The following is a 54754-nucleotide window of genomic DNA, read 5'->3' on the forward strand; positions in this document are numbered from 1 at the left end:
GTGGTGGCTGCCGACCGGGCCCGCACCGGCCAGCGCCTGCGCCGCGGCGTACGCCTCGTCGGCGGCGGTCGTCGCCTTGTGCGCGCGGGCGGTCGGTTCGGCGATCTCCCCCAGCACGACGTTGCGCAACCGGCTCAGATCGCCGACGTGCTTCGCGAGGATCTTCGCCGCGACCCCTTCGCCCTCCCTGATCAGTCCGAGCAGGATGTGCTCGGCCCCGATGTGGTTGTGGCCGAGGCTCATCGCCTCGCGCAACGCCAGCTCGAGGACCTTCTTCGCTCTCGTGGTGAACGGGATGTGCCCCTTCTGTCCCGGTTCGGTGCCCCGCTGCACGATCTCGAGCAGGTCGGTGGTGATCGACTCCTTGGTGAACCCGAACTGGTGGAGCACCCTGGCCGGCACGCTGGCCGGTGTGGCGAACAGGCCGAGCAGGACGTGCTCGGTCCCGATGTACTTGTGCTGCAACTCCCGCGCGGCGTCCTGAGAGTGCACGACGACCTGGCGGGCCTCCCCCGTGAATCGCTCAAACATGAAACGAGCGTGCGCGCCTATGATTGACCCTGTCAATGCGCTGTCACTGACAGGGTGGTCTACCAATGGTAAGCGACTGGGACGAACGGCTCGCGAAGTGGCGCGAAGAGCTGCAACTGTTCGCGCAACTGGAGGACACGCCGTGGGTGTCGCTCGCGCAGGCCGAGGCGGAGACCGGGGTGTCCCGCTCGGCCCTGCGGTCCTGGTACCGCAACGGGGAGATCGAGTCCCGGCTGGTCGACGGCCCGAACGGACCGCAGCGGCTGGTGCCGCTCGACGCCGTCGTGGAGCGCGCCGCCAGGTCGCCCCGGATTCAGCGGCGGGCGGAACGCGAGGTCAGCCTCGAAGCGCAGGTGACGTTGTTGCGGCACCGGGTGGACCAGTTGGAGCTGCGGCTGGCGGCGCTGGAACGGAGATCGCCGCCAGAGTCTCAGCCGTCTGCCTGATCGCTGACGAGCGTTGGTCATTTCATCGCCGCTTCGCGACAATTGCGATTGAGGCTTGACTTCGAGCTCTGGCGAGATGCTTTTCGGTCTTCAAAAGCCGGGCTGGGCGGTCACGCGACCGAGTTGATCAGGTTGCGTCTCGGTTTTTGCTGCGGGTCGAGCCAGGCGGGCGGGTAGAACGTCGGGATGCCGTGCACCATTTTCACTTCCCACTCACTTTGATGGATCAGTGTGTGGTGGTGTCGGCAGAGCAGCACGGCATTCTTGACTGACGTGTCGCCGCCGTTCGCCCAGTGCTGGATATGGTGCGCGTCGCACTGTTTCGGCGGTCTGTCACAACCGGGGAACGCGCAGCCCTTGTCGCGGGCGACCAGGACGCGACGGATTCCGGCGGGGAAGCTGCGGGTCTTGCGGCCGATGTCCATCGGCTGCGACTTCTCCCCCAGCACCAGCGGGATGATTCCCGCGCTGCACGCCAGGCGACGCACCTCCGCGGCGGGGACGCGCTCGCCGTTGTCCAGCATGCCCTGACCGAGCTTGCCCGCCAGGTCCTCATAGCGCACCGTCACCGTCAACGTGACCGGCTCACCACCGTGCTCGGGCAACTGATCGGCGCGCAGCATGAGATCGACCAGCCCGGCCAGCGCATCGCCCTCGCGCTCGGCACGCGAGCGCGGATCCGGACCTTCCTCGGCCGTGGTGGGGCGCGGTTTCGCCAGCGGGTCCAGCAGCGCCTCGTACTGGGCGCCGGTGACCTTGTCCAGCGTCGCCCGGATCTCCAGCTGGTCGCCCTTCCAGCGCATCACATGCTGGTTGACCTGCCGCACCGGCTCACGGTCACGTGGTTCCGGATCGTTCTGAAGCAGCGCGTAGACCAGCTTGCGGCCCAACCCCCGCAACGCCACCGGATCGTGCTCGCGCGCGAGGTCGACCACGGTCTCCTCGTACTCGGCGGGCAGCTCCTTCATCACCTCGCCGACCACCGCGACATGCTCGACCGACAGCGCGCCCTCGGCCGCCGCCGACGCGGTCACCGGAAGCTCGGCAGTGATCTCACTCCCGGTCGGCGTGATCCCCGACCCCAGCAGCCCGGCATTCACCACCCACTGCTTGGCGGCATTCCGACTCCACCGGACCGCGTGCTGCAACACCTGAGCCAAATCCTTGTACCCAAGCTCACTCGCGGCACCACGCCGATCCAACTCGGCAATTCTCCGCATCACCGCGTGTTCACGAGCCCGAATCTCCACCACCTCACCGACGAGACTGCTCAGCAGCTCGCCGGTAGAGAGAAGAGGAAGGTCTGGTTCGATCACGTGTTCTAATCTACCGCAAGATCACAACATAAAAGCAGGTAAAGCCGTACACGAAAGTGTGAACCGCCTGCCCGAACCCTCATGCGAAGGCGGAGCCGAGCCCGAAAGGGCCTGATGCCGACCCGGTAAGCGGTAGTGACGTGCCCAGCCCACGCGATTGGGGCTTGACTTTGAGTGCGAGATGCGACGCCCGGCTTTTGAAGGCCGATAAGCATCTCGCCAGAGGCTCGAAGTCAAGTCTCAATCGCAATCGTCGTCAGCCCGTGGTGAGCACAGCGTCGGCGAGCACCGGACGATCCCCGGCCGAAGTGGTGAGCACCAGCCGCGAACCGTCCCGCCACACCCGCGTGGTCAGCGTTTCACCGGGAAACACCACGCCCGCGAACTTCGCCCCGAACGACCGCACCTGCTCCGGCCCGTCCAGCACGGTGTCGATCACCGCCTTGCACACCACGCCGTACGTGCACAGCCCGTGCAGGATCGGCTGGTCGAAGCCGGCCCGCCGAGCGAACTCCGGATCGGCGTGCAGCGGGTTCCGGTCGCCGCACAACCGGTACAGGTGAGCCTGCTGCGGCAACGTCGGCGTCGAGATCTCGAAGTCCGGGGGACGCGCCGGCACCTCGACCTTGCCGGAAGGTCCTCGTGAGCCGCCGAACCCGCCCTCGCCGCGCGCGAAGATGCTGGACCGGGTCGTGTACAGCGCGGTGCCATCGGGCGTGACGGCCGTCGACTCCTGCACGATGACGGCGGCCTTCTCCTTGTCCCACACGTCCGCGATCCGCGTGCGCAGCACCGCCTCGCCCTCGGCCGGGATCGGGGCGTGCACGGTGATCTCCTGCGTGCCGTGCAGCACCCGTGCCAGGTCGATGTCGACGCCGGGGAACGACACGACCGGCGGCGCGGTCTCGTGGAAGCGGGGGGCCACCACGCCGAACGTCGGCAGCACCCGCAGTCCCTGCTCGTAGACGTACCTCAGCTCCGTCGCGCCGAGGGCCAGGTGGTAGAGCAGCACGTCGGAGTGGGTCCACGAGAACTTGATCTCGGGCAGTTCCGCCCCCACCGCGACATCCGGATCGATCGGCATGAGCGCCCCTCACTCGTAGGTGATCTTCACCGTGTCGGTGACCGGAACCGACTGGCACGCCAGCACGATGCCCTCGGCGATGTCCTCGGGGTCGAGCACGTCGTTGTTGAGCATCTTGACCTCGCCCTCGACCAGCCGGCACGCGCACGCGCTGCACGCGCCCTCCCGGCACGAGTACGGCGCGTCGAGTCCCTTCTCCAGCAACAGGTCGAGCAGCTTCTGGCGGGCGGGCCAGGGGAACCGGTGCTGCTCGCCGTCCAGCGACACCTCGACCACGGCGTCGGGCCGGTCGTCCACCACCGCGGCCACGTCCGAGAACGGGTCGCTGGACAACGACACGAACTTCTCGATGTGCACCACCGGCACGTCGTGCAACGCCTTGCGGGCGGTCTCCATGAACGGGCCCGGCCCGCACACGAACGCCTCGTCGCACTTGCGCACGAACGCCCGCAGCGCGCCGACGTGCGGCAGTCCCTGCACCGACTCCAGCCAGTGCACCACGGTCAGCCGCTCGGGATGCGCGCGGCACAGCTCGTCGAGCTCCCGCGCGAAGATCACCGAGTTCTCGTCCCGGTTGGCGTAGAACAGGAACACGCGCCCGGACGCCCCGAGCACCGCCTTGATGATGGACATGATCGGCGTGATCCCGCTGCCCGCCGCGAACGCGAGCACCGAGCAGTCCAGCGAGGAGGGCGTGAACACCCCGGCGGGCGCCAGCACCTCCAGTTCCATGCCGACGCACAGCTCCGAGCACATCCACGCCGACCCGTGCCCGTCCGGCGTGCGCTTGACCGTGATCTTCAACGGCTCGCCCGGCGCGCTCGACAGCGAGTAGCAGCGCGCCACGTCACCCGCCCGCACGGTCAGGAACTGCCCGGGTTTCACCGGGAAGTCCACTCCGGACAGCACGAACGAGCGCGCGTCCGGCGTCTCCTCGATCACGGCGTCGACCCGCAGCCGGTGCACCTCAGCCATCGGCGACCTCCAGCGTCCCATCGCGCACGGCCTTCTCGATGCTGTCCCGCAGCCGCAGGCACGTCGGCGTGAACGCCGACCGCGGCCCGCACAGCTCGGGGCACGTGCTGGTGTCGGCCAGCCACTGCACGCTCGTGTGCTGCGGGCTGTTCTTCTTCACCAGCACCTGGTTCCCGCAGTCGCAGCGCACCGGCCGCATCCCGCCGACGAGGAACTCGTCGCGCTCGTTCATGACTGCTGAGGCGCCGGTTCTTGTTTGGCGAGGTTCTCGGCGACCTCCTTCTCCCACACCTCGACCGCGCGGCTCGTGTCGACCTCGAACTCGAACCGCCGCACCATGTCGTCGGTGACGTCCTCGACGTCGACGTAGAACTGCTCGTACCAGCGCCGCAACTGGTAGACCGGCCCGTCCTCCTCGCACAGCAACGGGTTGTCGATCCGCGTCTTGTTCTGCCAGATCTCCACGTCCTGCATGAACCCGACCCCGATGCCGCGCGCGAACTTGCGGGCGATCTTGTCGGCGTGCTCGTCGGACACCCCGGGCAGCTTCTTCACGATCGCGCCCCACTGCAGCCGGAACGACGTCGGCGAGATCGGGTAGTGGCAGTTGATCAGCACGGTCTCGATCTCAAGGCCCTTGTAGTCGTTCCACAGGTAGTCGATCATGTACGACGGCCCGTAGTACGAGGCCTCGGACCGCACCTCGACGTCACCGGTGTAGTTCGAGCCCATCGCGACGTCCGGGCGGCCGCGGGTGGTGAGGTACTGCGAGGCGATGTGGCCTTCCATCACGTTCTTGAAGTACGTCGGGAACGCGAAGTGGATGTAGAAGAAGTGCGCCATGTCCACGACGTTGTCGATGATCTCGCGGCAGTTCGCGCCGTCGATCACCACCGAGTCCCACGTCCAGTTGCTCCACTCGTCGCTGAACGCGGCGTCGATGCGCGGGATCGTCACGTGCTCGGGCGGCGGGTTGCCCTGCGGGTCGTTCCACACGAAGAGCTGCTTGTTCTGCTCCATGGTGAGCCACGACCGGGTGCGCGCTCGGAGCGGAACCCTTTTGGCGTAAGGGATCTCGACGCACCTGCCGTTGCCCGCCCAGCGCCAGTCGTGGAACGGGCACGCGACGGTGTTGCGCTTGACCGTGCCCTGGGTGAGGTCGCCGCCCATGTGCCGGCAGTAGCCGTCGAGGACGTTGAGCTTGCCGTCCTCGGTGCCGAACACCACGAGCTTGGTGCCGAACGCCTCGACGGCGTGGGGTTTGCCGTCGCGGAAGTCATCGGCCAGTCCGAGGCAGTGCCAGCCGCGCGCGAACCGAGCTGGAGGCGCGCCGGTGTCGATCGTGCGTACGGCGTCCTGCGTCATGACATTCCTCCAGTGATGTCGAGGCCGGCGAGATAACCGAACGTCATCGCCGGTCCGAGGGTGGCGCCCGCGCCCGCGTAGGTGTGTCCCATCACGGACGCCATGGTGTTGCCCGCCGCGTACAGGCCTTCGATCACCGAACCGTCCTCGCGCAGCACCCGCGCGCGGGTGTCGGTGCGCAGCCCGCCCTTGGTGCCGAGGTCGCCGGGCACGATCCTGACCGCGTAGTACGGACCGGTCATGAGCGGCGCCAGGTTCGGGTTCGGGTGGTTGCGCGGGTCGCCGTAGTACCGGTCGTAGGCGCTGTCGCCGCGGTGGAAGTCGGTGTCGTTGCCGTCCACGGCCAGGGTGTTGAACCGGCGGACGGTGTCCAGGAGCTCCGGCAGGTCCGCTTCCTGGGCGAGCTCTTCGAGGCTTGGTGCGGTGAGCACGGAGTCGCTCCAGCGGCGGGGGAGCGGGCGGCGGGGCGGGACGCCGCAGAACGGGTAGCGGCTGCGGTAGGCGTGGTCGAACACCAGCCAGGTGGTGCCCTTCATCGCCTTCACCACGTCGATGTAGGGCGCGGCCTCGTTGACGAACCGGCGGCCGACGGCGTCGACCAGCACGCAGCCGGGCAGCGACCGTTCGGCGAGCAGGAAGTACGGGCCGCGCGGCAACGGGACCGACGGGCCCCACCAGGCTTCGTCCATCAGGCCGACGGCCGCACCCGCCCGCACGCCGGCCTCGATGCCGTCACCGGTGTTGGCCTTCGCGCCGACCGTCCACTCCGTACCGATGTCCTGGTGTCGGTTGCGCAGCTGCTCGTTGTGCTCGAAGCCACCGGACGCCAGCACGACGTGCGCGGCCTTGATCAGCTCCTCGCCGACCATCACTCCGGCGACCCGGCCGTTCTCGAAGTGCAGGTCGGTCATCGCGGTGTTCAGCCTGACCTCGACGTTCAGCGCCTTCAGGCCCGCGCGCAGCCCGGCGGCCAGCGCCTGGCCCATGGTGAGGCGGCGGCCCGGCAGGAACCGGCGGGCGAAGACCTTGGCGGCGGTCAGCAGGCCGCGCGGGTGCCGTCCGATCAGCGTCAGCCACCGGTAGTCGGTCTGGGTGATCACGATGCCCGCGGGCGTCGGCACGTACGGCGGTTCGAGGTCCTTGATCTCGTCGCCGAGCAGTTCGGCCCTGAACGGCAGCGGTTCGACCGAGCGGCCGCGCGGCTGTCCGCCGGGTGCCTCCGGGTAGTAGTCGGCGTAGTCGCGGACCCAGCGGAACTTCAGCGGGGTGTGCGCGACGACGAACGCGAGCATCGCCGGTCCGGCGTCCAGGAACGCCTCGCGCAGCTCGGCCGGCACGTCACCGGCGATGTGCTCCAGGTAGGCGCTGGCCTGCTCGGGTGAGTCGGGCCGGCCGGCGGCGGTGAGCACGGCGTTGTTCGGCACCCAGATGCCGCCGCCGGACCGCGCGGTCGAGCCGCCGAAGTGCTCGGCCTTCTCGACGACGAGGGTGCGCAGGCCGTGCTGAGCGGTGCAGAGGGCGGCTGTCATGCCTGCCGCACCGCTGCCGACGACGATCACGTCGTACATCGCACCTCCCCGAGGCATCAGACTAGAACAGGTTATAGTTCTGGGGCGCTTTGGCGCTATGGTGTAGGAGTTCCAGGCAAGTCGACTCACCAAGAACCTGTTTCTGGAGGGTTGCGTGGAAGTCACCGCTGACGTGATCGTCATCGGCTTCGGTGCGGCCGGCGCGTGCGCCGCCGTCGAGGCCGCGGCGGCCGGTGCGTCCGTGGTGGTGCTGGACCGGTTCGCGGGTGGTGGCGCGACCGCGTTGTCCGGCGGAGTCGTCTACGCGGGCGGTGGGACGCGGCAGCAGGTCGAGGCCGGGGTCGCCGACACGCCCGAGGCGATGTTCGCGTATCTGAAGCACGAGGTCCGGGACGCGGTGTCCGAGGCGACCCTGCGCCGGTTCTGCGAGGACAGCGCGAAGATGCTGGCCTGGCTGGAGGACCAGGGCGTGCCGTTCTCGTCGGCGCTCTGCCCGTTCAAGACCTCGTACCCGACCGATGACTACTACCTCTACCAGTCCGGCAGCGAGGACGCCTGGGCCGATCCGGCTCCGCGCGGGCACCGGACCAGGGCCAAAGGCACGTCCGGCAAGGTCTTCTTCGCCCGGCTGGCCGAGGCGACCCGGCGCGCAGGCGCGCGGATCATGCCGCAGACCCGCGCGGTTGAGCTGATCACCTCTGATGGCCGGGTCACGGGCGTGCGGTGCCGGACGCTCACCGGGCTTCCCAAGTCGTTGCACCGGAGGTTGACCAGGGCCGGAGCGAAGCCGTGGCTCTACTACCCGCCGCTCGGCCGGAGGCTGTTCGCGCTGGCGGCGTGGGTGGAACGCCGGTTCGGACGGTCGCTGGTGGTCACCGCGCGGCAGGGTGTCGTGATCTCGGCCGGTGGGTTCATCGCGAACCGGGCGATGGTGCACGAGCACGCTCCGGCGTACCGCGGCGCGCTCGCACTGGGCACGCCCGGCGACGACGGCGCTGGGATCAGGCTCGGTGTCGCCGCGGGTGGGCGGACCGCGCGGCTGGACAAGGTCTCGGCGTGGCGGTTCGTCACGCCGCCCAGCGCGTTGCAACGCGGAGTGCTCGTCGACGCGGACGGGCAGCGGTTCGGTGACGCGACGCGGTACGGCGCGGCCATCGGCGGCGAGATCGTCGAGCGCGGCGGCAGGGCGTGGCTGCTGATCGACGGCGACGTCCTGCGGGTGGCGCGGGCTCAGGTGAAGACGCAGACCGCGCCGTTCCAGCGGTGGCAGGTCCGCTACCTGCTGAACCGCGGGCTGGTCACCGCGCCCACGATCGAGGAAGTGGCGGCCAAGGCGGGCATCGGGACGCCCGAGCCGTTCGGCGAGCCGCCGTACTCGCTGATCAACGTCAGCGTGCGGGCCGGGTTCGGTTACCCCTGCCCGACGCTCACCCTCGGCGGGCTCGTCGTCGACGAGGAAACCGGTCAGGTGCAAGGGGTTCCCGGCCTGTACGCGGCGGGCCGGTCGGCCGTCGGCGTGTGCTCGGAGTCCTACGTCAGCGGGCTCGCGCTCGCCGACTGCGTCTTCTCCGGCCGTCGTGCGGGTCAACATGTCGTGAAGGAGGCCGGGTGCTGACGATCCAGAAGAGAGAGGCGGCCGCCGAGCTGCTGCGCGTGGCGGAACGCGACCGCGTGCCGATCAAGCCGCTGGTCGAGCTGTACCCGGAGATCGACGTGGTGGACGCGTACGAGATCCAGCTGCTCAACGTCCGGCACCGCAACCGCGACGTGATCGGCCACAAGGTCGGCCTGTCGTCGTTGGCGATGCAGCAGATGATGGGCGTCGACGAACCCGACTACGGCCACCTGCTCGACGACATGCAGCTGACCGGAACCGCGGACGCGTCGGCGTACCTGTACCCGCGGGTCGAGGTGGAGATCGCGTTCCTGCTGAGTGCGGACCTGCCGGGTGAGGGCTGCACGGTCGAGGACGTGCTGGCGGCCACCGAGTTCGTCGCGCCGGCCATCGAGCTGATCGACAGCCGGATCGAGAACTGGCGGATCGGCCTGCAGGACACCATCGCGGACAACGCCTCCTCGGCCGGTTTCGTGCTGGGCTCCGAGCGCGTCCGTCCGTCCGAACTGGACATCGGCGCGGTGGCGGCGACGTTGCGGCGCAACGGTGAAGTCGTCGCAGAGGGACGTGGTGACGCGGTGCTGGGCGATCCGGCGATCGCGGTGGCGTGGCTCGCGCAGAAGGTCGCCTCGTTCGGCGTCCGGCTGCTCGCGGCCGACATCGTGCTGCCGGGCTCGTGCACGCGGGCGATCGACGCGCGGCCGGGGGACGAGTTCCACGCCGAGTTCACCGGACTTGGTTCTGTCGACCTGAAGTTCGAATAGGGGTGACTGGGTGAAGGCGGCCATCGTCGGGTCCGGCAACATCGGCACCGACCTGCTCTACAAGCTCCTGCGCTCGCCGGTGCTGGAACCGCGCTGGATGGTGGGCATCGACCCGGCCAGCGAGGGCCTCAAGCGGGCGGCGTCGCTGGGCCTGGAGGTCTCGGTCGACGGCGCGGAGTGGTTGCTGCGTCAGGACGAGCTGCCCGACATCGTGTTCGAGGCGACGTCCGCGGCGGTGCACCGGGCCAACGCGCCGCGCTACGCCGAGGCGGGTGTCCGGGCGGTCGACCTGACCCCGGCGGCGGTCGGGCCGTACGTGGTGCCGCCGGTGAACCTCGGCGAGCACCAGGACGCGCCGAACATCAACCTGATCACGTGCGGCGGCCAGGCCACGATTCCCATGGTGCACGCGGTGTCGCGGGTGGTGCCGGTGTCGTACGCGGAGATCGTCGCGAGCGTGGCGTCGGTGTCGGCGGGACCGGGGACGCGGGCCAACATCGACGAGTTCACCCGCACGACCAGTCGTGGCATCGAGGCGATCGGCGGGGCTTCCCGGGGCAAGGCCATCATCGTGCTGAATCCCGCGGACCCGCCGATGATCATGCGCGACACGATCTTCTGCGCGATTCCCGAGGACGCCGACCCGGACCCGATCACCGACTCGATCGCCCGGATGGAGAACGACATCAGGTCGTACGTCCCGGGGTTCCGGTTGCTCAGCGAACCGCAGTTCGACGACGGCCGGGTGTCGATCTTCGTTGAGGTCGCCGGCGCGGGTGACTTCCTGCCGGAGTACGCCGGAAACCTGGACATCATGACGGCCGCCGCGACCAAGGTGGGGGAGGAGATCGCTCGTGCACCAAAAGAATCCAACACTGCGGTTGACCGACACGTCACTGCGTGACGGCTCGCATCACAAGCGCCACCAGTTCACCGTCGAGGACGTGCGCTCGATCGTGGCGGCGCTGGACGACGCCGGCGTGCCGGTGATCGAGGTGACGCACGGCGACGGGCTGGGCGGGTCGTCGTTCAACTACGGCTTCAGCCTCACCCCGGAGCAGGAGCTGATCAAGGTCGCGGCCGAGACGGCGCAGCGGGCCAGGATCGCCGTGCTGATGCTGCCGGGCGTGGGCGTGAAGGACGACATCCTGATCTCGCAGGACAACGGCGCGTCGATCGTCCGGATCGCCACGCACTGCACCGAGGCGGACGTGTCGGTGCAGCACTTCGCATTGGCCCGTGAGCGCGGACTGGAAACCGTCGGATTCCTGATGATGGCGCATTCGCAGCCACCGGAGGTGCTGGCGAAACAGGCGCGGATCATGGCCGACGCCGGGTGCCAGTGCGTGTACGTGGTCGACTCGGCCGGGGCCCTGGTGCTGGAACAGGTGTCCGAACGGGTCGAAGCGCTGGTCGCCGAGCTCGGGGACGACGCCCAGGTCGGGTTCCACGGCCACGAGAACCTCGGGCTGAGCGTCGCGAACTCCGTGGCCGCGGCACGGGCCGGGGCGAAGCAGATCGACGGCAGCGTGCGCGGATTCGGTGCGGGCGCGGGGAACACTCCGCTGGAGGCGTTCGTCGGGGTCTGCGACAAGCTCGGTTTCGAGACCGGCGTGGACTTCTTCAAGATCGTGGACGCGGCCGAGGACGTCGTCCGGCCCGTCATGCCCGAGGAGTGCCTGCTCGACCGGATGGCGCTGATGATGGGCTACGCGGGCGTCTACTCCAGCTTCCTCAAACACGCGTACACGCAGGCGCAACGCTACGGCGTGTCCGGCGCGCAGATCCTCGTCCGCGCGGGCGAGCGCAAGCTCGTGGGCGGGCAGGAGGACCAGCTGATCGACATCGCACTGGAGCTGAGCAGGGAGAAAGTCCGATGAGCGAGGAAATCCTCGGCAAGGTGCGGGAGCTGCTGCCGGCACTGCGCGACCGCGCGGCGGAGGCGGAGGAGCTGCGCAAGGTGCCGCCGGAGTCGGTGAAGGCGTTGCAGGAGACCGGTTTCTTCCGGATGCTGCAGCCCACGCGGTACGGCGGGTTCGAGTCGCACCCGCTCGCGTTCTACGAGGCCGTGAAGCTGATCGCGAGCGCCTGCGGGTCGACGGGCTGGGTCGCGTCGGTGCTCGGCGTGCACCCGTGGCACGTCGGGTTGTTCGACGTACGCGCGCAGGACGAGGTGTTCGGCGAGGACCAGGACACCCGTATCTCGTCCTCGTACGCGCCGGTCGGCCGGGCTACACCGGTCGAGGGCGGATTCCGGTTCAGCGGCAAGTGGAGCTTCTCGTCCGGCTGCGACCACGCGACGTGGGTGCTGCTCGGCGGGCTGGTGATGAACGACGAGGGCAAGCCCGTCGACTTCCGGACGTTCCTGCTGCCCATCGCGGACTACACGATCAACGACGTGTGGGACACCGTCGGCCTGCGCGGCACGGGCAGCAACGACATCGTGGTCGAGGACGCGTTCGTGCCGGAGCACCGCACGTTGAGCATGCTGCACACGGCCCGGTGCATCTGTCCCGGCCAGGAGGTCAACCCCGGACCGTTGTTCCGCATGCCGTACGGGACGATCCACCCGTTCGCGATCACCGCGCCGATGATCGGCATGGCCTGCGGCGCCTACGAGGCCCACGTCGGCGCGACCCGGGAACGCGTGCGTGCCGCGTACATGGGCGAGAAGTCCGTCGAGGACCCGTTCGCGCAGGTGCGGATCGCCATGGCGGCCAACGACATCGACACCGCGTGGTGGCAGCTGGAGAAGAACGTCAACGACGAGTGGGAGCACGCCGTCGCCGGCACGAGGATCCCGGCCGAGCTGCGCCTGCGGGCGCGCCGCGACCAGGTGCTCGGCAGCGCGCGGGCGATCTCCGCGATCGACCGGCTCTTCGAGAGCGCGGGCGGCAAGGCGATCAACGCGGGCGGGGCGCTGCCGCGGTACTGGCGCGACGCGCACGGCGCACGCGTGCACGCGGCCAACGACCCGGAGCGCGTGCTCGTCATGTACGGCAAGGGCGAGCTCGGCATCCAGGTCCGCGACGGGCTGTTCTGAGGGGCGATCATGAGTGTGCGACTGCACTACCACGAGGCCGGCACGGACAACCCCGAGACGCTGGTCCTGCTGCACGGCGGTGGACCGGGCGCGTCGTCGCTGAGCAACTTCGGCCGCAACATCCCGGTGTTCGCGAAGTCGTTCCGCGTGCTGGCCGTGGACCTGCCCGGTTACGGCCAGTCCGACAAGCCGACCGAGCACGACCAGTACTTCACCTTCGCGGCACGGGCGTTGCGCGACCTGCTCGACTCGCTCGGGGTCGAGCGGGCGCACGTCCTCGGCAACTCGCTCGGCGGCGGCACCGCCGTCCGGTTCGCGCTGGACCACGGCAAACGCGCCGGGCGGCTGGTGCTGATGGGGCCGGGCGGGCTGTCGTTGAACGTCTTCTCCCCGGACCCGACCGAGGGCGTGCGGAAGCTCAGCGCGTTCGCCCGCACGCCGACGCGGGAGAAGATCGAGGAGTTCCTGCGGATCATGGTGTTCGACCAGTCGCTGGTCACCGACGAGCTGATCGACGAGCGCTTCGAGGCGGCCCGGCAACCGGAGTCGTTGCGCGCCATGGCCGCGCTCGGCAAGTCGTTCTCCGGCCCCGACTTCGAGCAGGGCATGCTTTGGCGCGACGCCTACAAGCTGCGTCAACGGGTGCTGCTGGTCTGGGGCCGCGAGGACCGGGTGAACCCGCTGGACGGCGCGCTCACGGCGTTGAAGCTGATCCCGCGGGCGCAGCTGCACGTGTTCGGCGGCTGCGGGCACTGGGCGCAGCTGGAGAAGTTCGACGAGTTCAACCGGCTCGCTGTCGATTTCCTTCTTGGCTGACTTTCTCACGGAGGCGTGATGGGCATCCGATCGCTGGGGTACCTCCGGATCGAGGCCACCGACATGGACCGGTGGCGGGAGTTCGCGTTGAAGGTCCTCGGCATGGTCGAGGGCAAGGGCTCGACGCCGGGCGCGCTGTACCTGCGGATGGACGACTTCCCGGCCCGTCTGGTGATCGTGCCGGGAGACGCCGACCGCCTGCAGGTCTCCGGCTGGGAGGCCGCGACCGAGGCCGAGCTGGAGGAAGTCGCGAAACGGCTGGCGTCGGCCGGGGTGTCCTACGTCGAGGGCACGCCGGAGGATCTGGCTGAGCGGCGGGTGAACGGGCTGATCAGGTTCGACGACCCGTCCGGCAACACGCTGGAGGTCTTCCACGGTGCCGCGCTGGAGCATCGGCGGGTGGTGTCGCCGTACGGGCACCGGTTCGTGACCGAGGAGCAGGGCCTCGGCCACGTCGTGCTGTCCACTTCGGACGACGAGGCGGCGCTGCACTTCTACCGGGACGTGCTCGGCTTCCGGTTGCGCGACTCGATGCGGCTGCCACCGCAGTTCGTCGGCCGCCCGGCGGACGGGCCGCCCGCGTGGCTGCGGTTCTTCGGCTGCAACCCGCGCCACCACAGCCTCGCGTTCCTGCCGATGCCGACACCGAGCGGGATCGTGCACCTGATGGTCGAGGTCGAGAACACCGACGACGTGGGCCTGACGCTGGACCGGGCGCTGCGGCGCAAGGTGCCGATGTCGGCGACTCTGGGCAGGCACGTGAACGACCTGATGCTGTCGTTCTACATGAAGACACCCGGCGGGTTCGACGTCGAGTTCGGCTGCGAGGGACGGCAGGTGTCCGATGAGGACTGGATCGCACGCGAGAGCACGGCGGTGAGCCTGTGGGGACACGACTTCAGCGTTGGCCACCAGAAGTAATGCGGTCAGAAGTAGCGGCCCGCTACCGCTCGGTGCTGGGACACTTCTGCACCGGGGTGACCGTGGTGACCGGCACGTCCTCCGACGGGCCGGTCGGGTTCGCCTGCCAGGCGTTCGCGGCGCTGTCGCTGGACCCGCCGCTGGTGCTTTTCTGTCCACAACGGACATCGCGCAGCTGGGCGGCGATGGCGTCGGCCGGCGCGTTCTGCGTGAACGTGCTGGCCGAGGACCAGCGCGAGGTGTCGACGGTGTTCGGCAAGGCCGGTGCGGACAAGTTCGCGAGCGTGTCGTGGCGGCCGTCGGGCACCGGTGCCCCGGTGCTCGACGGCGCCCTGACCTGGGTCGACTGCCGGGTGTCGGTGGTGCACGACGCGGGCGACCACCACATGGTCGTGGGTGAGGTGGTGGAGCTCGGTCCGGTGCGCGACGCGCAGCCGTTGCTCTTCTACCGCGGCCGTTACGCCGCGCACGCCGAACTGGACACGCGCGGCTGGTCCGGTGAGGTGCTCGACAACCTCCTGACCTGGCAACGCCAGTCAGAGTGGCATTAGCGCGGTGATCTCCCACGACGCGGTGGGGAAGCGGACTTCCCCGTTGTGCACGAACGGGTCGAACGCGCGCAGGACGGTCTTGAGGACGTCCTCGCGCTCGTCCTCGCCCATGGTCTGGAGCGCACGGCCGACCGGGCCGAGCATCGTCAGGTACGCCGGCAGCAGGTCCTCGGGTATGCCGCAGACCAGGTCGACCGGCCGGAGGTCGACGTCGGTCCAGCCGCTCTCGCCGAGGATCTTGCGCGTGCGGTCGGGGCTCGCGAGCCCGTACGGTCCCGGCCCGTCCGGGGCGAACGTGGGCAGGTCCGGCATCAGCGGTGCGACCGCCTTCTCGGCGGTGGTCAGGAAGGGATTCTCGTCCTTGTCGCGCCAGACGAGCACGTGCAGCTCACCGCCCGGTTTCGCGGCGGAGCGGAGGTTGCGGAACGCGGCCACCGGATCGTCGAAGAACATCACCCCGAACCGCGAGACGACCAGGTCGAACTCCGGTTCGAACGCGTGCACCTGGGCGTCGGCCTGGAGGAACCGGACGTTCGGGCTCTCCTTCGCCACCGCGATCTGCGGTCCGGAGATGTCGACCCCGAGGCATGGCACGTCACCGAGCGCCGCCGCGATCGCCCTGGTCACACCCCCGGTCCCGCACCCGACGTCGAGCACCCCGGTCCGCGGCTTCTCCTGTGCCGCCCGCACGAGCAGGTCCTCGAACGGTCGCATCACCAGGTCGACGATGTCGCGTGCGGCGGCCCAGCCGTGCCCGCCCGCGCCGTTCCACAGTGCCGCCTGCTCGGTGTTGACCTCAGCTGTCATGCTCCTACCGTCCTACTTCAAGTCGGCTTGAGGTCAAGTGTCATGCAGGAACTCGGTATCGGCGAGGTGGTGCGGCGGTCCGGCGTGCCCGCCTCCACCCTGCGCTACTACGAGGAGCGCGGCCTGATCGGCTCGGTCGGCCGGCGCGGTCTCACGCGGATCTTCGACCAGGGCGTCTTCCAGCAGCTGGCGTTGATCTCCGTCGGCCGCGCGGCCGGGTTCACGCTCGACGAGATCGCGGTGATGTTCGCCCCGGACGGCAGCCCGCGCCTCGACCGCGCGTTGCTCACCAGCAAGGCGGACGAGCTGGACGCGACGATCCGGCGGCTGACCATGATGCGGGACGGGCTGCGGCACGCCGCGTCCTGCCCGGCGCCGACGCACATGGAGTGCCCTAAGTTCCAACGCCTGCTGGACAGGCTCACCAAGGACTAGCTCAACGTCTGCAGGCGCCGGAGGTGGTGGGCCGGGCCGCCGAACAGCTGGGCGCTGCCGTGCGCGCGCTTGAAGTACAGGTGGGCGTCGTGTTCCCAGGTGATCGCGATGCCGCCGTGCAGCTGGATCATCTCGGCGGCGACCTTGCAGAACGCCTCGGAGCAGTACACCTTCGCCACTGCCGCGGACACCTCGTCGGTGGCGGCCAGCGCGGCCGACCTGGCGGTCTCGACGAGGACGTGGAGATCGGCCATCCGGTGCTTCAACGCCTGGAACGAGCCGATGGGCCGGCCGAACTGGACCCGCGTCCTGGTGTACTCGACCGTGATTTCGAGGGCTCGCGCGGCGCCACCGACCTGTTCCGCGGCAAGAGCCGCCAGGGCGATGTCCCGGATCTCGGGTGACCAGCGGCCGAGGCGGGTCGCGGGGGTGTCGGCGAGGTGGATCGTGGCGAGCCGGCGGGTCTGGTCCAGCGTCGGCGTGTGCTCGCGAGCCACGCCGTACAGGTCCACCTCGTAGATCCAGGTGCCGTCGCTGACCAGGAGGATCTCGGCCAGGTCGCCGTCGAGGACGTACCGCGCGGTGCCGTCGAGGTAGTGGCTGGCCGGGTTGACTTCAGGGTGGTCGAACGCCTCTTTCGACGTGATCTCGACGGCGTCCCACGCGAGCGCGGCGCCGGCTCCGTCGGCGATCCGGCGCAGCAACCGGCCCGTGCCGGGGAACCTCAGCAGCGCCTGGGCGGCGATGGTCGAGGCCAGCAGCGGTGACGGCGTGAGGGTGCGGCCGAGCTCTTCCAGCGCCACCAGGGTGTCCGCGAGTCCGGCGCCGGATCCGCCGTACTGCTCGGGGATCGGGAGCACGCCCATGTCGCACAGCCGTGCCCACAGACCCTTGTCGTACCCGTCCGGGGTCTCGATCGCCGCACGGACGTCCGAGTGCTTGGCGAGCAGGCCGCGCACGGCGTCGCGCAGCGCGAGTTGTTCCGGTGTCACAACGCCTCCAGCACGCGCGCTCGGTGCATCGACGGGCTGCCCCACGCGGTGCGCAGGGCTCGGGTCTGCAGCAGGAACCGGCCGAGCGCGTGCTCGGCGGTGTAGCCGATCGCGCCGTGCACCTGCAGGGCGATGCGGGCGGCCTGCCAGGCGGCGTCGGAGGCGGCCACCTTGGCGGCGGAGACGTCCCGCGCGGACATGGTCACGGCGGCGCCCAGGACGAGTGGGCGGGCCAGCTCCAGTCCGATGTGGACGTTGGCCAGGTGGTGCTTGACCGCCTGGAACGAACCGATCGGCTTGCCGAACTGGGTGCGCGCCTTCGCGTGTTCGGTGGTCATGTCGAGCATCGCGCGGCCGAGGCCGAGGAGCTGGGCCGAGCAGGTCAGGACGCCGACGTCGAACGCGCGGGCGGAGGGCACGCCGGTGGCGACGACGGCGCCGGCGGCCAGTTCGACGAGGCGGCGGGCGGGGTCGACGGAGGACAGCTCGGCGGTGGGGACGGCCTCGTGGAGGGTGTCGCCTTCGACGAGGAAGTAGCGGTCGGCCTGGACCGCGTGCGGGACGTGTGGTGGGAAGGCGACGGACGCGGTGTGGGCTCGCGGGCCGATCGGCGTGGCCGCCACCGCCTCGACCTCACCCAGCAGTGCCGGCAGCACCGCGAGCGACTCGATCAACGCCCCCTCCACCGCGTGGTGCCCCAGCTCCTCGAACACCACCACGAGGTCGACCGGGTCGGTCACCTCGTCGACCCCGAGCGACACCAGATCCCGCTTCCCGGCGGCGAGGAACCCGTGCAGCACCGAGGCGAAGTCCGTCTGCTCGGACGACAGCGTGAACATCATCGCGGCAACCCCAGAATCCGCTCGGCGATCACGTTGCGCTGGATCTCGTTCGTACCGGCGTAAATCGGTCCGGCCAGCGAGAACAGCCACCCGTCCCGCCACCCCGGCGCGGCCTCGCCGAGCAGGTCCAGCGCGGTTTCGTGCACCGCCACGTCCAGCTCGGACCAGAACACCTTCGTGACGCTGGCGGCCGGACCGGCGGGCGGATCCGCCAGGGAACCGAACGTGTGCAGCCGATAGGCCTGCGCGCCGATCCACGCGTCCACGACCCGGTCGCGCAGCGCCGGATCCGGGTTCTTGCGGTACAGCTCGACCAGCCGCCCGGCGGCCGCGACGAACCGGCCGGGGCTGCGCAACGACAGACCGCGCTCGTTGCCCGCGGTGCTCATCGCGACCCGCCAGCCGTCGCCGACGGCGCCGATCACGTCGTGGTCCGGCACGAACACGTCGTCCAGGAAGATCTCGGCGAAGCCCGGTTCGCCGTCGAGCTGGGCGATCGGCCGCACGGTCACACCAGGAGCCCGCAGGTCGAACATCAGGTACGTCAAGCCGCGATGGCGGCCCTCCGGCGAGGTCCGGAACAGCCCGAACGCCCGGTCCGCGAACGCCGCCCGCGAGCTCCACGTCTTCTGCCCGCGCACCAGCCAGCCGCCCTCGGCCCGAACCGCCGTGCTGCGCAGCGACGCCAGGTCCGACCCGGCCTCCGGCTCCGACCACGCCTGCGCCCACACCCCGTCGCCGCGCGCCATCGGCGGCAGGATCCGGGCGCGCTGTTCGTCGGTGCCGTGCGCGAACAACGTCGGTGCCAGCAGGAAGATGCCGTTCTGCGAGACCCGTCCGGGAGCACCGGCGGCGTGGTACTCCTCCTCGAAGATCAGCCACTGCAGCAGCGAGGCGTCCCGGCCGCCGAACGAAGCAGGCCACGAGACCACCGACAACCGTGCCGAGGCGAGCAGCCGTTCCCACGCGCGGTGTTCCGCGAAGCCCTCCGCGGTGTCCATCGAGGACAGCGGGCGGACGTGCGCGGCGAGCCACGACCGCACCTCGGCCTGGAACTCCAGCGTCGCGGCGTCCAAGTCGAGGTCCATCAGCCGGAGGCCTTCTTCATCGCACGGGCGTCCATCCCCGCCAGCGCGTCGGGACTGACCTCGGCGTTGTGGGCGTGTGCGAAGTGGTGCAGGCCGAACACCGAGTCCATCCCGGCCCGCAGGCCCATCAGGTCCTCCGACTGGTTGACCGCCTTCTTCGCCAGCGCGAGCCCGAACTGCGGCATCGCGGAGATCCGCCCGGCCAGCTCGAAGGTCGTGGACTCCAGCGACGAACGCGGCACGACCCGCGACACCATGCCCCACTCGTAGGCGCGCTGGGCGGAGAACCGGTCGCCGGTGAACAGCACCTCCTTCGCGGCGCGCGGGCCGAGCACCCACGGGTGCGCGAAGTACTCGACGCCCGGAATCCCCATGCGCACCACGGGATCGGCGAAGAACGCGTCCTCGGCCGCCACGATCAGGTCGCACACCCACGCGAGCATCAGGCCGCCCGCCACGCACGCGCCCTGCACCATCGCGATCGTCGGCTTCGGGATCTCCCGCCACCGCCGGCACATCCCGAGGTAGACCTCCATCTCGCGGGCGAAGCGGAGATCACCGCCGGAACGGCCGACGTGGTCCCACCACATCACGGCCTTGCGCTCGAACGACTGGTCCACGTCCCGGCCGGGCGAGCCGATGTCGTGGCCCGCGGAGAAGTGGTCGCCCGCACCGGCCAGCACGATCACCTTGACCTCGGCGTCGTCGACGGCGCGCGTGAAGGCCTCGTCCAGCGCGTAGGTCATCGCCGAGTTCTGCGCGTTGCGGTACTCCGGCCGGTTCATGGTCACGACGGCGACCGCGTCCCGTCGTTCGTACTCCACTGTCACGCGTTCTCCTTGCGCAGTAGGTGTTTGAGGACCTTGCCGCCGGCGTTGCGGGGGAGTGCGGGGTGGAACTCCACGGCCCGCGGCACCTTGTAGTTGGCGAGCCGTTGGCGGCAGAAGGCGATCACCTCGTCCGACGTCAGCGAGAAACCCGGTGACGTCACGACGTGCGCCACTCCGACCTCGCCGAGCCGCTCGTCCGCCATGCCCACCACCGCGGACTCGGCGACTCCTGGCAGGCGGGCCAGCGCCTGTTCGATCTCGGCGGGGTAGACGTTGAACCCGCCGCAGATGTACATGTCCTTGAGCCGGTCGGTGATCGACAGGTATCCGCGTGCGTCGATCTGCCCGACATCGCCCGTGTGCAGCCAGCCCTCGGCGTCGACGGCCGCCGCGGTGGCTTCCGGATCGTCGAGGTAGCCGAGCATCACGTTCGGGCCGCGCAGCAGCACCTCGTCCTGCTCGCCCAGGCGGAGCTCGAAGTCCGCCATCGGCCGCCCGCACGTGTGCGCCACCGTCTCCGGTGAGTCGTCGGGACGGCACATGGTGGCGACGACGGCTTCGGTGAGGCCGTAGGCCGTCAGAACGGTCGAGAACGACAGCTCCGACTGCATCCGCTCGACCAGCGCCACCGGCACCACGGCGGCCCCGGTGACCGCGAGCCGCAGCGACGACAGGTCGAACGACCCGCGGTCGGGGTGGTCGAGCAACGACTGGTAGATCGTCGGCGGACCCGGCAGCACGGTGATGCGTTCCCGTTCGATCAGCCGCATCGTCTCGGCCACGTCGAACACCCGCTGCGGCACGATCGTCGCGCCGCGCAGCAGACTGGCGAGAATCCCCGCCTTGTAGCCGAAGGTGTGGAAGAACGGGTTGACGATCAGGTACCGGTCGCCGGACGACAGCTCGCCGCACACCGCCCACGCCTCCGCGACGCCGAGCGACTGCCGGTGCGCGCTCATGGCGCCCTTGCTGCGCCCGGTCGTGCCGGAGGTGTACATGACGTCGCAGAGCTGGTCCGGGTCGAGCGAGGGCAGGTTCGTGGCCCAGTCGAGCCAGTCGACGGGCAGCCGCACGATGATCTCCGGCAGCTCCTCGCCCCGCAGCTCCGCGAGCCGGTCGCGGCCGAGGAACGAGCTCTCCACGAGGAACGCGCGCGCCTTGCTGCGCCGCAGCACGTCGAGCGTCTCGGTCGCGGTGAACCGGGTGTTGATCGGCACCAATGCGGCACCGGCGTGCAACGCCCCGAGCGCCGCCACCACCCAGTACCACGAGTTCGGCGCGCACAAAGCCACCCGATCGCCCGGCTGCACGCCCATCCCGATGAGTGCGCGCGCCGCGGTGTGCACCTTCGCCCGCAGCGCGGTGTAGGTGAGCCGAACCTCCCCGTCCACCAAGGCTTCCGCGTCGCCGAAAAGCGAAGCGGCGCGGTCGAGCACAGCTGAAACCGTTTGCCTGCTTGGATCACCGGCCATGAACGCCCTCCAAAGCAAGTGCTTGGTAGGTTAGAGTATGGCGCATGGAGTCCTTCCGGCGCGAGGTGCGGGAATGGTTGTCCGCCAACCTCGTCGGTGAGTTCGCGCAGCTGCGCGGTCTGGGTGGTCCCGGCCGCGAGCACGAGGCGTTCGAGGCACGGCTGCGCTGGCACCGGCACCTGGCGGCGCACGGGTGGACGTGCCTCGGCTGGCCCGGCGAGCGCAGCGTGGAGGAACAGGTCGTCTTCCACGAGGAGTACGCGGAGGCCGACGCGCCCGCGAAGGTCGACATCGTGGGCGAGGGGTTGCTCGGCCCGACGTTGATCGCGTTCGGCACGCCCGAGCAGAAGGAGCGGTTCCTCCCGAAGATCCGCAGCCTCGACGAGCTGTGGTGCCAGGGCTACTCCGAACCCGGCGCGGGCTCGGACCTCGCGTCCGTGCAGACCAGGGCGCGCCTCGAAGGCGACCAGTGGGTGATCAACGGGCAGAAGATCTGGACGTCGAACGCGCACCACTCCGACTGGATCTTCGTCCTGTGCCGCACGGAACCGGGGTCGCAACGGCACCACGGCCTCTCGTACCTGCTCGTGCCGATGCACCAGCCCGGCATCGACGTCCGGCCGATCCGCCAGCTGACCGGTACGTCCGAGTTCAACGAGGTCTTCTTCGACAACGCCGTCACGGCGCAGGACAACGTCGTGGGAAAGCCGGGCGAGGGCTGGAAGATCGCGATGGCCACGCTCGGCTTCGAACGGGGCACGGCGATGCTCGGCCACCAGGTGAGCTTCCGCCGCCAGCTCGACGCGATCAGGGCGCAGGCGCCGGACGAGATGCGGGAGAAGCTCACCAGGGCGTGGCTCGAACTGCACGTCATGCGCTCGCACACGCTCAGAACCCTGAACGACGAACCCGGTCCGGAGGCGTCCGTGCTGAAGCTGTTCTGGGGCGGCTGGCATCGCAGGCTCGGCGAGCTCGCGATGGAGTCGCTCGGGCCGGAGTCGATGCTCGACGGCAGCGAGTGGCAGCGGATGTTCCTGTTCAGCCGCGCGGAGACGATCTACGGCGGCTCGGACGAGATCCAGCGCGAGATCATCGCCCACCGGATCCTGGGGCTGCCGCGATGACGAGCCACGATCTCCTCACGGACAAGGTCGTCGTCGTGACGGCCGCGGCGGGCACCGGTATCGGTTCCGCGACCGCGAAACGCTGCCTCGAAGAAGGCGCGACGGTGGTCATCAGCGACTGGCACGAGCGTCGCCTCAAGGAGACCCACGAGTCGATCGGGGCTCATCACGCGATCCCGTGCGATGTCACCAACGAGCAGCAGGTGCAGACGCTCGTTGACGAAACAGTCGCGCGGTTCGGCCGCATCGACGTGATGGTCAACAACGCGGGTCTCGGCGGCGAAAAGTCCCTTTTGGACATGAGTGACGACGAGTGGTCGCGCGTGCTGGACGTGACGCTGAACGGAACCTTCCGCTGCACCAGGGCCGCGTTACGCCAAATGGTCGCCCAACGAAGCGGTGTCGTCGTTAACAACTCTAGTGTGATCGGCTGGCGTGCGCAGAAGGGTCAAGCCCATTACGCCGCAGCAAAAGCCGGGGTCATGGCGTTGACGCGCTGCGCCGCGATGGACGTGGCCGAGCACGGCATCCGGGTGAACGCGGTCGCCCCGAGCTTGGCGGCGCACCCGTTCCTCGCCAAGGTCACCAGTGAGGAGTTGCTGACGGAACTGGCGTCCCGCGAGGCGTTCGGGCGCGCCGCCGAGCCGTGGGAGGTCGCGAATGTGATCGTGTTCCTCGCCAGCGACTACTCGTCGTACCTGACGGGCGAGGTCGTCTCGGTGAGCAGTCAGCACCCGTGAGGAAGGAACGACCGGTGAGCAACAGGAGGGCGGAGCTGCTGGAGCTCGCGGCGCGGATGTTCGCGGAACGCGGCTACGGGCAGACCACGGTCCGGGACATCGCGGACGCGGCGGGCATCCTGTCCGGCAGCCTCTACCACCACTTCGACTCGAAGGAGTCGATGGTGGACGAGATCCTGAGGTCCTTCCTCGACGACCTGTTCGCGTCGTACCGGGAGATCGTCGAGGCCGGCCTGGAGCCGAAGCAGACGCTGAAGGCGCTGGTCGTGGCGTCGTTCGAGGCGATCGACACCCGGCACGCCGAGGTCGCGATCTACCAGAACGAGTCCAAGCACCTGATGGGGCTGGAGCGGTTCTCCTACCTGCACGACCGCAACGTGGAGTTCCGCAAGCTGTGGACGGTGCTGCTGGAGGAAGGCATGCGCGCGGGCGTGTTCCGCGCCGATCTCGACGTGGACCTCGCGTACCGGTTCATCCGCGACACGGTGTGGGTGGCCGTGCGCTGGTACCGGCCGGGCGGTGGGCTGCCGGCGGACACGGTCGCCGACCAGTACCTCGCGATCCTGCTCGACGGCATCGCCACGGGGCGCCGGAAGAACTCGAAGACGTAGAAGGGGAGGGCCCTCGTGGCCGAGGCGTACATCATCGAGGCTGTGCGGACTCCGGCGGGCAGGCGCGGCGGCGAGCTCAGCCGCGTGCACCCCGCCGATCTCGGCGCGCACGTGATCACCGCGCTGCTCAACCGGGTCGACGTCGACCCGACCGACGTGGACGACGTGATCTTCGGCTGCGTGGACACCGTCGGACCGCAGGCGGGCGACATCGCGCGGACGTCGTGGCTCGCCGCGGGGTTCCCGGAGCAGGTGCCGGGCGTGACGGTCGACCGGCAGTGCGGGTCGAGCCAGCAGGCGCTGCACTTCGCCGCGCAGGCGGTGATGAGCGGCACGGCCGACGTCATCGTCGCGGGCGGCGTGCAGAACATGTCGCAGGTGCCGATCGGGTCGGCCATGACGGTGATGCCAGGAGCGAGCAGCCCGTTCGAGGGCTGCGAGGGCTGGCAGCACCGGTACGGCGACGAGGAGGTCAACCAGTTCCGCGCCGCCGACCTGATCGCGGTGCGGTGGGACCTGTCGCGGCGCGAGATGGAGGAGTTCGCGCTGCAGAGCCATCTGCGGGCGATCACCGCGATCAAGGAGGGCCGGTTCGACCGGGAGATCGCGCCGGTCAACGGGGTGGCGGCCGACGAGTGCCCGCGGCCGGACACCAGTGCCGAGAAGATGGCGGCGCTGCAACCGTTGCGGCCGGGTGGCCGGACGACGGCGGCGCTGTCGTCGCAGATCTCCGACGGTGCGTCGGCGGTGCTGGTCGTGTCGGAACGGGCGGTGCGCGAGCACAAGCTGACGCCTCGGGCTCGGGTGCACCACCTCTCCGCGCGCGGGTCCGACCCGATCTACATGCTGACCGCGCCGATCCGCGCCACCCGGTTCGCGCTGGAACGGGCCGGGATGTCCATTTCGGACATCGACCTGTTCGAGATCAACGAGGCGTTCGCGTCGGTCCCGCTGGCGTGGGCGAAGGAGCTGAAGATCGATCTCGGGCGGGTGAACGTCAACGGGGGAGCGCTCGCGCTGGGCCACCCGATCGGCGCGACCGGCACGAAGCTGTTCACGACGTTGCTGCACGAGCTGGAGCGGACCGGTGGCCGGTACGGGTTGCAGACGATGTGCGAGGGTGGCGGTCAGGCGAACGTGACGATCATCGAACGTCTTTGAGCCGGTCGATGGCTTTTTCGGCGTCCTTGACGATGTTTTCGATGAGTTCCTGGCAGGTGGGCAGGTCGTCGAGCAGGCCGGCGACCTGACCGGACGCGAGCACGCCCGCGTCGGTCCTGCCCTCGACCAGACCGGCGCGCAGCAGCATCGGCGTGTTCGCGGCCATGATCACCTGCGACCAGGTGAGGTCCTTGCCGTGCCGCATGGCCAGGCCCTCGCGGATCATCGCGCGCCAGGTGAGCCCGGTGTGCCTGCGGAACCTGGCCGCGTTGGTGACGGCCCTGGTCAGGCTGCTGAGCCTGCCGGACCTCTCCAGGTGGTCGACCAGGTCCGTGCGCAGGACCCGGTGCGGCAGGCCGTCGACGCGTGTGGTCACGACCGTGCCGTTGAGGTCTCGTTGCAGGTAGGCGGCTTTGACGGCGTCCGGGACCGTGCTCTCCCGGGTGAGCAGGAACCGCGTGCCCATCGCGATGCCGGCCGCGCCGTACGCGAGTGCGGCGGCCAGGCCCCGTCCGTCGAAGAAGCCGCCCGCCGCGATCACCGGGATGTCGACGGCGTCCAGCACGCTCGGCAGCAGCAGGGTCGTGGCGACACCGCCGGTGTGGCCGCCGCCTTCGCCGCCCTGCACGATCACCGCGTGGGCGCCCCACTTCGCGACCTTCTCCGCGTGCCTGGCCGCGCCGATCGACGGGATGACCACCACACCCGCGTCGGTCAGCTTGGCGATCATGTCCGGTTTCGGGGCGAGCGCGAAGGACGCGACCTTCACCTGCTCGCGGATGATCAGGTCGACGCGGTCCCGCGCGTCCTGGGCGTCCGCGCGCAGGTTCACGCCGAACGGCCGGGACGTGCGGGAGCGGGTTTCCTTGATCGCCGCTTCGAGCTCGGCGCAGGTCATGGTGGCGGACGCGAGGATGCCGAGCCCGCCCGCCTCGGCGGTCGCGGACACCAGCCGCGGCCCGGCGACCCAGCCCATGCCGGTCTGCACGACCGGGTGTCTCACCCCGGCCAGCTCGGTGAGCGCGGTCCTCATGACGGGACTTCCCGGTCCCGCTCGGCATCGGGATCGAGCACGGTCCTGATGAGCTTGAGCTCCTCGTCGGTGGGGAACCGGGTTTCCGTCACATCGCCGGTGCTGAGCGGGAACGACGTCTGCTTCCGCACCTCGTCCACGGACACGCCGGGATGCGTGGAGACCAGGCGCATCGAGTGGTCGGGCGTGGCGAAGTCGAGCACCGCCAGGTTCGTGACGACGCGGTGGACGTCGTGGAACGGTCCGACGGCGCGGTCGTAGCCGACGCCGGAGACCACGTCCACGGCCTCGACGAGCACGCGCGGGCTGTGCCGCGGCACCCAGTAGCTGGTGCGGTGGTTGATCGTGTTGCCGGGCGCGCCGCGGAACCCGAGCAGCTGCCGGGTGGGCCGCGCGTGGTCGCCGATCGCGGAGATGTTCTGGTTGCCGAACCGGTCGACCTGGTTCGCGCCCATCACGACGTGCCGGCGCCCGTGCGCGACGACGTCGAACACCTTCCGGTACGGCAGCCATCCCTCCACAGTGGACTCCGGGGTGAGCAGGAAGGCCTCGCCGTCGGACAGCAGCAGGTCCGGCTCGGTGGTGAGCCGGGCGAGCTTCGCGCCCAGCGACGGGATGAGCCCCATCGGGCTGGCGAGCGTCTCCCCGGCGCCCGCGAACAGGTCGGCGCACGCGGCCACGCAGATCTCGGCCCTGGTGACGTCGCTCATGCCGGCAACCTCCCCTCGGCGGCGGCTTCGGCGTACTCGCGCTGCTTGGCCTCGTCGCGCGGGTAGTCGGGCACGCAGCTCGTGAACCCCGCTCCGCCCGGTGCCTCGATGACGCCGTCGACCATCATCCGGTTGAGCAGCAGGGTTTGCGGTGGTCCTTCGAACCGGTCCACGATCCGCTCGCACGAGACGTACCTGCGGTCCGCGGCCAGGCAGAACAGGTCGTCGAAGTACGGATCGGGGCCGAGGTACTGGGCGTTGCCGTGCTTGTCGGCGCGGTTGAGGTGCACGAGCGCCACGTCGAGTCGCAACGCCGGCATGGCGACCAGCTCTTCGCCGTCGTCGTAGGGGGAGCGGACCGTCTTGAGCTCCGGGGCGTACTTCAGCACGTCCGAGCCCAGTCCCGCCCTGATCGGCAGGAACGGCAGCCGGTGGCCGGCCGCGCGCAGCCCGGTCTGGAGCATGCCCTCGTCGAGCTCCAGCACCTCGATCGCGCCGGTCTCCCTGGCCCGTTTGAACCACGGGTCGTAGGGGATGGTGTCGAGGGAGACGAAGCCGTAGACCAGCTTGCGGACCTTGCCCGCCGCGCACAGCAGCCCGACGTCCGGGCCGCCGTACGTGACGACGGTGAGGTCCTTCAGGCCGGTCCGCAGGATCGCCTCGACCAGGGCCATCGGCTTGCGCCGCGAGCCCCAGCCGCCGATGCCGACGGTCATCCCGTCCTTGATCTCGCTGACCGCCTCGTCAGCTGTCATTCGCTTGTCGCGCATGGTTTCCGTCCAGGAAGGCCTGCCGGGCGTGGTCCGACACACCGGTGAGGTTCAGCTCGAAGGTGAAGCCCTGCTCGAAGCGGTAGCTCGTGTGCACGCGTTGCGGGTCGATGCCGTTGATCGCCTCCTTGGCCGCGCGGATCACCGTCGGGTCCTTCCTGGCGATCTCCTCGGCGATCTCCCGCGCCGCGTCGTCCAGCTTGTCGCGCGGGGTGACCTCGACGACGCTGCCGTGGTGGTGCAGCGTCTGCGCGCTGACGTTGCGGGCCGTGTAGTACAGCGTGCGCATCAGGTGCTGCGGGACGAGCCTGGCCAGGTGCGTCGCCGCCCCGAGTGCACCGCGGTCGACCTCCGGCAGCCCGAACGTGGCGTCGTCGGACGCGACGATGACGTCGGCGTTGCCAACCAGCCCGACACCGCCGCCGAGGCAGAAACCGTTGACCGCGGCGATGACCGGCACCTCGCAGTCGTACACGGCCGCGAAAGCCTTGGCACAGCCCCGGTTCGCCGCGATGAGCGCTTCGTGGCCGGGGGTGCGCTGCATCTCCTTGAGGTCGACGCCCGCGCAGAAGCCGCGGTTCTCCGCCCTGAGGATCACGACCCGCGTCTGCCGGTCCTCGCCCGCGCGGGTGATCGCCTCGGCCAGCTCGAACCACCCCTGCGACGGGATGGCGTTGACCGGCGGGTAGTCGATCGTGACCTCGATGATGCCGTTTTCGGTGTGGCTGCTGGAGATTCCCATCGCGCCGCCTTCCGAACCAAGCGATTGCTTGGTAATTTAGCAGCGCCGGAGCGACCGGGGTAGGTGCATCGTGGAACTGTCCCTCGACGGAAGCGTCGTCCTGGTGACGGGCGGCGTGCGGGGTGTCGGTCTCGGAATCACCCGCGCGTTCCTGGCCGCGGGCGCGACGGTGGTGACCTGTGCCCGGCGTCCCGCCGAGGTGCCGGGCGCGTCGTTCGTGGAGTGCGATGTCCGGGACGCTGCGCAGGTTTCGGCACTGGTTTCTGGACTGGTCGACCGCTTCGGAAGGCTGGACGTCGTGGTGAACAACGCGGGAGGTGCGCCGTTCGCGTTGGCGGCCAAGGCTTCGCCGCGGTTCCACCAGAAGATCGTGGAGCTGAACCTGCTGGCGCCGTTGCTCGTCTCGCAGGCCGCGTACGCGGTGATGAAGGACGCCGGCGGCTCGATCGTGATGGTCAGCAGCGTGTCCGGCCGCCGTCCGTCGCCGGGAACCGCTGCTTATGGCGCCGCGAAGGCCGGCTTGGACAACCTGACCGCTTCCCTGGCCGTCGAGTGGGCTCCGCGGGTGCGGGTCAACGCCTTGGCGGTCGGCATGGTGCGGACGGAGCAGTCGCATCTGCACTACGGGTCCGAGGCGGGCATCGAGGCCGTCGCCCGCACCGTGCCGCTGGGCCGGCTCGCCACACCGGACGAGGTCGGTGCGTGCGCGGTGTTCCTGGCCTCTCCGCTGGCTTCCTACGTGACCGGGTCGACCTTGGTCGTGCACGGCGGGGGAGAGCGGCCCGCGTTCCTCGCCGCCGCCGACACCGATGGGGGTTCGTCATGACGTTGTTGCAGGACCGGGTCGTCATCGTCACCGGGGCGGGACGTGGCATCGGCCGCGCACACGCGCTGGCCTTTGCCGCCGCCGGTGCACGAGTGGTGGTCAACGACCTCTCCGAGGGCCCCGCCTCCGAGGTGGCCGCGCTGATCGGGCCGCGCGCCGTGGTGAACACCGACGACGTGGGCACCTGGGCCGGTGCCGCACGCGTGGTCGACGCCGCGGTGACGGCGTTCGGCGGCCTCGACGTGCTGGTGAACAACGCCGGGATCGTGCGCGACCGGATGATCGTGAGCTGCGGCGAGGACGAGTGGGACGAGGTCGTCCGCGTGCACCTCAAAGGCCACTTCGCGCCGCTGCACCACGCCGCGGCCCACTGGCGCGGTGTGCACAAGGCGGGCGGCGCGGTGACGGGCCGGGTGATCAACACCTCGTCCGGCGCCGGGCTGTTCGGCAGCGTCGGGCAGGCGAACTACTCGGCGGCCAAGGCGGGCATCGCGGCCATGACGCTGGTGGCGGCCGCCGAATTGGCCCGGTACGGGGTGACGGTCAACGCGATCGCGCCCGCCGCCCGGACCCGGATGACCGAGGCGACGTTCGCGGAGACGATGGCGGCGCCGGACGACGGGTTCGACGCGATGGCACCCGAGAACATCTCGCCGCTGGTGGTGTGGCTGGGGTCCGCGGAGGCCGCGGACGTGACCGGGCAGGTGTTCGAGGTCGACGGTGGCCGGGTGTGCCTGGTGGAGGGGTGGCGGCGGGGGCGGGAGATCGACAAGGGCGCGCGGTGGGAGCCCGCGGAGCTGGGACCGGTGGTCCGCGAACTGGTCGCGGACCACCGGCCGGTGCCGGTGTACGGCTCCTAGTCCGAGCTAGCGCAGCGTCCACTTCTGGTTGTCGGCGGTGCCGCACGACCAGAGGATGATCTTCGTGCCGTTGGCGGTCGCGGCGTTGGAGGCGTCCACGCACAGTCCTGATTGGACGCTCCGGATGGTGCCGTCCGATGCCAGGGTCCACTGCTGGTTGGTCTGCCCGTTGCAGTCCCAGATGACGACGCTCGTGCCGTTGGTCGTGCCCTGGTTGTAGGCGTCGAGGCACTTGGTGCCGCCGTAGATGCTGAGCTGCTTGCTCGCCGTGTACGTCCACTGCTGGTTGTTCTGGCCGTTGCAGTCCCACAGCTGTGCCTGCGTGCCGTTGGTCGTCGCGGAGTTGTTGATGTCCAGGCACCGGTTGGACTGCTTGCCCACGACGGCGCCGGTCCGCGTGCCCGGCGCCTCGGTGCCGGTGACGGTGAGCAGCACGGCCTGGCGCGCGGGCACCGTGACGGTGTGGCTCGTGGTCTTCGTGCCGAGGTCGACGCCGTTCCACACGTCCCGCACGGCGGCGGTCGGGGCGAGACCGAGGTCGGCGAACCGAACGGTGACGCTCGCGTCGGAGGTGGTGCGGTTGAGCGCCACGACCGCGCGCTTCCCGCTCGTCGAGAGCACCTTGCTGTAGACCTGCCGGCCTGTCACGTCCTCGGCGACCTTGACGCCCTGCCGGTTCGCCGAGTCCTGATCGATCGCGATGACCTCGCGGTTGGTCAGGATCGCCTTCGTCTCGGCGGTCATCTCGGTCAGCTTGTTGCCCGTCAGCATCGGCGCGCCCGACACCGCCCACAGGCTCATGTGCGTCCGGTTCTGGGCGGCGTCGAAGCCGGGCATGCCGACGATCATCATGTCGGGGTCGTTGTAGTGGCCGGCGCTTTGCGCCGCCGGGTGCTGGGCGGAGTCGAAGTTGCGCAGCACCCGGTCCATCGACGCGGACTCGCCCCAGAAGATGATGTCCTGGCTGGTGCGCCACATCGTGGACATGCCCGGCGCCCAGTCCCACGGGTTGCCGTCGCCCCAGCTGCAGATCGAGAACGCCATCGGGCGGCCGGTCCGGGCCGTGGCGCGGGCGATCGAGTCGCTGATCGCCTGGTACGTGGTCCGCGGGTCGAGCTTCTCGGCGTTGCCACCGCACCAGTCGACCTTGACGAAGTCGAAGCCCCACCGGGAGAACTGGAGGAAGTCCTGGTCGTAGTGGCCTTCGCTGCCGCTGCCGGGCGCGGCGGGCCGGCCGGTGGGGTAGTAGTAGCCGCAGCCGTCGCGGCCCGCGTCGGTGTAGATGCCTGCCTTGAGGCCCTTGCTGTGGATGTAGTCGGCGATGGCCTTCATCCCGCCCGGCCACTCGGCGGTGTCGACGGTGATGTTGCCCGCGGCGTCGCGCGTGCCCTGCCACCAGCCCTCGTCGATGTTCACGTACTGGTAGCCGGCGTCCTTGAGGCCACTGGCCACGAGCGCGTCGGTCTGCGCCTTGATGACGTTGAAGTTGATCTGGGCCGCGAAGCTGTTCCACGACGCCCAGCCCATCGGCGGCGTCGTGACCACCTGGTTCGGCGCCGCCTCGACCGCGGGCGCCTGGACGGCCAACGCCGCCGTCAGCACCACCGTCATTGCCGCGACAACACGTCGTACCGCTGTGCGCATCCGTCGTCCTCACTCCGTCGTGCGGGTCGGCCGGCGCCGGCGCGAGCCCGGCCCGCGTGAATTGTTAGCGTTAACAATTCAGTTTGTCAACGGTGCCCGGGTCCGCACGGGACGCGCCTCGCTCGACGACGACGTGGATGAACGAGGGCCGCGCGACTGGCGTGAAGGTGTGGCCCGCAACGCCGCCGGGCCACACTCGCCGGTCAGATCCGCTCGATGATCGTGCCGCTGGCCATCGCCCCACCGGCGCACATCGTGATCAGCGCGGTGGTGGCGTCACGGCGTTCCAGCTCGTGCAGGGCGGTGGTGATGAGCCGTGTGCCCGTGCTGCCCACCGGGTGCCCGAGGGCGATCGCGCCACCGTTGACGTTGACCCGGTCCAGGTTCGGCCGGTGCACCGAGGCCCACGACAGCACCACGGACGCGAACGCCTCGTTGACCTCGAACAGGTCGATGTCCGCCATCTTCATGCCGCTGCGTTCGAGCAACCGCGTGGTCGCGTCGACCGGACCGTCCAGGAGGTAGTACGGGTCGGAACCGACGAGGCACTGCGTGACGATCCGCGCACGCGGTCGCAGTCCGTGCGCCCGAGCGAAGTCCTCGTCCACGACCATCACGGCCGACGCGCCGTCGGAGATCTGGGACGACGTGCCCGCGGTGTGCACGCCGTCGGGCAGCACCGGCTTCAACGCGGCCAGCGCTTCGAGCGACGTCTCCCGCAGGCCCTGGTCGGTCTCCACCAGCTCCTCGCCCACCTTCACCGGGACGACCTCGGCGGTGAACCGGCCCTCCGCCCAGGCGCGCTGGGCCCGCGCCTGCGACTGGACGCCGAACCGGTCCACCTCCTCGCGCCCGATGCCGCGCCGCTCGGCGACCCGTTCCGCGCCGACGAACTGGTTGGGCTGGTCGATGCTCCACGAGTCGGGGCGGGGAGAGCCTGCGTCACCGAGGTTGCTGCGCAGCGGGACCCGGCTCATCGCCTCGACGCCGCACGCGATGCCGCACGAGATCGCGCCGGTGGCGATGAGGCCCGCGATGAGGTGGGTGGACTGCTGGGCGGAGCCGCACTGGGCGTCGATGGTCGTGCCGCCGGTGCTGTGCGGCAGGCCCGCGTGCAGCCAGGCGGTCCGGGTGATGTTGTTGGACTGCTCGCCCGCCTGCGTGACGGTGCCGCCGACGGCCTGTTCGACAGTGGACGGATCTACGCCGGTCCGGTCGAGCAGACCTCGTTGTGCCGCACCGAGGAGCTCGGCGGCGTGCAGGCCGGACAACCACCCGTTGCGCCTGCCGATGGGCGTGCGCACCGCTCCCACGATCACCGGACTGCCCACGCGAGCCTCCTTGGCCTGAAAACTAGAACACGTTCCTGTACACGACCAGATTGGTCGTCCGGGGGCTTCAACACAAGGCGCAAGCGTGTTTGAATCAGATAGAACGTGTTACATCTAGGAGGTGTGTCCGTGGGCAAGCCGCGCATCCCTGAGGGCTTCGACTTCACCGACCCGGACATGTTCGCGAAACGCTTACCCCTGGAGGAGCTCGCGGAGCTGCGGCGGACGGCACCGATCTGGTGGAACTCGAAACCGTTCGGTCAGGGCGGCTTCCCGGACGAGGGCTTCTGGGTGGTGACCAAGCACCACGACGTCAAGGAGGTCTCGCGCAACAGCGAGGTCTTCTCGACCCGCGAGAACACCGCGATCATCCGGTTCAAGGACGACATGCCGCGCGACAACATCGAGATGCAGCGGCTGCTCCTGCTGAACATGGACCCGCCCACGCACACCAAACAGCGCGGCATCATCTCCCGCGGGTTCACCCCCAAGGCGATCAACGCGCTGAAGGACGCCCTGCACCGGCGTGCCGAGCAGATCGTGGCGGAGGCGCTCGCCAAGGGCAGCGGCGACTTCGTGTCCGACGTGGCGTGCGAGCTGCCGCTGCAGGCGATCGCGGAGCTCATCGGCATCCCGCAGGAGGACCGCCGCAAGATCTTCGACTGGTCCAACCAGATGATCGCCTACGACGACCCGGAGTTCGAGGTCGAACCGCTCGCCGCCGCCACCGAGCTGCTCGGCTACTCGTGGACGATGGCCGAGGACCGCCGCAAGTGCCCGCGCGAGGACATCGTCACGAAGCTCGTCCAGGCCGATGTGGACGGTGCGGGCCTCGCGTCGGAGGAGTTCGGCTTCTTCGTGCTGCTGCTCGCCGTCGCCGGCAACGAGACCACCCGCAACGCGATCACGCACGGCATGAAGGCGTTCTTCGACCACCCCGACCAGTGGGAGCTGTTCAAGTCCGAACGCCCGGCCACGGCCGCCGACGAGATCGTCCGGTACGCCACGCCCGTCGTCGTCTTCCAGCGCACGGCGATGGCGGACACGGAGCTGAGCGGCGTCGAGATCAAGCAGGGACAGCGGGTCGGGTTGTTCTACTCGTCGGCCAACTTCGACGAGGAGGTGTTCGAGAGCCCGGAGAAGTTCGACATCACCCGAGACCCGAACCCCCACCTCGGGTTCGGCGGCAGTGGCGCGCACTTCTGCATCGGCGCGAACCTCGCCCGGCTGGAGATCGACCTGATCTTCAACGCCATCGCCGACGCGATGCCGAACATCCGGCAGACGGAGGAACCGCGGCGGCTGCGGTCCGGGTGGTTGAACGGGATCAAGGAGTTCCGGGTCCAGTACGCGTGAGGTCGTCGAGCTGCCGTCGCACCCGTTCGGCATCCTCGTCGCGGCCCTGTTCCCGGTACAGCTCCAGCGCCTCCTGCCACGCCTCGCGGGCCTGGTCGTGCTGTCCCAGGGCGGCGTGCGAATGGCCGAGGTCGTCGAGGGTGTCCGCGACCTGGTAGAGATCGCCGTGCTCGCGGGACAGGACGAGGGCCTGGCCGTAGTGCTCGGTGGCCTGGCGGTGGTCGCCCGTGCGCTGGGCGATGAACCCCAGGCTGTCCAGGGTGGCGGCCTCCGCGGTGGGGCTGTGGTGGCGCCGGTGCAGGGAGAGCGCGGCCAGACAGTGGTCGCGTGCGGTGCCGAAGTCGCCCAGGCGCGCGGCGAGCCAGCCCACCGAGTTGAGCGCGAGAGCCTCCCAGACCGGGTGGTCGAGGGTGCGGCAGAGGTCGAGGGCCTGCCGGGCGTGCTCCAGCGCCCGGCGGTCGTCACCCTTCAGCTGCCACGCCTGCATGACCGTCAGGTGTGTGTGCATCTGGTCGGTGGGGGGATGAGACACCGACAGGGCGAGGGCCTCGTCGAGGTGGCCGGTGGCCTCCTCGTGCAGGCCGAGCAACGAGTACACCGTGCCGAGCAGCCGATGGGCGTGCAACCGGAAGGTGGACTCGGGCAGATGGGCCGCGGCGTCCAGCCCGGCCCGCCACGAGGCGAGCGCGTCGCGCAGGAGCCCTCGCCAGTGCTGAAAGGTGCCCAGGGCCCAGGCCAAGTGCCAGACGACGCGGTGGTGGCCCGACCCGGCGGCGGCGCGCTGGGTGGCCAGCAGGGTGACGTACTCCGCCTCCAGCCAGGACGCCGCGGCTGCCGCATCAGGTAGTGGGTGCGGCTGGACGCCGGGTGCGGGTGGATCGACCTGCAGGACCTGGCGGTGAGGGTTCAGCAGGCGGTCGGCGGCGATGGCCGTGTGCAGGTGGAAGTCCATCACCCGGACGAGAGCCGTCTCGCGCGTGTCGTCGGGCAGATCGCGGGCAACGGTGCCGGCGTAGGCGCGGACGAGGTCGTGCATCGCGTACCGGTCGTCCGGCCGCCGTTCGAGCAAGGACGCCTCTTCCAACGCCGACAACACCTTGCGAGCCCTGGCCGGTGACAGACCGGTGAGGGCGGCCACGGCGGGCACGGTCGTGTCGGGGCCGGGAGCGATGCCCAGCAGCGCGAACACGGTGCGTTGTTCGTCGGTGAGCCGCCGCAGCGACCAGGACAGCACGGCGGGCAGGCTGGCGGCCGGGTCGGTGTCGTGGCTGAGCAGGTCCAGACCCAGCTCGCGCAACTCGGCGGCCACCTCGGCCAGGGAGCGATCGGCGGCGTGCCGGGCGGTGATCGACAGCGCGAGCGGGTAGCCCCCGCACAGGTCGATCAGCTCGTCGACGGCCGCGGGCTCCGCGGCGAGACGTTCGGCGCCCAGGCGTGCGGTCAGCAGGTCTCGGGCTTCGGCGTGGTCCAGGACGTCCAGCCGCAGCTGGCCGGCGCCGTGCCGGTCGATCAGCGAGGCGAGCACGCCGCGGCCGGTGATCAGCACCGTGCAGTCCGGGCCGCCGGGCAGCAGCGGCGTCACCTGGTCGGCGGTGGCGGCGTTGTCGAGCACGACCAGCATCCGCCGATCGGCGGTCAGGCTGCGGTACAGCGCGGCTCTGGCGTCCAGCTCGGCGGGAACGCGGTTCGGCGCGACGCCCAGCGCGGTGAGGAAACCGAGGAGCGCGGCGTCGGGCCCGACGGGTTGTTCGGTGGGGTTGAACCCGCGCAGATCGGTGAACAGCTGCCCGTCGGGGAACCGCTCGGCGTTCCGGTGCGCCCACGCCAGCGCCAGCCAGGTCTTGCCGATCCCGCCCGCCCCGCCGATCGCCGTGATCATCACGGTGTTCGCGTCCGCCAGCGCCTTGTCCAGGCTCGCCAGCTCGGTGCCGCGGCCGGTGAACCACCGCGGCGGCGCCGGCAGCTGCCGGGGACCCGGTTCTCCGCCGGTCTTCCGCGACCACGGCGTGAGGGCCGGGTCGTCGTCGAGGATCTGCTGGTGCAGGCCCCTCAGGGCGGTGCCGGGATCGGTGCCGAGCTCGTCGACCAGCCGCTCGCGCAGCTGCCGGTAGCAGGCCAGGGCGTCGGCGGTGCGTCCGGCGCGGTGCAGGGCGAGCATCAGCTGGCCCGCCACGCGTTCGTCCAACGGCCACTGGGTGCTGCGCGTGGTCAGCGCGGCCACGAGGTCGTCCCCGTGACCCAGACGCAGCTGGACGTCGGTCAGATCGCACTCGGCCTCCAGGAGCTGCTGGTGCAGCCGGTCGCGTTCGGCCGCCGCCCAGTCGCCCTCGACCCCGGTCAGGGCCTCTCCCCGCCACAGCTCCAGCGCCTGCCGCAGCAGCGCCGCCGCACGCCGGTCGTCCGCGCCGCGGGCTTCGTGGCACAGGGCGCGGAACCGCAGCAGGTCGACGGCCGACCGTTCGACCTCCAGCGCGTAGCCGCCAGGACGCCGGACGACGGCTCCGCCGAGCAGCAGGCGCAGGCGGGACAGGTAGTTCATCAAGGTCGCCCTGGCCCGCAGTGGTGGGTCGTCGCCCCACACCCGGTGCGTCAGCCGGTCGACCGATACCACCTGGCCCGCGTCGACCGCGAGCGCGGCCAGCACACAGCGCTGCCGTGGCGGTCCGAGGTCGAGCGCGGTGCCGTCCACGAACACTGCCGTTCCGCCGAGAAGGACGAGTTCCATCTGCCCGTTTCAGTGAGGTGCCGGGTTGTTGCTCCCGGTAATACCAGCTCTGAGCTGCGGATTGTTGAGAACCACTGAGGATTCACGGAAACGGTGGCACATGCTGGAGGCACAGCGGAGGGGCGATCAGGGATGACGACGGACCCGGACTGGCACGCACAGGGGGTCGTGCCAGCCCACCTATCACGTCGCGAACGCCCGCCGAGATGCGCTGCACAAGCTCACCACCCGGCTCGTGCGCACTCATGGTGCCGTGGTGATCGAAGACCTCAACGTGGCGGGCATGATGCGTAACCGGCGGCTGGCCCGGCATGTCGCCGGTGCCGGCCTGGCCGAACTGCGCCGCCAGATCGAGTACAAAGCCCGGTGGGCGGGCGTGCACCTGCATGTCGCCGACCGGTGGTATCCCTCGTCCAAGACGTGTTCGGGCTGTGGCGTGGTGAAAGCCAAGCTGCGCCTGTCCGAACGCACCTACCGCTGCGACGCGTGCGGCCTGGTCCTGGACCGGGATCTCAACGCCGCGCGCAACCTCGCCGCGCTCGTGCACCGCGAGACGTCCTCCCCGAGTTGCGGGGCGACGCAAAACGAGCCCGCTGGAAACCTGCGTAAGACCCGCACCCCGCGGGCAACGGGTACCGCCACGGGAAGACCCGCACCCCGTGCGGGCCAACGCCGACGCCGCAAGGCGCCGGCTACCTGAACACAGTGCACTCACATCCACTCGCACTTCAGGCAACGGTCGTGCCAGTCCGTCAGTCGGCCTGGCGGAAGGTGGCCATCGCGCGTTCGGTCTCCCAGAACGCGCGCATCGACCTGATCAGCCCGTCCTCGCTGACGTGGTAGACGAACACGCCTTCGGTGTCGACGCGTGCGCCACCGGGCAGGAACGCCGTGATCACGCCGACGTTCGCGCACTCGGAGCCCGCCGCGAACGAGTCGTGCATCGCGAACTCGAACCGTTCGACGCCCGCGATGGCGAGGTCCCAGAACGCCGCGATCGCGTCCTTGCCGTGATGTCCCTTGCCCTCGGCGTCGAACATCGACGGGCCCACCGGGTCCTCGACCACGGCGTCCTCGGCGAACAACGCCAGCCACTCGTCCTTGGCGCCGCGCGTCACCGCGTCCATCGAGCGCCACGAGGCCACGCGGGCGGGAGTCTCGGTGCGGGAGGCGTTCCAGGTCACCGCGGTCATGCGAACTCTCCCATCACCTCGTCGGCGAACCGCCGAAGCCCGTCCTTCTTGGCCTGCAGCCCGCCGTCGAACCCGACGCCGTAGAACAGCCACGGCACCACGATCACGTCCGTCACACCGATCTCGGCGAGCTGCCGGTAGCCGTCGAGCCCGAACCGGTCGACGCACACGGCCTGGATCTCGAACGGCCGCTCGAACGCCCCCAGGTCCTTCAGCTGCGCGATCACCGACTTCAGGTCCGCGAACTTGATCATCGCGGACGTCCAGCCGTCGCCGACGCGTGCGGCGCGCTTCAGCGCGGCGGGGGAGTGGCCGCCGACGTAGAACGGGACCGGCTCGGTCGGCGCCGGTGACATCTGCAGCCGGTCGAAGTCGAAGTACTCGCCGTGGTACTCGACCATCCCGCCGCCGAGCACGAGCTTCAGCACGTCGATCATCTCGTCGACGCGCGGACCGCGGTTCTTGTAGGGCGCGCCGCACCACTCGAACTCCTCCGGCGACCACCCGAGCCCGACGCCGAGACCGAAGCGGTTGCCGGTCAGGTGCGCGACCGAGCCGACCTGACGGGCCAGCAGCAACGGGTTGCGGGAGCCCAGTTTCAGGACCTGGGTGTAGAAGTGGATGCGGGAGGTCACGGCGCCCATCGCGGCGGCGGCGACGAACGGGTCCACCCACGGGGTGTCGGCGTTCCACATGCGCGAGCCGTCGGGCGTGTAGGGGTAGTCGGCGGACACCTTCTCGGAGAAGAACAACGAGTCCGGTAGCGCGATCGACGCGTACCCGCACTCCTCGGCGGTCCTGGCGAGTTCGGTCAGCTGGTCGAGCGGGCTCATCGCGATGCCGACGGTGAACTTCATGGCCTCTCCGATCCGACGACCCACATGGCGAAGAACTGCGACCCACCGCCGTACGCGTGCCCCAGCGCGACGCGCGCGCCGTCCACCTGGTGCTCCCCGGCGGTGCCCATGACCTGCATGGCCGCCTCGGCGAACCGCAGCAGCCCGGACGCGCCGATCGGGTTGGACGACAGCACGCCACCGCTCGGGTTCACCGGCAGCCGTCCGCCGATCTCGGTCTCGCCCGCCTCGGTGAGCTTCCAGCCCTGCCCGGCGTCGGTGAACCCGAGGTTCTCCAGCCACATCGGCTCGAACCAGGAGAACGGCACGTAGATCTCGGCGGCGTCCACTTCGGACAGCGGATCGGTGATCCCCGCCTGCCGCCACAACGCCCGTGCCGCGTCCCGCCCGGCCTGCGGGTTGACCTGGTCGCGTCCGGCGAACGTGGTGGGCTCGGTGCGCATCGCGGTCGCGTGAATCCACGCGGCTCTGCTCGACGTGGGCTCGGCCGAGATCACCACCGCGCACGCGCCGTCGGACGACGGACACGTTTCGTCGTACCGGATCGGGTCCCACAGCATGGTGGACGCGCGCACCGACTCGACGGTGATGTCCGGTTGCTTCAGGTGGGCGTACGGGTTCAACGCGCCGTTGCGCCGGTCCTTGGCCGCGACCATCGCGCCCACGTGCTCGGGAGCGCCCGCGCGGCGGATGTACGCGCGCACGTGCGGTGCGAAGTAGCCGCCCGCGCCGGCGTGCACCGGCATGGTGAACGGTGTCGGCACGGACAGCGCCCACATCGCGTTGGACTCGGACTGCTTCTCGAACGCCACCGCCAGCACGCGGTCGTGCACACCGGACTGGACGAGCGACGCGGCGACGTTGCCGGTGCTGCCGCCGACCGAGCCCGCGGTGTGCACGCGCAGCAACGGTTTCCCGACGGCGCCCAGCGCGTCCGCCAGGAACAGCTCGGGCATCATCACGCCTTCGAACAGGTCCGGTGCCTTGCCGAGGACCACGGCGTCGATGTCCGGCCAGTCCACGCCCGCGTCGGCCATCGCGCGGTCGATGGCCTCGCGGCACAGGCCGGCCATGGAGACGTCGAGGCGTTTCGCGGCGTGGTGCGTCTGGCCGGTGCCGACGACGGCTGCTGGTCGCATCTACTCCCGCCCTTCCATCACGCACACCAGGTTCTGCTGCAGCAGCGGCCCGCTCGTCGCGTGCCCCAGCACCTTCGACGCCGACCCGTCGTGCACCCGCCGCGCGGCCTCACCGATCCGCGCCAGCCCGGCCGCGAACATCGGGTTGCCCGCCAGCACGCCACCGGACGGGTTCACCAGCACGTCGTCGGAGAGCCCGAGCGCCTGGCGCAGCAGGATCTCCTGGTGGCTGAACGGCGCGTGCAGCTCCGCCACCTCGACGCCCTCTGCCCCGGCCGCCTTGCCCGCGGCCACCGCCGACGGGGACGTGGTCAGGTCGCGGGTGCCGAACGACGGCGAGTCGACCCGGTGCTCGAACCCGGTGATCCACGCCGGCCGTTCGCACAGCTCCCGCGCACGATCACCCGCGGCCAGCACGATCGTCGCCGCCCCGTCGGTGATGGGCGCGCAGTCGTGCCGCCGCAACGGATCCGCCAGGTAGTCCGACCCCAGCAGTTCGTCGACGTCGAACGAACCGGACAGCTGTGCGAGCGGGTTCGACAGGGCCGCGGCACGGCTCCTCACGGCAACGGACGCCATCTCCCGCTCGTCCCAGAGCCCGGCCTCGATGCCCATCCGAGCCTGGATCCCGGCCAGGCCAACGGAATCCGGCCACAGCGGCGTCACGACATAGGGGTCGAGCTGCATGGCCATGACGCGTCGCAGCTGACCGGCGGACGACTTGCCGAAGCCGTAGACCAGCGCCGTGTCGACCTCGCCGCACAGCAGCTTCACCCAGGCCTCGTACAACGCCCAGGCCGCGTCCATCTCGACGTGCGACTCCATGATCGGGGGGAAGGCGCCGATCGCGTCGACCGCGGAGACGAACGAGAACGCACGGCCCGCCAGGTAGTCCGACGAGCCCGAGCACCAGAACCCGATGTCGGACTTGGTGAGGCCGAGCGAGCCGAGCACCTCGTGGAAGATCGGCACCAGCATCTCGACACCGTTGGTGGTGCCGTCGGTCTCGCGCACGCAGGGCGTTTGCGCGAAACCGACTACCGCGACGTCACGCATGCGAGCCTCACAGGTGCTGGGAGTAGGAGTCGAACGGCGCGTCCGGCTCGCCGGAGGGCTTGAAGTGATCGATGTTCTGCATCGTCGGGCCCCACTCCTCGCGCGGCTTCCACACCGCCTCGACGCGCATGCCCATCCGCACGTCCTCAGGGGCGACGCCGAGCAGCAGGTGCAGGAACGCGATGTCCGCGCCGTCCAGCAGCACGTAGGCCGAGACGTACGGCGGCGGGATGCGCTGGCCGAGGAACGGCACGTTGACCACGCAGAACGTCGTGACGGTGCCGCGGTCGGGCAGCTCGACCTGGTCGGTGGTCGGCACGCCGTCGGTGGGGCAGGCCGGTCGCGGCGGGAAGTAGACCTTCGCGCACGCCGGGCAGCGCTGGCCGATCAGCCGGCCCTCCATCAGGCCGCGCAGGAACGGGTCCTCGGTCGGCGACGCGGAGTGCGTGTAGTGCAGGTGCACGGGCGTGGTCACCATGGTCACGGATTCGGCCTCGACCGGAGGGGCGGCCGGCTCGTCGGAGAGCTCGAAGCACTCGATGTCGGTGATCGCGCCGACGCGTTCGTCACGCCAGCGCACCCGCACGCGCGCGCCGGTCGACATCCGGTCCGGTGTGCCCGCGTCCACGGCGTGCAGCAGAGAGGTGTCCGCGCCGTCGAGCTGGATCAGCGCCCACGCGAACGGGCGGTCCAGCGGCTGGCCTTCCAGGGGTTCGGGGATCCACGACCACCCGCGCACCACGCCGGTCGACGCCACGTCGACGAAGTCCGTCAACCTCTGCGCCGTCACCGGGTCGTACTCGAGCGGCGGCAGGTGCACGCGGCCGTCGGAACCGCGGATCCCGGTCACCTTGCGGCGGCGCAGATCGGAGAGGAACCGGCCCAGCGTCGGGCCGAGCGAGCGTGTGTAGTCGAAGCCCACGTCGAGCGGAGCGCTGAGCGGTTTTGTCTCGGGCGGACGAGTCACAGATCAAAGTGAAACAGGTTCTCGAAATGGTGGCAAGATGGGCGCCATGAAGCTCGGTCTGCAGCTCGGGTACTGGGGTGCCGCGCCACCCTCGAACGCCGCCGAACTGGTGGCGGCGGCGGAAGAATCCGGCTTCGACGCGGTGTTCGCGGCCGAAGCGTGGGGATCGGACGCCTTCACCCCGTTGGCGTGGTGGGGATCTGCGACGCGACGGGTCCGGCTGGGCACGTCCGTCGTGCAGATGTCGGCCCGCACGCCGGCCGCGTGCGCCATGCACGCACTCACCCTCGACCACCTGTCCGGCGGGCGTTTCGTGCTCGGTCTCGGTGTGTCCGGACCGCAGGTCGTGGAGGGCTGGTACGGCCAGCCGTTCGCCAAACCCCTTGCCAGGACCAGGGAGTACGTCTCGATCCTGCGTCAGGTGCTGGCTCGCGAAGCTCCGGTCACCAACGACGGTCCGCACCACCCGTTGCCGTACCAGGGGCCGGGTGCGCTCGGGCTGGGCAAGCCGCTCAAGCCCATCACCCACCCGCTGCGCGCCGACCTGCCGATCTGGCTCGGCGCGGAAGGCCCGAAGAACGTCGCGCTGACCTCGGAGATCGCCGACGGCTGGCTCGCGATCTACTACGCGCCCAGGCTCGCCGGGATGTACGACGAGTGGCTGGCCGACGGGTTCGCCAGGTCGGGCCGCAGCAGGGAGAACTTCGAGGTCGCGGCCACCTGTCAGGTCGTCGTGACGGACGATCCGGTCGCGGTCAGGGCGATGCTCAAGCCCTTCATCGCTTTGTACATCGGCGGAATGGGCGCGCCGGGGATGAACTTCCACGCGGAGGTCTTCACCCGCATGGGATACGGCGAGGCGGTGCGCGACATCGGCCGGTTGTTCCTCTCCGGACGCAAAGACGAGGCGGCGCAGGTGGTTCCTGACGAACTGGTGGCCGAGATCAGCATCGTCGGCACCGCCGAGCACGTGCGCGAGGAGATCGGGCGCTGGGAGAAGGCGGGCGTCACGATGCTGCTCGTCGGGTGCCGCGACGTTGCCACGATCAAGGCGGTCGCGGAGGCTTGTCAGTAGGTGAAACGCGTTCTACTTTGAGGGTGTGGTCACAGGACTCTGGAACATCGCCGCCGACCGCCCGGACCTGACCGCGCTGGTCGATCCGAGCGGCCGCGAGATCACCTACGCCGAGCTCGCGGCGGAGGCCGACAGGTACGGGCGCGGGTTCCAGGCCCTGGGGCTGGCACCCGGCGACAGCATCGTGCTGATGCTGCCCAACAGCGCCGAACTGGTGGCGGTGTACTTCGCCGCCTACCAGACCGGCCTCTACGTCGTGATGGCCAACTGGCACCTGACCGGCACCGAGGTCGCGTACCTCGTGCAGGACAGCGGCGCCAAGGCGTTCGTGGGGCACGAACGGTTCGCCGAGGCGGCGACGGAGGCCGCCGCGAGCCTGCCCGCGAACGCCAGGTTCGCCGTCGGTGACATCCCCGGCTTCGAACCGCTGGGCACGCTCGGGAAGGGCGAGGAGGGCAGGCCGGACGTCCGCACGGCCGGCTCGCCGATGCTCTACACCTCGGGCACGACCGGGCGGCCGAAAGGTGTGCGCCGGCCGTTGACCGGCGCGGACCCCGACGTGGTGCCCGGGTCGGCGCCGTGGTTCTTCGGCATCTTCGGGATCAAGCCGCACGACGGGCACGTGCACCTGTGCGGGTCGCCGCTCTACCACACGGCGGTGCTCAACTTCGTCGTCATCTCCATCCAGCTCGGCCACACCGCGGTGCTCATGGACCACTGGTCGCCGGAGGAGATGCTGCGGCTGATCGAGCGGTACAAGGTCACGCACAGCCACATGGTGCCGACCCAGTTCCACCGCCTGCTCGCGCTGCCGGACGACGTCAGGCACAAGTACGACCTGTCGTCGTTGCGCGCGATGATCCACGGCGCGGCACCGTGCCCGCTGGAGGTCAAGCGCCGGATGCTCGACTGGTGGGGTCCGGTGGTGATCGAGTACTACGCCGCGACCGAGGGTGGCGGGACCGCGATCTCCGCGCAGGAGTGGCTGCGCAAGCCCGGATCCGTCGGCCTGCCCTGGCCGACGTCGGAGATCAAGATCCTGGACGAGGACGGCACCGAGCTGCCGCCGGGCGAACGCGGCCTGGTCTACATGCGAATGGGCGACTCCACGTTCGAGTACCACAAGGACACCGAGAAGACGAAGGCCGCGCGCGTCGGCAAGCTCTTCACGTTGCAGGACATCGGTTATCTCGACGAGGACGGCTACCTGTTCCTCTGCGACCGCAAGAACGACATGATCATCTCCGGTGGCGTGAACATCTACCCGGCGGAGATCGAGGGCGAACTCGTGTGCCACCCCAAGGTCGCGGACGTGGCGGTGTTCGGCGTGCCGCACCCGGACTGGGGCGAGGAGATCAAGGCGGTCGTCCAGCCGGCCGACGGCGTCGAGCCGGACGAGGCGCTGACCGAGGAGCTGCTGGCATTCGCCGGCACCCGGCTCGCGAAGTTCAAGCTGCCGCGCACGATCGAGTACCTCCCCGAGCTGCCGCGCGATCCGAACGGCAAGCTGTACAAGCGAAAGCTGAGGGACCGTGCGTGACCTCATCAGGATGACGGACGCCGAGGTCCGGGAGTTCCTGGACGGCCAGAAGACGTTGATCGTGGCCACCATCGGCCGGAACGGCCTGCCGCACCTCGTCCCGATGTGGTTCGCGGTGCTGGACGGCGAGATCGTGTTCTGCACGGACCGCAAGTCGCAGAAGATCGTGAACCTCCGGCGCGACTCGCGCTGCAGCGTGCTCGCGGAGGCGGGGGAGACGTACGACCAGCTGCGCGGCGTCCACCTGGAGGGCGTCGCCGAGTTCACGCCGGACCTGGGCCGGGTCGTCGACGCCGTGGTGGCGCGCAACTTCGGTGAGGTCGGCGACGACGACGAAGCACGGGAAGCCATGAAGAAGGCCATGTCCCGGCGCGTCGCCGTGATCTTCCGTCCCACCAGGACGGCCAGCTGGGACCACCGGAAGCTGATGTCGGGAGTGACCCCATGACCCTGAACCGCCGTCAGGTGATCGCCGGAGCCGGTCTCGCACTGGCTTCCGGCCTGGTCAGAACATCTCCGGCGAGCGCGGACCCGCTCGGCGAGTTCGACGTCGTCGTGGTCGGCGCCGGCGCGGCCGGCATGACCGCCGCGCTCACCGCGGCCAAACGCGGCCTGAGCTGCGTCGTGCTGGAGAAGGCACCGACGTTCGGCGGCTCGGCCGCGCGGTCCGGTGCCGGCATCTGGATCCCCAACAACGAGGTCATCCTCGCGGCCGGTGTGCCGGACACGCCGGAGAAGGCGCGGCAGTACCTCGCGGCCGTCGTCGGCGACATCCCCGTGTCGCGGCAACAGGCCTATCTGACCCACGGGCCGCAGATGATCTCGTTCGTCATGCGGAACAGCCCGCTCAACTTCCGGTACATGGACGGCTACAGCGACTACTACCCCGAGTACCCCGGCGGCATCGCGCGGGGCCGCTCGATCGAGCCGGAGATGCTCGACGGCCGCATCCTCGGCGCCGAGCTCGCGAACCTCAACCCGCCCTACCTCGCCACGCCGGCCGGCATGGTCATCTACGGCGCCGACTACAAGTGGCTCGCCCTCGCCCTGGTCAACGCGAAGGGTGCCGCGACGGCCGCGGCCGCACTGGCACGGGGAACGGCGGCCGCGCTGGCGGGCCAGAAGCCGTTGACCATGGGCCAGGCACTCGCCGGCGGTCTGCGCGCGGGCCTGATGCAGGCGAACGTGCCGGTGTGGCTGAACACCGGCCTGGAAGACCTGCACGTGGAGAACGGCGCCGTGAAGGGCGTGCTGACCTCACGCGGTCTCGTCCGCGCGCGGCGCGGCGTGATCATGGGCTCTGGCGGCTTCGAGCACAACGCGGAAATGCGCGCGCAGTACCAACGTCAGCCCATCGGTACACAATGGACGGTAGGCGCGAAGGAGAACACCGGCGACGGCCACCGCGCGGGCCTGCGCGTGGGCGCCGCCGTGGACCTGATGGACGACGCCTGGTGGGGCCCGGTCATCCCGACCCCGGGCTCACCGTACTTCTGCCTGGCCGAACGCACCCTGCCCGGCGGCTTGATGATCAACGCGGCGGGTCAGCGGTTCGTGAACGAGGCCGCGCCCTACAGCGACGTCGTGCACGTCATGTACGACAAGAACTCCGCGAACCCGTGCATCCCGGCGTGGCTGATCGTCGACCAGAACTACCGCAACAGGTACCTGTTCTCCGACGTCGCGCCCACGCTGCCGCTGCCGGACTCGTGGTACCAGTCGGGCGCGGTCGTGAAGAACTGGTCGCTCGACGGCCTGGCCTCCGCGATCGGTGTCCCGGCGGGCGCGTTGAAGGCCACCGTCAGCCGGTTCAACAACCAGGCCTTCTCCGGCAGGGACACGGACTTCAAGCGCGGCGACAGCGCCTACGACCACTACTACACCGACCCGGCGGTCTTCCCGAACTCGTGCCTCGCCCCGCTGTGGGTGGCGCCGTACTACGCGTTCAAGATCGTGCCGGGCGACCTCGGCACCAAGGGCGGCATGGTCACCGACGCCCGCGCGCGTGTCCTGCGTCCGGACGGGTCGGTGATTCCCGGCCTGTACGCGGCGGGCAACGTGAGCTCGGCGGTGATGGGGCACAGCTACGCCGGGGCGGGGTCGACGATCGGCCCCGCCATGACGTTCGGTTACGTCGCCGGCAACGACATCTAGCCCCGTGACGGCTCCACCCGCTCCGGTGGAGCCGTCACGCCCCCTGGTCAGCAGGCCTGGCCCTGTCCCGCGTCGTCCAGCCGGGCTTCGGTGATGTAGCCGGACTTGCCCGTGTTCTGGTCGTAGACGTAGTCCCAGTAGGGCGTGCCCTCGAAGTAGTCACCGAGCACGAAGCAGTAGTCGATCAGGGAGTGGGACATCTGCGCCTGCCCCACCGGGGCGCAGGAGCTGGAGATGCGCGCGCAGGGCCGGATGTTGACGTAGTTCGCGCTGGTGTGGTTGATGAACACGCCGTTGACGTGCGGCCCGGGGCTGGCGCTCGCGGCCGGGCTGAACACGAGCGGAAGGGCGGTCAGGACCGCGGCGGCGGACAGGATCGGCTTCATGGTCACTCGCACCCCGTGCCGGACCGCAGCGCCGCCCAGGTGTGGCCGCCGACCTTGCCGTCGACGAGCAGCTTGACGCGGCAGTTCCTCGCGTACGAGTCGTTCTGGAACGCTCTGACGGCTCTCTCGGTGTTCCCGCCGAAGTCCCCGTCGACGCCGGACGAACCGATGTAGTAACCGTAGAGGTCGCGCAGCAGGCACTGGGCCTCCCGGACCATGTCGCCCTTGCCGTTGCGGTCGCCGTCGCCGCGCTTGATCTCGGCGTTGCCGTAGTAGTAGTTGCAGGTCCACCAGTCGGCTGCGCCGACGTCGGTGGAGTGAGGCTGGGCGCTCGGCGCCGCCGCGGTCGTGTCCTGCGCCAGGGCCGGTGCGGCGGCACCGAGCAACAGGGGCAGTGCGAGTGCCAGAGCAGCGGCGCCAGTGCGCGAAAAGCGTGCGTTCATGAGGGATTCCCATTCATCGGTAACGGTTGTTGCTCCACGGGGAACGATGCGCCGACGACGAACGCCGCGGCCGAATCCCGACCGAATCCGAACGCCGGTGGTTACCATCGACTGTGATGGGGGCTTCTCGGGTAGCGGGGGAAGAAGCCGGATCACCGCCCGATCCAGGACGCGCGAGCACGCTGGACGAACTCGCCGAGTGCTTGCGGTCGCTGAAGGTGTGGGCAGGCGACCCGTCCTACGAACGCATCAAGGACCGAGTCCACGTGACGTGGACCGCGCAGGGCCGCCCGGCGGCCGACCTGGTCGGCAAGACGACCGTGGTGGACTGCTTCCGCACCGGACGGCGGCGGTTGAACGCGGACCTCGTGGTGGCCGTGGTGCGGGCGCTGCACCCGGACGCGGGGTACGTGGCGCAGTGGCAGCAGGCGTTGCGCGTCGTGGCCGGGGAGACCCTGGCGTCGTCCCAGATCCGGGTGCAGGACACCCTTCCCCCTGACCTGACCGGGTTCGTCGGCCGCGCCGCCGAGCTGGAGGACATCCGGCGGGCGCGGGAACGGGCCGTCGTGGGCGGTGGCACGGTGGCGATCTCGGCGATCGAGGGCATGGCGGGGGTGGGCAAGACGCGGCTGGCCGTCCGCGCGGCGCACCTGCTCGCGCGCGAGAGACCCTTCGACCACGTGTTGTTCGTCGACCTCCGCGGATACCACCACGACCCCGCCCAGCGACCCGCCGACCCGGCCGCGGTGCTCGACGGCTTCCTGCGGCTGCTCGGTGTGCCGGGCCAGCGGATCCCGCACGACCCGCCGGCCCGCTCGTCGATGTACCGCCGCCTGCTCACCGACACGAAGACGTTGGTGGTGCTGGACAACGCGGTCGACGAACGCCAGGTCGCCCCGCTGCTGCCGCGCACACCCGGCTGCCTCACGCTGATCACCAGCAGACGTGTCCTCACCGGTCTCTCGGACGTGACGCACGTACCGGTGAACGTGTTCGGCCGCGCGGAGGCCCTGCGGTTCCTGGAAAGGGCAACGCAGGGCACACCGGTCGGCCACGACCCGCACGCCGCGGCCAGGATCACGCGGTCCTGCGGGCATCTCCCGCTCGCTCTCGGCGTGTGCGCCGGGCACATCCGCAGCACGCGCGGCTGGACCCTCACCGACCACGCCGACCGCCTCGACGAGCGGCACCGCCACCACCGCCTGGACTCCGGCGTGGAACTGGCGCTGAACCTGTCCTACCAGAGCCTTTCGCCCGCCGCGCGCAGGCTGCTGCGACTGCTCGCCCTGCACCCAGGCCAGGACTTCGAGGTCCACGCCGCGGCGGCGCTCGTCGGCGCGACGCCCGCCGCCGTCCGGCCGGTGCTCGATGACCTGTGCCGCGACCACCTCCTGCAGCCTCTGGCGCTCGGCAGGTTCACCTTCCACGACCTCGTCCGGACGTTCGCCGCGGATCGCGCCGGTGACGAGGACCCGCCGGCCGAACGACGTGACGCGCTCACCCGCCTGCTCGACCACTACGTGGCGGCCGCGCTGGCCGCGACGCAGACCCTGCACCTCGCCGGGCCGCACCGGCTGCCGGAGGTCCCGCGGGTGCCGGTGCCCGAGATGACCGGCCCGCGGGCGGCCCGCGAGTGGCTGGACACCGAACGTTCCACCTTGGTCGAGATCGGCGGGTACGCCGCCGCGCGCGACTGGCCGGGACACGCGATCTCGTTGTCCGTCATCCTGTTCCGCTACCTGGCCGGCGGGTACTTCACGGATGCCGTGGTCCTGCACGGCCGCGCCCTGCACGCGGCCCAGCGGACGAACGACCCCACCGCACAGGCGAACGCGTTGATCAGTCTCGGCGGCGCGCACACCCGGCTGGGCCGGCACGAGGTCGCCGCGGAGCAGTTCCGCCGGGCCCTGGACCTGTTCGAGCGCAGCGGCGACGAACCGGGGCAGGCGCGCGCCTACGCCAACCTCGGCACGCTGGCCCAGCGTCAGGGCCGCGATCACCAGGCCGCCGGGCACTTCCGCAAGGCGCTCGCCCTGCACCGGCGGACCGGCGCCCGCACGAGCGAGGCGGGCACCCTGGTCAGCCTGGGCAACATCGACCGGCGCCTCGGCAACCACGCACGTGCGGCCGGCCACTACCGCCGGGCGCACGGCATGTTCCGCGAGTCAGGATTCCCGGCCGGTGAAGCCGTGGCCCTGCACGGGCTCGGCAACGTCGAGCTCGGCACGGGCGAGCACGTGCCCGCGGCCAGACACCTCGGCCAGGCCCTGGTGCTGCACCGGAAACTCGGCAACGCGGCGGGGGAGGCGGGAGCGCTGGACAGCATGGGCACGCTGCAGCTGCGGTGCGGGCGTCCCGGCCAGGCCGTCCGGCGCTATCGGAAGGCCCTCACGATGTTCCGCGCCTGCGGGGACAGGGATGGCGAGGCCTGGGTGCTCGTCGGTCTCGGCGACGCCGAACGGGCAGCCGGCGACGTCGCCGGCGCACTGACCCACTACGGGGACGCGCTCGCCGTCGCCACCGAGATCGGCGCTCAGCCACAACAGGTTCGCGCGTGCACCGGCCTCGGCCACGTCCACCGCGCGTTGGGTGACCACGCCATCGCCGGCCGGTACTACCGGCGGTCACGTCTGCTGCGCGCTAGCGCCCCTTGAACTCCGGCTTGCGCTTCTCCGCGAAGGCCCGCGGGCCTTCCTTCGCGTCCTCGCTGCGGAACACCTCCATGCCGAGCCGGGCGTCCACGGTGAACGCCTCGTTCTCGTGCATGGCCTCGGTCTCCCGCATGGTCCGCAGGATCGCCCGCACCGCCAGCGGCCCGTTGGCGGAGATCAGCTCGGCCAGCTCCATCGCCTTGCCGAGCGCCTGTCCGTCCGGCACCACGTGTCCGATCAGGCCGATCTCCTTGGCCTCCGCGGCTCTGATGTGCCGTCCGGTCAGCAGCAGGTCCGCCGCGACCGTGTACGGGATCTGGCGCGGCAACCGCACCGCCGACCCGCCGAGCGGGAACAGTCCCCACCGCGCCTCGGACACGCCGAACCGCGCGCTCTCACCGGCCACGCGGATGTCGGTCGCCTGAAGGATTTCCGTGCCACCGGCGACCGCGGGCCCCTCCACCGCGGCGATGAGCGGTTTCGTCAATCGACGACCTTTCAGCAGCGGTTCGATGACGGAGAAGTCGAACTTGCCGTCGGACTCGCTGGGGTGGTTGGCCGTCATCGCCTTCAGGTCGGCGCCCGCGCAGAACGAGCCGCCGGCGCCGGTCAGGATGCAGACGCGCACGTCGGGGTCGTTGTCCACGCGGTCCCAGGCCTCGCGCATGATCGCCATCATCGGGCCGGACAACGCGTTGCGGACCTCTGGCCGGTTCATCGTGACGACGAGAACGTTGCCGACCAGGTCCACCAACGCGTGCGGTTCCGTCGTGGTCGTCATTCGCGCGCCTCCTGGATCGAGATTGACCGCACGGGGGATTGTCCAGAACAGTAACACGTTCTACTTTCCTTGCATGGCCCTCAACGTCGCAGACCTCGTTGAACACGCCGCAGACACCGTGCCCGACCGGACCGCCATCGTGTGCGGGCCCAAGCGGGTCACCTATGCCGAGCTTGAGTCACGAGCCAACAAACTGGCCCACCACCTGGCAAAAAACGGCGTGACACAGGGATCGCACGTTGGGCTCTACGCACGCAACTCGATCGAGCTCGTCGAGGCCCTGCTCGCGGTCTACAAGCTGCGCGCGGTCGCCATCAACGTCAACTACCGCTACACCAAGAACGAGTTGCAGTACTTGTTCGGCGAAGCGGACCTGGTCGCGCTCGTGCACGAACGGCGGTACTCGCCGTTGGTCGCGGAGGTCGGCGCTCCCGGCCCGCTCGTCGTGATCGACGACGAGACCGACGAGGAGTTCGCCGGCGTCGAGTACGAAGCGGCTCTCGCCGGAGAGTCTGGCGACCGCGACTTCGGGCCGCGCAGCCCGGACGACCTCTACATCCTGTTCACCGGCGGCACGACCGGCATGCCCAAGGGCGTGATGTGGCGGCACGAGGACGTGTGGCGCACCCTCGGCGGCGGCATCGACTTCGTGACCGGCGAACGGCTCACCGACGAGTGGCAGCAGGCCAGGTCGGGCAAGGACTACGGCCTGGTCCGGCTCTGCCTGCCGCCGCTGATCCACGGCGCCGCGCAGTGGGCCGTGCTGGGCGCGTTGTTCTGCGGCAGCACGGTGGTGCTCGTGCCGAAGTTCGACCCGGCCGAGATCTGGCGGGCGATCGAGCGGGAGAAGGTCCAGGTCGCGGCGATCACCGGCGACGCGATGGGCCGCCCGTTGATCGAGGAGTTCGAACGCGGCCAGTACGACGGCTCGTCGCTGTTCGTCATCAACAGCAGCGCCGCGCTGTTCTCCTATCCGGTGAAGAAGAAGTACCAGGAGCTCCTGCCGCACACGACGTTGCTGGAGTCGATCGGGTCGAGCGAGACCGGGTCCACCGGCATCGGCGCGGTGCCCAAGGAGATCGTGCAGACCGACGGCACCAAGGTGAAGCTCAACGAGGACACCATCGTCATCGACGACGACGGCAACAAGCTCGACCCGGTGCCCGGCGTCATCGGCAAACTGGCCCGCGGCGGCCACATCCCGCTCGGCTACTACAAGGACCCGGAGAAGACCGCGCGGATGTTCGTCGAGGTCGACGGCAGGCGGTTCACCGTGCCCGGCGACTACGCGCGGTTCGAGGAGGACGGCGACATCACGTTGCTCGGCCGCGGCAACACCTGCGTGAACACCGGTGGCGAGAAGGTGTTCCCGGAGGAGGTCGAGGGCGTGCTGAAGTCGCACCCGGACGTGTTCGACGCCCTCGTGATCGGCATCCCGGACGACCTGCTGGGCCAACGCGTCGGCGCGATCGTGCGGCCGCGTGACGGTGCCGCGCCGACACTGTCCGAACTGGACGCTCACGTGCGGGAGACGCTCGCCGGCTACAAGGTGCCGCGGTCGCTCTGGCTCGTCGACGAGATCGGCCGGACGCCCAGCGGGAAACCCGACTACCAGTGGGCCAAGCGGCACGTGGAAGAGCACGCGCACCAGCCCGCGTGACCCAGCTCGACGACCCGGTGGCGCGACGCCACGTGGAGGATCATGCGCACCAGCCTGTGTGACCAGTTCGGCATCGAGCACCCGATCTTCGGCTTCACCCCGTCCGAGCACGTGGCGGCGGCGATCAGCCGGGCGGGCGGCCTCGGCGTCCTGGGATGCGTGCGGTTCAACGACGCGGACGACCTCGACCGCACGTTGACGTGGATGGACGAGAACACCGACGGCAAACCGTACGGCGTCGACATCGTCATGCCCGCCAAGGTGCCGACCGAGGGCACCCAGCTCGACCTGTCCGCGCTGATTCCGCAGAGCCACAAGGACTTCGTCCAGCAGACCCTGCTGAAGCTCGGCGTGCCGCCACTGCCGGACGGCGAAGGCGGCGAGGGCGTCCTGGGCTGGCTGCACTCGGTGGCGCGCTCGCACGTCGACGTGGCGCTGGCGCACCCGATCCGGCTGATCGCGAACGCCCTGGGCTCACCGCCCGCCGATGTCATCGAACGCGCGCACGCGGCCGGAGTGCCGGTCGCCGCCCTCGCGGGCAAGGCCGAGCACGCCCGCCGCCACGTGGCGAACGGCGTCGACATCGTGGTGGCGCAGGGCTACGAGGCCGGCGGCCACACCGGCGAGGTCGCCACGATGGTGCTCGTCCCGGAGATCGTCGACGCGGTGGACGTCCCGGTGCTCGCGGCGGGCGGCATCGGTTCGGGACGCCAGGCCGCGGCGGCACTGGCGCTGGGCGCCTCGGGCGTGTGGATGGGCTCGTACTGGCTCACCGCCGCCGAGTACGCCCTGGGCAACTCCAGCACGCAGGAGGCGCTGCTCGCCGCGGGCTCCAGCGACACCGTCCGCACCCGGATCTACACCGGCAAACCGGCGCGGCTGCTGAAGACGCGGTGGACCGAGGCGTGGACGTCCGACGACGCGCCGGAACCGCTGCCGATGCCGTTGCAGAACCTGCTGGTCAGCGAGGCGCACCTGCGGATCGCCCGGTCCGACGACCCGTCGGTGGTGTCGATGCCGGTCGGGCAGGTGGTCGGGCGGATGAACGAGGTGCGGCCGGTCGCCGAGGTGATGGCGGACCTGCTGCGGGAGTTCGACGAGAGCGTCGAGCGGCTCACCAAGCTGCGCTGAGCTTCAACAGCTGGGCGGTCGCCCCGCCCAGCTCGAACTCGGCCCGCTTCGCCGCCGTGAAGTACCGGTGCACCTCGTGGCTCATGTCGATGCCGGTACCGCCGTGCACGTGCACGGCGGTGTGCGCCACCCGGTGCCCGGCATCGGCGGCCCAGAACTTCGCCGTCGCCACCTCCTCGTCGGCGTCCAGGCCCTCGGAGAGCCGCCAGGCCGCCTGCCACAGCGTCAACCGGATCGCCGCCACGTCGATGTACGCGTCTGCGAGCCGTTGCGCCACGGCCTGGAAGCTGCCGATCGGCCGGTCGAACTGCACGCGGGTGCGCGCGTACTCGGCCGTGAGCTCCAACGCGCGTTCGGTCACGCCGAGCTGGAAAGCGCACAGCCCCACCGTGTAGCGCGCGCTGAGCCACTCGGGCGTGAGCCCTTCGATCAGCCGCCCGCCGGAGAACTCGAACGATCCCGCGTCGGAGCCGTCGACCAGTTCCTGCGCGGTGATGTCGAGCTGGTCGGCGTCGACGAGGAAGACCTGGCCGTTGTGCGCCACCAGGAACGCCGAGGCCGTCGTCGCGAACGGCACTGTCGTCTTCGCGCCGTCCTGGTCCTCGGCGAGCGCCACCGAGAGCACGGTTGCGGGCCGCGGGGTGTCGAACCGCGCCAACGCCTGCT

General features: G+C 70.1%; 53 protein-coding genes and 3 pseudogenes (2 of these 56 only partly in view). 25 read left to right on the forward strand and 31 right to left on the reverse strand.

Annotation, left to right across the window (positions count from 1 at the left end; genetic code table 11):
- The 3 genes and pseudogenes from ACWEIJ_RS22300 to ACWEIJ_RS22310 all read right to left on the reverse strand — a co-directional run.
- A protein-coding gene (locus ACWEIJ_RS22300; RefSeq protein ID WP_449839236.1) for a Clp protease N-terminal domain-containing protein crosses the window boundary here: on the reverse strand, positions 1–117 show its 5' end (the start). 420 nt of this gene lie to the left of the window's left edge; 117 of the gene's 537 nt are visible here — the first part of the coding sequence; it begins with the start codon at positions 115–117; its stop codon lies beyond the left edge, outside the window.
- A pseudogene (locus ACWEIJ_RS22305) lies at positions 112–306 on the reverse strand (Clp protease N-terminal domain-containing protein); the annotation flags it as partial. The gene ACWEIJ_RS22300 and the pseudogene ACWEIJ_RS22305, both read right to left, overlap by 6 nt.
- An 87-nt stretch (positions 307–393) precedes the next feature.
- Positions 394–531 (reverse strand): annotated as a pseudogene (locus ACWEIJ_RS22310) (Clp protease N-terminal domain-containing protein); the annotation flags it as partial.
- Between the two features lie 65 nt (positions 532–596).
- Between ACWEIJ_RS22310 and ACWEIJ_RS22315 the strand changes: the two are divergent.
- Entirely contained in the window at positions 597–977 is a 381-nt protein-coding gene (locus tag ACWEIJ_RS22315) for an excisionase (RefSeq protein ID WP_449839117.1), read from the forward strand.
- A 110-nt stretch (positions 978–1087) separates the two neighbouring features.
- Here ACWEIJ_RS22315 and ACWEIJ_RS22320 read toward each other — a convergent pair whose 3' ends face one another.
- The 6 genes from ACWEIJ_RS22320 to ACWEIJ_RS22345 all read right to left on the reverse strand — a co-directional run bounded on the left by ACWEIJ_RS22320 (position 1088) and on the right by ACWEIJ_RS22345 (position 7285).
- Complete coding sequence (locus tag ACWEIJ_RS22320) at positions 1088–2293, reverse strand: DUF222 domain-containing protein (RefSeq protein ID WP_449839118.1); 1206 nt, start codon at positions 2291–2293, stop codon at positions 1088–1090.
- Between the two features lie 256 nt (positions 2294–2549).
- On the reverse strand, positions 2550–3377 hold the full coding sequence (locus ACWEIJ_RS22325) for a MaoC/PaaZ C-terminal domain-containing protein (protein ID WP_449839119.1): 828 nt from the start codon (positions 3375–3377) through the stop codon (positions 2550–2552).
- A gap of 9 nt (positions 3378–3386) precedes the next feature.
- Positions 3387–4352, reverse strand: coding sequence for a 2Fe-2S iron-sulfur cluster-binding protein (locus ACWEIJ_RS22330; protein ID WP_449839120.1), 966 nt, complete (start codon positions 4350–4352; stop codon positions 3387–3389).
- Positions 4345–4584, reverse strand: coding sequence for a hypothetical protein (locus tag ACWEIJ_RS22335; protein WP_449839121.1), 240 nt, complete (start codon positions 4582–4584; stop codon positions 4345–4347). The genes ACWEIJ_RS22330 and ACWEIJ_RS22335 overlap by 8 nt, the downstream gene beginning before the upstream one ends.
- Positions 4581–5717: a Rieske 2Fe-2S domain-containing protein gene (locus tag ACWEIJ_RS22340; protein WP_449839122.1), complete on the reverse strand. Its 1137-nt coding sequence runs from the start codon at positions 5715–5717 to the stop codon at positions 4581–4583. The genes ACWEIJ_RS22335 and ACWEIJ_RS22340 overlap by 4 nt, the downstream gene beginning before the upstream one ends.
- On the reverse strand, positions 5714–7285 hold the full coding sequence (locus tag ACWEIJ_RS22345; protein ID WP_449839123.1) for an FAD-dependent oxidoreductase: 1572 nt from the start codon (positions 7283–7285) through the stop codon (positions 5714–5716). Before ACWEIJ_RS22345 ends, ACWEIJ_RS22340 begins: the two co-directional genes overlap by 4 nt.
- Before the next feature lie 115 nt (positions 7286–7400).
- On the opposite strand from ACWEIJ_RS22345, the gene ACWEIJ_RS22350 reads away from it, so the two are divergent.
- From ACWEIJ_RS22350 to hsaB, 8 genes are read left to right on the forward strand one after another with little or no spacing between them, the layout of a single operon-like run.
- Positions 7401–8861 (forward strand): FAD-binding protein, encoded by a 1461-nt coding sequence (locus ACWEIJ_RS22350; RefSeq protein WP_449839124.1) that lies wholly within the window; start codon positions 7401–7403, stop codon positions 8859–8861.
- Entirely contained in the window at positions 8855–9625 is a 771-nt protein-coding gene (locus tag ACWEIJ_RS22355; protein WP_449839125.1) for a 2-keto-4-pentenoate hydratase, read from the forward strand. The genes ACWEIJ_RS22350 and ACWEIJ_RS22355 overlap by 7 nt, the downstream gene beginning before the upstream one ends.
- A gap of 10 nt (positions 9626–9635) precedes the next feature.
- Positions 9636–10529 (forward strand): acetaldehyde dehydrogenase (acetylating), encoded by an 894-nt coding sequence (locus tag ACWEIJ_RS22360; protein ID WP_449839126.1) that lies wholly within the window; start codon positions 9636–9638, stop codon positions 10527–10529.
- The gene (dmpG, locus tag ACWEIJ_RS22365) at positions 10480–11505 is read left to right on the forward strand and encodes a 4-hydroxy-2-oxovalerate aldolase (protein WP_449839127.1); all 1026 of its coding nucleotides are present in this window, start codon (positions 10480–10482) and stop codon (positions 11503–11505) included. Before ACWEIJ_RS22360 ends, dmpG begins: the two co-directional genes overlap by 50 nt.
- Entirely contained in the window at positions 11502–12668 is a 1167-nt protein-coding gene (gene hsaA / locus ACWEIJ_RS22370; RefSeq protein ID WP_449839128.1) for a 3-hydroxy-9,10-secoandrosta-1,3,5(10)-triene-9,17-dione monooxygenase oxygenase subunit, read from the forward strand. Before dmpG ends, hsaA begins: the two co-directional genes overlap by 4 nt.
- A 9-nt stretch (positions 12669–12677) precedes the next feature.
- Positions 12678–13484: a 4,5:9,10-diseco-3-hydroxy-5,9,17-trioxoandrosta-1(10),2-diene-4-oate hydrolase gene (gene hsaD, locus ACWEIJ_RS22375; RefSeq protein ID WP_449839129.1), complete on the forward strand. Its 807-nt coding sequence runs from the start codon at positions 12678–12680 to the stop codon at positions 13482–13484.
- A gap of 18 nt (positions 13485–13502) precedes the next feature.
- Positions 13503–14405, forward strand: a complete 903-nt coding sequence (gene hsaC, locus ACWEIJ_RS22380; protein ID WP_449839130.1) for an iron-dependent extradiol dioxygenase HsaC — start codon at positions 13503–13505, stop codon at positions 14403–14405.
- Positions 14405–14956, forward strand: coding sequence for a 3-hydroxy-9,10-secoandrosta-1,3,5(10)-triene-9,17-dione monooxygenase reductase subunit (gene hsaB / locus ACWEIJ_RS22385; protein ID WP_449839131.1), 552 nt, complete (start codon positions 14405–14407; stop codon positions 14954–14956). The genes hsaC and hsaB overlap by 1 nt, the downstream gene beginning before the upstream one ends.
- Here the strand turns inward: hsaB and ACWEIJ_RS22390 are convergent.
- The gene (locus ACWEIJ_RS22390) at positions 14942–15763 is read right to left on the reverse strand and encodes a class I SAM-dependent methyltransferase (protein WP_449839132.1); all 822 of its coding nucleotides are present in this window, start codon (positions 15761–15763) and stop codon (positions 14942–14944) included. The genes hsaB and ACWEIJ_RS22390 overlap by 15 nt on opposite strands.
- A gap of 42 nt (positions 15764–15805) precedes the next feature.
- Between ACWEIJ_RS22390 and ACWEIJ_RS22395 the strand changes: the two genes are divergently transcribed.
- A complete protein-coding gene (locus ACWEIJ_RS22395; RefSeq protein WP_449839133.1) occupies positions 15806–16198 on the forward strand; it encodes a helix-turn-helix domain-containing protein in 393 nt (130 codons plus the stop codon).
- Here ACWEIJ_RS22395 and ACWEIJ_RS22400 read toward each other — a convergent pair.
- The 5 genes from ACWEIJ_RS22400 to ACWEIJ_RS22420 are packed head-to-tail and all read right to left on the reverse strand — an operon-like array spanning position 16195 to position 21422.
- The gene (locus tag ACWEIJ_RS22400) at positions 16195–17190 is read right to left on the reverse strand and encodes an acyl-CoA dehydrogenase family protein (protein ID WP_449839134.1); all 996 of its coding nucleotides are present in this window, start codon (positions 17188–17190) and stop codon (positions 16195–16197) included. The genes ACWEIJ_RS22395 and ACWEIJ_RS22400 overlap by 4 nt on opposite strands.
- The gene (locus ACWEIJ_RS22405; RefSeq protein WP_449839135.1) at positions 17187–18032 is read right to left on the reverse strand and encodes an acyl-CoA dehydrogenase family protein; all 846 of its coding nucleotides are present in this window, start codon (positions 18030–18032) and stop codon (positions 17187–17189) included. Before ACWEIJ_RS22405 ends, ACWEIJ_RS22400 begins: the two co-directional genes overlap by 4 nt.
- Entirely contained in the window at positions 18029–19120 is a 1092-nt protein-coding gene (locus ACWEIJ_RS22410; protein WP_449839136.1) for an acyl-CoA dehydrogenase family protein, read from the reverse strand. The genes ACWEIJ_RS22405 and ACWEIJ_RS22410 overlap by 4 nt, the downstream gene beginning before the upstream one ends.
- On the reverse strand, positions 19120–19950 hold the full coding sequence (locus ACWEIJ_RS22415) for an enoyl-CoA hydratase (RefSeq protein WP_449839137.1): 831 nt from the start codon (positions 19948–19950) through the stop codon (positions 19120–19122). Before ACWEIJ_RS22415 ends, ACWEIJ_RS22410 begins: the two co-directional genes overlap by 1 nt.
- Complete coding sequence (locus ACWEIJ_RS22420; protein WP_449839138.1) at positions 19947–21422, reverse strand: FadD3 family acyl-CoA ligase; 1476 nt, start codon at positions 21420–21422, stop codon at positions 19947–19949. Before ACWEIJ_RS22420 ends, ACWEIJ_RS22415 begins: the two co-directional genes overlap by 4 nt.
- Positions 21423–21466: 44 nt before the next feature.
- On the opposite strand from ACWEIJ_RS22420, the gene ACWEIJ_RS22425 reads away from it, so the two are divergent.
- From ACWEIJ_RS22425 to ACWEIJ_RS22440, 4 genes are read left to right on the forward strand one after another with little or no spacing between them, the layout of a single operon-like run.
- Entirely contained in the window at positions 21467–22546 is a 1080-nt protein-coding gene (locus ACWEIJ_RS22425) for an acyl-CoA dehydrogenase family protein (RefSeq protein ID WP_449839139.1), read from the forward strand.
- Positions 22543–23286, forward strand: a complete 744-nt coding sequence (locus ACWEIJ_RS22430) for an SDR family oxidoreductase (protein WP_449839140.1) — start codon at positions 22543–22545, stop codon at positions 23284–23286. Before ACWEIJ_RS22425 ends, ACWEIJ_RS22430 begins: the two co-directional genes overlap by 4 nt.
- Positions 23287–23300: 14 nt before the next feature.
- Positions 23301–23897, forward strand: coding sequence for a TetR/AcrR family transcriptional regulator (locus ACWEIJ_RS22435; protein WP_449839141.1), 597 nt, complete (start codon positions 23301–23303; stop codon positions 23895–23897).
- 15 nt (positions 23898–23912) lie between these two features.
- The gene (locus ACWEIJ_RS22440; RefSeq protein ID WP_449839142.1) at positions 23913–25058 is read left to right on the forward strand and encodes an acetyl-CoA C-acetyltransferase; all 1146 of its coding nucleotides are present in this window, start codon (positions 23913–23915) and stop codon (positions 25056–25058) included.
- Here ACWEIJ_RS22440 and ACWEIJ_RS22445 read toward each other — a convergent pair.
- From ACWEIJ_RS22445 to ACWEIJ_RS22460, 4 genes are read right to left on the reverse strand one after another with little or no spacing between them, the layout of a single operon-like run.
- Complete coding sequence (locus ACWEIJ_RS22445) at positions 25042–26091, reverse strand: NAD(P)H-dependent flavin oxidoreductase (RefSeq protein WP_449839143.1); 1050 nt, start codon at positions 26089–26091, stop codon at positions 25042–25044. The two genes, ACWEIJ_RS22440 and ACWEIJ_RS22445, sit on opposite strands and share 17 nt — an antisense overlap.
- Complete coding sequence (locus tag ACWEIJ_RS22450; protein ID WP_449839144.1) at positions 26088–26801, reverse strand: CoA-transferase subunit beta; 714 nt, start codon at positions 26799–26801, stop codon at positions 26088–26090. The genes ACWEIJ_RS22445 and ACWEIJ_RS22450 overlap by 4 nt, the downstream gene beginning before the upstream one ends.
- On the reverse strand, positions 26798–27571 hold the full coding sequence (locus tag ACWEIJ_RS22455; protein ID WP_449839145.1) for a CoA transferase subunit A: 774 nt from the start codon (positions 27569–27571) through the stop codon (positions 26798–26800). The genes ACWEIJ_RS22450 and ACWEIJ_RS22455 overlap by 4 nt, the downstream gene beginning before the upstream one ends.
- A complete protein-coding gene (locus tag ACWEIJ_RS22460) occupies positions 27546–28313 on the reverse strand; it encodes an enoyl-CoA hydratase family protein (protein WP_449839146.1) in 768 nt (255 codons plus the stop codon). Before ACWEIJ_RS22460 ends, ACWEIJ_RS22455 begins: the two co-directional genes overlap by 26 nt.
- 70 nt (positions 28314–28383) lie before the next feature.
- Between ACWEIJ_RS22460 and ACWEIJ_RS22465 the strand changes: the two genes are divergently transcribed.
- Positions 28384–29139: an SDR family oxidoreductase gene (locus ACWEIJ_RS22465; protein WP_449839147.1), complete on the forward strand. Its 756-nt coding sequence runs from the start codon at positions 28384–28386 to the stop codon at positions 29137–29139.
- Positions 29136–29999, forward strand: coding sequence for an SDR family oxidoreductase (locus tag ACWEIJ_RS22470; RefSeq protein WP_449839148.1), 864 nt, complete (start codon positions 29136–29138; stop codon positions 29997–29999). The genes ACWEIJ_RS22465 and ACWEIJ_RS22470 overlap by 4 nt, the downstream gene beginning before the upstream one ends.
- A 6-nt stretch (positions 30000–30005) precedes the next feature.
- Here the strand turns inward: ACWEIJ_RS22470 and ACWEIJ_RS22475 are convergent, their stop codons facing one another.
- Entirely contained in the window at positions 30006–31610 is a 1605-nt protein-coding gene (locus ACWEIJ_RS22475; protein WP_449839149.1) for a glycoside hydrolase family 27 protein, read from the reverse strand.
- A gap of 236 nt (positions 31611–31846) precedes the next feature.
- The gene (locus ACWEIJ_RS22480) at positions 31847–32974 is read right to left on the reverse strand and encodes a steroid 3-ketoacyl-CoA thiolase (RefSeq protein WP_449839150.1); all 1128 of its coding nucleotides are present in this window, start codon (positions 32972–32974) and stop codon (positions 31847–31849) included.
- Positions 32975–33103: 129 nt separating this feature from the next.
- Between ACWEIJ_RS22480 and ACWEIJ_RS22485 the strand changes: the two genes are divergently transcribed.
- Entirely contained in the window at positions 33104–34330 is a 1227-nt protein-coding gene (locus ACWEIJ_RS22485) for a cytochrome P450 (protein WP_449839151.1), read from the forward strand.
- Here the strand turns inward: ACWEIJ_RS22485 and ACWEIJ_RS22490 are convergent.
- Positions 34302–37055, reverse strand: a complete 2754-nt coding sequence (locus ACWEIJ_RS22490) for a BTAD domain-containing putative transcriptional regulator (protein WP_449839152.1) — start codon at positions 37053–37055, stop codon at positions 34302–34304. The two genes, ACWEIJ_RS22485 and ACWEIJ_RS22490, sit on opposite strands and share 29 nt — an antisense overlap.
- A gap of 196 nt (positions 37056–37251) precedes the next feature.
- Here ACWEIJ_RS22490 and ACWEIJ_RS22495 point away from each other — a divergent pair.
- Positions 37252–37755: pseudogene (locus tag ACWEIJ_RS22495) on the forward strand (RNA-guided endonuclease TnpB family protein); the annotation flags it as partial.
- 52 nt (positions 37756–37807) lie between these two features.
- Here ACWEIJ_RS22495 and ACWEIJ_RS22500 read toward each other — a convergent pair.
- Genes ACWEIJ_RS22500 through ACWEIJ_RS22520 form a run of 5 tightly spaced genes read right to left on the reverse strand, consistent with a single transcriptional unit; the run spans position 37808 to position 42267 of the window.
- Entirely contained in the window at positions 37808–38248 is a 441-nt protein-coding gene (locus ACWEIJ_RS22500) for a nuclear transport factor 2 family protein (RefSeq protein ID WP_449839153.1), read from the reverse strand.
- The gene (locus ACWEIJ_RS22505; RefSeq protein ID WP_449839154.1) at positions 38245–39105 is read right to left on the reverse strand and encodes a TIGR03619 family F420-dependent LLM class oxidoreductase; all 861 of its coding nucleotides are present in this window, start codon (positions 39103–39105) and stop codon (positions 38245–38247) included. The genes ACWEIJ_RS22500 and ACWEIJ_RS22505 overlap by 4 nt, the downstream gene beginning before the upstream one ends.
- Positions 39102–40244: a thiolase domain-containing protein gene (locus ACWEIJ_RS22510; RefSeq protein WP_449839155.1), complete on the reverse strand. Its 1143-nt coding sequence runs from the start codon at positions 40242–40244 to the stop codon at positions 39102–39104. Before ACWEIJ_RS22510 ends, ACWEIJ_RS22505 begins: the two co-directional genes overlap by 4 nt.
- Positions 40245–41300, reverse strand: coding sequence for a thiolase domain-containing protein (locus ACWEIJ_RS22515; RefSeq protein ID WP_449839156.1), 1056 nt, complete (start codon positions 41298–41300; stop codon positions 40245–40247).
- A gap of 7 nt (positions 41301–41307) precedes the next feature.
- Positions 41308–42267 (reverse strand): Zn-ribbon domain-containing OB-fold protein, encoded by a 960-nt coding sequence (locus ACWEIJ_RS22520; RefSeq protein WP_449839157.1) that lies wholly within the window; start codon positions 42265–42267, stop codon positions 41308–41310.
- 46 nt (positions 42268–42313) lie between these two features.
- Between ACWEIJ_RS22520 and ACWEIJ_RS22525 the strand changes: the two genes are divergently transcribed.
- From ACWEIJ_RS22525 to kstD, 4 genes are read left to right on the forward strand one after another with little or no spacing between them, the layout of a single operon-like run.
- Positions 42314–43342, forward strand: coding sequence for an LLM class F420-dependent oxidoreductase (locus tag ACWEIJ_RS22525; protein WP_449839158.1), 1029 nt, complete (start codon positions 42314–42316; stop codon positions 43340–43342).
- A 25-nt stretch (positions 43343–43367) separates the two neighbouring features.
- A complete protein-coding gene (locus tag ACWEIJ_RS22530) occupies positions 43368–44882 on the forward strand; it encodes an acyl-CoA synthetase (RefSeq protein ID WP_449839159.1) in 1515 nt (504 codons plus the stop codon).
- A complete protein-coding gene (locus ACWEIJ_RS22535) occupies positions 44875–45330 on the forward strand; it encodes a pyridoxamine 5'-phosphate oxidase family protein (protein WP_449839160.1) in 456 nt (151 codons plus the stop codon). Before ACWEIJ_RS22530 ends, ACWEIJ_RS22535 begins: the two co-directional genes overlap by 8 nt.
- Complete coding sequence (kstD, locus tag ACWEIJ_RS22540; protein WP_449839161.1) at positions 45327–47036, forward strand: 3-oxosteroid 1-dehydrogenase; 1710 nt, start codon at positions 45327–45329, stop codon at positions 47034–47036. Before ACWEIJ_RS22535 ends, kstD begins: the two co-directional genes overlap by 4 nt.
- A gap of 47 nt (positions 47037–47083) precedes the next feature.
- Here kstD and ACWEIJ_RS22545 read toward each other — a convergent pair whose 3' ends face one another.
- Together ACWEIJ_RS22545 and ACWEIJ_RS22550 are read right to left on the reverse strand one after the other, a co-directional pair.
- Positions 47084–47422, reverse strand: coding sequence for a hypothetical protein (locus tag ACWEIJ_RS22545; RefSeq protein WP_449839162.1), 339 nt, complete (start codon positions 47420–47422; stop codon positions 47084–47086).
- A gap of 2 nt (positions 47423–47424) precedes the next feature.
- Positions 47425–47865, reverse strand: a complete 441-nt coding sequence (locus ACWEIJ_RS22550; protein WP_449839163.1) for a peptidoglycan-binding domain-containing protein — start codon at positions 47863–47865, stop codon at positions 47425–47427.
- 116 nt (positions 47866–47981) lie between these two features.
- Here ACWEIJ_RS22550 and ACWEIJ_RS22555 point away from each other — a divergent pair, with 116 nt between their 5' ends.
- Complete coding sequence (locus tag ACWEIJ_RS22555) at positions 47982–50519, forward strand: tetratricopeptide repeat protein (protein ID WP_449839164.1); 2538 nt, start codon at positions 47982–47984, stop codon at positions 50517–50519.
- On the opposite strand, the gene ACWEIJ_RS22560 is transcribed toward ACWEIJ_RS22555, so the two are convergent.
- Positions 50506–51297 carry a crotonase/enoyl-CoA hydratase family protein gene (locus ACWEIJ_RS22560; protein ID WP_449839165.1) on the reverse strand — a complete coding sequence of 264 codons (792 nt, stop codon included), beginning with the start codon at positions 51295–51297 and terminating at the stop codon, positions 50506–50508. The genes ACWEIJ_RS22555 and ACWEIJ_RS22560 overlap by 14 nt on opposite strands.
- Before the next feature lie 73 nt (positions 51298–51370).
- Here ACWEIJ_RS22560 and ACWEIJ_RS22565 point away from each other — a divergent pair, with 73 nt between their 5' ends.
- Complete coding sequence (locus ACWEIJ_RS22565; RefSeq protein ID WP_449839166.1) at positions 51371–52957, forward strand: acyl-CoA synthetase; 1587 nt, start codon at positions 51371–51373, stop codon at positions 52955–52957.
- Between the two features lie 42 nt (positions 52958–52999).
- The gene (locus ACWEIJ_RS22570) at positions 53000–54088 is read left to right on the forward strand and encodes an NAD(P)H-dependent flavin oxidoreductase (protein WP_449839167.1); all 1089 of its coding nucleotides are present in this window, start codon (positions 53000–53002) and stop codon (positions 54086–54088) included.
- On the opposite strand, the gene ACWEIJ_RS22575 is transcribed toward ACWEIJ_RS22570, so the two are convergent.
- Positions 54072–54754: the 3' portion of an acyl-CoA dehydrogenase family protein gene (locus ACWEIJ_RS22575; protein WP_449839168.1), read on the reverse strand. It continues 211 nt past the right edge of the window; the window shows 683 of its 894 coding nt (coding positions 212–894); its start codon lies beyond the right edge, outside the window; its stop codon occupies positions 54072–54074. The genes ACWEIJ_RS22570 and ACWEIJ_RS22575 overlap by 17 nt on opposite strands.

The sequence above is a fragment of the Lentzea sp. NPDC004789 genome, from assembly GCF_053601075.1.

Excerpts from the sequence above, each read along its gene's own strand:
- ACWEIJ_RS22560 (WP_449839165.1), bottom strand. The coding sequence starts at position 51,297 with ATGACGACCACGACGGAACCGCACGCGTTGGTGGACCTGGTCGGCAAC.
- ACWEIJ_RS22330 (WP_449839120.1), bottom strand. The coding sequence starts at position 4,352 with ATGGCTGAGGTGCACCGGCTGCGGGTCGACGCCGTGATCGAGGAGACG.
- ACWEIJ_RS22345 (WP_449839123.1), bottom strand. The coding sequence starts at position 7,285 with ATGTACGACGTGATCGTCGTCGGCAGCGGTGCGGCAGGCATGACAGCC.
- ACWEIJ_RS22455 (WP_449839145.1), bottom strand. The coding sequence starts at position 27,571 with ATGCGCGACAAGCGAATGACAGCTGACGAGGCGGTCAGCGAGATCAAG.
- ACWEIJ_RS22565 (WP_449839166.1), top strand. The coding sequence starts at position 51,371 with ATGGCCCTCAACGTCGCAGACCTCGTTGAACACGCCGCAGACACCGTG.
- ACWEIJ_RS22410 (WP_449839136.1), bottom strand. The coding sequence starts at position 19,120 with ATGGACCTCGACTTGGACGCCGCGACGCTGGAGTTCCAGGCCGAGGTG.
- ACWEIJ_RS22325 (WP_449839119.1), bottom strand. The coding sequence starts at position 3,377 with ATGCCGATCGATCCGGATGTCGCGGTGGGGGCGGAACTGCCCGAGATC.
- ACWEIJ_RS22405 (WP_449839135.1), bottom strand. The coding sequence starts at position 18,032 with ATGATGTTCACGCTGTCGTCCGAGCAGACGGACTTCGCCTCGGTGCTG.
- ACWEIJ_RS22460 (WP_449839146.1), bottom strand. The coding sequence starts at position 28,313 with ATGGGAATCTCCAGCAGCCACACCGAAAACGGCATCATCGAGGTCACG.
- ACWEIJ_RS22510 (WP_449839155.1), bottom strand. The coding sequence starts at position 40,244 with ATGCGACCAGCAGCCGTCGTCGGCACCGGCCAGACGCACCACGCCGCG.
- ACWEIJ_RS22570 (WP_449839167.1), top strand. The coding sequence starts at position 53,000 with ATGCGCACCAGCCTGTGTGACCAGTTCGGCATCGAGCACCCGATCTTC.
- ACWEIJ_RS22425 (WP_449839139.1), top strand. The coding sequence starts at position 21,467 with ATGGAGTCCTTCCGGCGCGAGGTGCGGGAATGGTTGTCCGCCAACCTC.
- hsaD (WP_449839129.1), top strand. The coding sequence starts at position 12,678 with ATGAGTGTGCGACTGCACTACCACGAGGCCGGCACGGACAACCCCGAG.
- ACWEIJ_RS22545 (WP_449839162.1), bottom strand. The coding sequence starts at position 47,422 with ATGAAGCCGATCCTGTCCGCCGCCGCGGTCCTGACCGCCCTTCCGCTC.
- ACWEIJ_RS22335 (WP_449839121.1), bottom strand. The coding sequence starts at position 4,584 with ATGAACGAGCGCGACGAGTTCCTCGTCGGCGGGATGCGGCCGGTGCGC.
- ACWEIJ_RS22515 (WP_449839156.1), bottom strand. The coding sequence starts at position 41,300 with ATGCGTGACGTCGCGGTAGTCGGTTTCGCGCAAACGCCCTGCGTGCGC.
- ACWEIJ_RS22550 (WP_449839163.1), bottom strand. The coding sequence starts at position 47,865 with ATGAACGCACGCTTTTCGCGCACTGGCGCCGCTGCTCTGGCACTCGCA.
- hsaB (WP_449839131.1), top strand. The coding sequence starts at position 14,405 with ATGCGGTCAGAAGTAGCGGCCCGCTACCGCTCGGTGCTGGGACACTTC.
- hsaC (WP_449839130.1), top strand. The coding sequence starts at position 13,503 with ATGGGCATCCGATCGCTGGGGTACCTCCGGATCGAGGCCACCGACATG.
- ACWEIJ_RS22315 (WP_449839117.1), top strand. The coding sequence starts at position 597 with ATGGTAAGCGACTGGGACGAACGGCTCGCGAAGTGGCGCGAAGAGCTG.
- ACWEIJ_RS22450 (WP_449839144.1), bottom strand. The coding sequence starts at position 26,801 with ATGAGCGACGTCACCAGGGCCGAGATCTGCGTGGCCGCGTGCGCCGAC.
- ACWEIJ_RS22500 (WP_449839153.1), bottom strand. The coding sequence starts at position 38,248 with ATGACCGCGGTGACCTGGAACGCCTCCCGCACCGAGACTCCCGCCCGC.
- ACWEIJ_RS22475 (WP_449839149.1), bottom strand. The coding sequence starts at position 31,610 with ATGACGGTGGTGCTGACGGCGGCGTTGGCCGTCCAGGCGCCCGCGGTC.
- ACWEIJ_RS22555 (WP_449839164.1), top strand. The coding sequence starts at position 47,982 with ATGGGGGCTTCTCGGGTAGCGGGGGAAGAAGCCGGATCACCGCCCGAT.
- hsaA (WP_449839128.1), top strand. The coding sequence starts at position 11,502 with ATGAGCGAGGAAATCCTCGGCAAGGTGCGGGAGCTGCTGCCGGCACTG.
- ACWEIJ_RS22445 (WP_449839143.1), bottom strand. The coding sequence starts at position 26,091 with ATGAGGACCGCGCTCACCGAGCTGGCCGGGGTGAGACACCCGGTCGTG.
- ACWEIJ_RS22340 (WP_449839122.1), bottom strand. The coding sequence starts at position 5,717 with ATGACGCAGGACGCCGTACGCACGATCGACACCGGCGCGCCTCCAGCT.
- ACWEIJ_RS22525 (WP_449839158.1), top strand. The coding sequence starts at position 42,314 with ATGAAGCTCGGTCTGCAGCTCGGGTACTGGGGTGCCGCGCCACCCTCG.
- ACWEIJ_RS22430 (WP_449839140.1), top strand. The coding sequence starts at position 22,543 with ATGACGAGCCACGATCTCCTCACGGACAAGGTCGTCGTCGTGACGGCC.
- ACWEIJ_RS22490 (WP_449839152.1), bottom strand. The coding sequence starts at position 37,055 with ATGGAACTCGTCCTTCTCGGCGGAACGGCAGTGTTCGTGGACGGCACC.
- ACWEIJ_RS22470 (WP_449839148.1), top strand. The coding sequence starts at position 29,136 with ATGACGTTGTTGCAGGACCGGGTCGTCATCGTCACCGGGGCGGGACGT.
- ACWEIJ_RS22395 (WP_449839133.1), top strand. The coding sequence starts at position 15,806 with ATGCAGGAACTCGGTATCGGCGAGGTGGTGCGGCGGTCCGGCGTGCCC.
- ACWEIJ_RS22390 (WP_449839132.1), bottom strand. The coding sequence starts at position 15,763 with ATGACAGCTGAGGTCAACACCGAGCAGGCGGCACTGTGGAACGGCGCG.
- kstD (WP_449839161.1), top strand. The coding sequence starts at position 45,327 with ATGACCCTGAACCGCCGTCAGGTGATCGCCGGAGCCGGTCTCGCACTG.
- ACWEIJ_RS22420 (WP_449839138.1), bottom strand. The coding sequence starts at position 21,422 with ATGGCCGGTGATCCAAGCAGGCAAACGGTTTCAGCTGTGCTCGACCGC.
- ACWEIJ_RS22505 (WP_449839154.1), bottom strand. The coding sequence starts at position 39,105 with ATGAAGTTCACCGTCGGCATCGCGATGAGCCCGCTCGACCAGCTGACC.